Origin of the sequence: Pseudomonas sp. zfem004 (assembly GCF_032621715.1) — a bacterium.
GTDB lineage: Bacteria > Pseudomonadota > Gammaproteobacteria > Pseudomonadales > Pseudomonadaceae > Aquipseudomonas > Aquipseudomonas sichuanensis.
In genome coordinates, this window is sequence record NZ_JAVYJF010000007.1 from 226494 (window position 1) to 283592 (window position 57099).

48 protein-coding genes and 5 pseudogenes (1 of these 53 cut by a window edge) are annotated in these 57099 nt (G+C 62.3%); 26 read left to right on the forward strand and 27 right to left on the reverse strand.

Annotated elements, in window-relative coordinates:
• Positions 1-228: 228 nt before the first annotated feature.
• Positions 229-2319 carry an acyltransferase family protein gene (locus RTH46_RS10400; protein WP_178125817.1) on the forward strand — a complete coding sequence of 697 codons (2091 nt, stop codon included), beginning with the start codon at positions 229-231 and terminating at the stop codon, positions 2317-2319.
• A 60-nt stretch (positions 2320-2379) separates the two neighbouring features.
• Here RTH46_RS10400 and RTH46_RS10405 read toward each other — a convergent pair whose 3' ends face one another.
• Both RTH46_RS10405 and RTH46_RS10410 read right to left on the reverse strand, forming a co-directional pair.
• Positions 2380-3021, reverse strand: coding sequence for a DUF1109 domain-containing protein (locus RTH46_RS10405; RefSeq protein ID WP_153787107.1), 642 nt, complete (start codon positions 3019-3021; stop codon positions 2380-2382).
• Entirely contained in the window at positions 3008-3598 is a 591-nt protein-coding gene (locus RTH46_RS10410; RefSeq protein WP_316905625.1) for a sigma-70 family RNA polymerase sigma factor, read from the reverse strand. Before RTH46_RS10410 ends, RTH46_RS10405 begins: the two co-directional genes overlap by 14 nt.
• 201 nt (positions 3599-3799) lie before the next feature.
• Here RTH46_RS10410 and RTH46_RS10415 point away from each other — a divergent pair, with 201 nt between their 5' ends.
• Genes RTH46_RS10415 through RTH46_RS10430 form a run of 4 tightly spaced genes read left to right on the forward strand, consistent with a single transcriptional unit; the run spans position 3800 to position 6167 of the window.
• Entirely contained in the window at positions 3800-4087 is a 288-nt protein-coding gene (locus RTH46_RS10415) for a DUF2282 domain-containing protein (protein ID WP_316905626.1), read from the forward strand.
• 16 nt (positions 4088-4103) lie between these two features.
• Positions 4104-4937: a DUF692 domain-containing protein gene (locus tag RTH46_RS10420; RefSeq protein ID WP_316905627.1), complete on the forward strand. Its 834-nt coding sequence runs from the start codon at positions 4104-4106 to the stop codon at positions 4935-4937.
• Entirely contained in the window at positions 4934-5689 is a 756-nt protein-coding gene (locus RTH46_RS10425; protein ID WP_316905628.1) for a DNA-binding domain-containing protein, read from the forward strand. The genes RTH46_RS10420 and RTH46_RS10425 overlap by 4 nt, the downstream gene beginning before the upstream one ends.
• 10 nt (positions 5690-5699) lie before the next feature.
• Positions 5700-6167: a DoxX family protein gene (locus tag RTH46_RS10430; RefSeq protein ID WP_316905629.1), complete on the forward strand. Its 468-nt coding sequence runs from the start codon at positions 5700-5702 to the stop codon at positions 6165-6167.
• Between the two features lie 29 nt (positions 6168-6196).
• Here the strand turns inward: RTH46_RS10430 and RTH46_RS10435 are convergent, their stop codons facing one another.
• The 7 genes from RTH46_RS10435 to RTH46_RS10465 all read right to left on the reverse strand — a co-directional run bounded on the left by RTH46_RS10435 (position 6197) and on the right by RTH46_RS10465 (position 13336).
• Positions 6197-6646 (reverse strand): NUDIX hydrolase, encoded by a 450-nt coding sequence (locus RTH46_RS10435; RefSeq protein WP_316905630.1) that lies wholly within the window; start codon positions 6644-6646, stop codon positions 6197-6199.
• A 72-nt stretch (positions 6647-6718) separates the two neighbouring features.
• On the reverse strand, positions 6719-7189 hold the full coding sequence (locus RTH46_RS10440; RefSeq protein ID WP_316905631.1) for an arsenate reductase ArsC: 471 nt from the start codon (positions 7187-7189) through the stop codon (positions 6719-6721).
• Positions 7190-7216: 27 nt separating this feature from the next.
• Positions 7217-8500 carry an arsenic transporter gene (locus tag RTH46_RS10445; protein ID WP_316905632.1) on the reverse strand — a complete coding sequence of 428 codons (1284 nt, stop codon included), beginning with the start codon at positions 8498-8500 and terminating at the stop codon, positions 7217-7219.
• Positions 8501-8522: 22 nt separating this feature from the next.
• Complete coding sequence (locus RTH46_RS10450) at positions 8523-8870, reverse strand: metalloregulator ArsR/SmtB family transcription factor (protein ID WP_316905633.1); 348 nt, start codon at positions 8868-8870, stop codon at positions 8523-8525.
• 146 nt (positions 8871-9016) lie between these two features.
• Positions 9017-9850 (reverse strand): hypothetical protein, encoded by an 834-nt coding sequence (locus RTH46_RS10455; protein ID WP_223811896.1) that lies wholly within the window; start codon positions 9848-9850, stop codon positions 9017-9019.
• A gap of 63 nt (positions 9851-9913) precedes the next feature.
• Positions 9914-11809, reverse strand: a complete 1896-nt coding sequence (locus RTH46_RS10460) for a hypothetical protein (protein WP_316905634.1) — start codon at positions 11807-11809, stop codon at positions 9914-9916.
• A gap of 12 nt (positions 11810-11821) precedes the next feature.
• Positions 11822-13336, reverse strand: coding sequence for an OmpA family protein (locus RTH46_RS10465; protein ID WP_153787071.1), 1515 nt, complete (start codon positions 13334-13336; stop codon positions 11822-11824).
• 412 nt (positions 13337-13748) lie between these two features.
• Between RTH46_RS10465 and RTH46_RS10470 the strand changes: the two genes are divergently transcribed.
• Positions 13749-16376 carry a trypsin-like peptidase domain-containing protein gene (locus RTH46_RS10470; protein WP_316905635.1) on the forward strand — a complete coding sequence of 876 codons (2628 nt, stop codon included), beginning with the start codon at positions 13749-13751 and terminating at the stop codon, positions 16374-16376.
• Between the two features lie 150 nt (positions 16377-16526).
• The gene (locus tag RTH46_RS10475) at positions 16527-17234 is read left to right on the forward strand and encodes a hypothetical protein (protein WP_153787069.1); all 708 of its coding nucleotides are present in this window, start codon (positions 16527-16529) and stop codon (positions 17232-17234) included.
• 95 nt (positions 17235-17329) lie between these two features.
• Here RTH46_RS10475 and RTH46_RS10480 read toward each other — a convergent pair whose 3' ends face one another.
• The 5 genes and pseudogenes from RTH46_RS10480 to RTH46_RS10500 all read right to left on the reverse strand — a co-directional run bounded on the left by RTH46_RS10480 (position 17330) and on the right by RTH46_RS10500 (position 21953).
• Positions 17330-18262 (reverse strand): hypothetical protein, encoded by a 933-nt coding sequence (locus tag RTH46_RS10480; protein ID WP_316905636.1) that lies wholly within the window; start codon positions 18260-18262, stop codon positions 17330-17332.
• The gene (locus RTH46_RS10485; protein ID WP_153787067.1) at positions 18262-18966 is read right to left on the reverse strand and encodes a hypothetical protein; all 705 of its coding nucleotides are present in this window, start codon (positions 18964-18966) and stop codon (positions 18262-18264) included. Before RTH46_RS10485 ends, RTH46_RS10480 begins: the two co-directional genes overlap by 1 nt.
• Before the next feature lie 521 nt (positions 18967-19487).
• Positions 19488-20047, reverse strand: a pseudogene (locus tag RTH46_RS10490) (transposase).
• Positions 20048-20254: 207 nt separating this feature from the next.
• Entirely contained in the window at positions 20255-21538 is a 1284-nt protein-coding gene (locus tag RTH46_RS10495; protein ID WP_371923705.1) for a Y-family DNA polymerase, read from the reverse strand.
• Complete coding sequence (locus RTH46_RS10500; RefSeq protein WP_279845289.1) at positions 21522-21953, reverse strand: LexA family protein; 432 nt, start codon at positions 21951-21953, stop codon at positions 21522-21524. The genes RTH46_RS10495 and RTH46_RS10500 overlap by 17 nt, the downstream gene beginning before the upstream one ends.
• A gap of 192 nt (positions 21954-22145) precedes the next feature.
• Between RTH46_RS10500 and RTH46_RS10505 the strand changes: the two genes are divergently transcribed.
• The 4 genes and pseudogenes from RTH46_RS10505 to RTH46_RS10520 all read left to right on the forward strand — a co-directional run bounded on the left by RTH46_RS10505 (position 22146) and on the right by RTH46_RS10520 (position 25997).
• A complete protein-coding gene (locus RTH46_RS10505) occupies positions 22146-22922 on the forward strand; it encodes an SOS response-associated peptidase family protein (protein ID WP_316905637.1) in 777 nt (258 codons plus the stop codon).
• Positions 22923-23410: 488 nt separating this feature from the next.
• Positions 23411-23652, forward strand: a pseudogene (locus RTH46_RS10510) (CopG family transcriptional regulator).
• Positions 23653-24069: 417 nt separating this feature from the next.
• Positions 24070-24639: an SLATT domain-containing protein gene (locus RTH46_RS10515; RefSeq protein WP_316905638.1), complete on the forward strand. Its 570-nt coding sequence runs from the start codon at positions 24070-24072 to the stop codon at positions 24637-24639.
• Positions 24636-25997 carry a reverse transcriptase domain-containing protein gene (locus RTH46_RS10520; RefSeq protein WP_316905639.1) on the forward strand — a complete coding sequence of 454 codons (1362 nt, stop codon included), beginning with the start codon at positions 24636-24638 and terminating at the stop codon, positions 25995-25997. The genes RTH46_RS10515 and RTH46_RS10520 overlap by 4 nt, the downstream gene beginning before the upstream one ends.
• A 96-nt stretch (positions 25998-26093) precedes the next feature.
• On the opposite strand, the pseudogene RTH46_RS10525 reads toward RTH46_RS10520, so the two are convergent.
• A pseudogene (locus tag RTH46_RS10525) lies at positions 26094-26315 on the reverse strand (lysis protein); the annotation flags it as partial.
• A 429-nt stretch (positions 26316-26744) separates the two neighbouring features.
• Between RTH46_RS10525 and RTH46_RS10530 the strand changes: the two are divergent.
• Complete coding sequence (locus tag RTH46_RS10530; protein ID WP_110995302.1) at positions 26745-26993, forward strand: hypothetical protein; 249 nt, start codon at positions 26745-26747, stop codon at positions 26991-26993.
• A gap of 155 nt (positions 26994-27148) precedes the next feature.
• Positions 27149-27418 carry a DUF3077 domain-containing protein gene (locus tag RTH46_RS10535; RefSeq protein WP_316905640.1) on the forward strand — a complete coding sequence of 90 codons (270 nt, stop codon included), beginning with the start codon at positions 27149-27151 and terminating at the stop codon, positions 27416-27418.
• 92 nt (positions 27419-27510) lie between these two features.
• On the opposite strand, the gene RTH46_RS10540 is transcribed toward RTH46_RS10535, so the two are convergent.
• Together RTH46_RS10540 and RTH46_RS10545 are read right to left on the reverse strand one after the other, a co-directional pair.
• On the reverse strand, positions 27511-28488 hold the full coding sequence (locus tag RTH46_RS10540) for a hypothetical protein (protein WP_316905641.1): 978 nt from the start codon (positions 28486-28488) through the stop codon (positions 27511-27513).
• A 219-nt stretch (positions 28489-28707) separates the two neighbouring features.
• Positions 28708-29640: a fimbrial protein gene (locus RTH46_RS10545; protein ID WP_316905642.1), complete on the reverse strand. Its 933-nt coding sequence runs from the start codon at positions 29638-29640 to the stop codon at positions 28708-28710.
• Positions 29641-29894: 254 nt separating this feature from the next.
• On the opposite strand from RTH46_RS10545, the pseudogene RTH46_RS10550 reads away from it, so the two are divergent.
• The 4 genes and pseudogenes from RTH46_RS10550 to RTH46_RS10565 form a co-directional block, all read left to right on the forward strand.
• Positions 29895-30130, forward strand: a pseudogene (locus RTH46_RS10550) (DNA adenine methylase); the annotation flags it as partial.
• Positions 30131-30432: 302 nt separating this feature from the next.
• A complete protein-coding gene (gene dusA / locus RTH46_RS10555) occupies positions 30433-31440 on the forward strand; it encodes a tRNA dihydrouridine(20/20a) synthase DusA (RefSeq protein WP_316905643.1) in 1008 nt (335 codons plus the stop codon).
• A 277-nt stretch (positions 31441-31717) separates the two neighbouring features.
• A complete protein-coding gene (gene tal / locus RTH46_RS10560) occupies positions 31718-32644 on the forward strand; it encodes a transaldolase (RefSeq protein ID WP_258645869.1) in 927 nt (308 codons plus the stop codon).
• A 193-nt stretch (positions 32645-32837) separates the two neighbouring features.
• The gene (locus tag RTH46_RS10565; protein WP_153785112.1) at positions 32838-34697 is read left to right on the forward strand and encodes an alkaline phosphatase D family protein; all 1860 of its coding nucleotides are present in this window, start codon (positions 32838-32840) and stop codon (positions 34695-34697) included.
• A 69-nt stretch (positions 34698-34766) separates the two neighbouring features.
• Here the strand turns inward: RTH46_RS10565 and rssC are convergent, their stop codons facing one another.
• Together rssC and rssB are read right to left on the reverse strand one after the other, a co-directional pair.
• Positions 34767-35249: an anti-sigma factor antagonist RssC gene (gene rssC / locus RTH46_RS10570; RefSeq protein WP_316905644.1), complete on the reverse strand. Its 483-nt coding sequence runs from the start codon at positions 35247-35249 to the stop codon at positions 34767-34769.
• A complete protein-coding gene (rssB, locus tag RTH46_RS10575; protein WP_153785113.1) occupies positions 35246-36430 on the reverse strand; it encodes a two-component system response regulator RssB in 1185 nt (394 codons plus the stop codon). The genes rssC and rssB overlap by 4 nt, the downstream gene beginning before the upstream one ends.
• Before the next feature lie 374 nt (positions 36431-36804).
• Between rssB and RTH46_RS10580 the strand changes: the two genes are divergently transcribed.
• On the forward strand, positions 36805-37104 hold the full coding sequence (locus RTH46_RS10580; protein ID WP_125463388.1) for a PilZ domain-containing protein: 300 nt from the start codon (positions 36805-36807) through the stop codon (positions 37102-37104).
• Between the two features lie 261 nt (positions 37105-37365).
• On the opposite strand, the gene RTH46_RS10585 is transcribed toward RTH46_RS10580, so the two are convergent.
• From RTH46_RS10585 to RTH46_RS10595, 3 genes and pseudogenes are all read right to left on the reverse strand, one after another.
• Positions 37366-40524, reverse strand: a complete 3159-nt coding sequence (locus tag RTH46_RS10585) for a CusA/CzcA family heavy metal efflux RND transporter (protein WP_316905645.1) — start codon at positions 40522-40524, stop codon at positions 37366-37368.
• Between the two features lie 15 nt (positions 40525-40539).
• Positions 40540-41766, reverse strand: a complete 1227-nt coding sequence (locus tag RTH46_RS10590; protein ID WP_153785932.1) for an efflux RND transporter periplasmic adaptor subunit — start codon at positions 41764-41766, stop codon at positions 40540-40542.
• A gap of 121 nt (positions 41767-41887) precedes the next feature.
• Positions 41888-43090 (reverse strand): annotated as a pseudogene (locus RTH46_RS10595) (TolC family protein).
• A 313-nt stretch (positions 43091-43403) separates the two neighbouring features.
• Between RTH46_RS10595 and aroQ the strand changes: the two are divergent.
• Both aroQ and RTH46_RS10605 read left to right on the forward strand, forming a co-directional pair.
• The gene (gene aroQ / locus RTH46_RS10600; protein ID WP_110995939.1) at positions 43404-43850 is read left to right on the forward strand and encodes a type II 3-dehydroquinate dehydratase; all 447 of its coding nucleotides are present in this window, start codon (positions 43404-43406) and stop codon (positions 43848-43850) included.
• The gene (locus RTH46_RS10605) at positions 43847-44695 is read left to right on the forward strand and encodes a shikimate dehydrogenase (protein ID WP_316905646.1); all 849 of its coding nucleotides are present in this window, start codon (positions 43847-43849) and stop codon (positions 44693-44695) included. The genes aroQ and RTH46_RS10605 overlap by 4 nt, the downstream gene beginning before the upstream one ends.
• An 89-nt stretch (positions 44696-44784) precedes the next feature.
• Here RTH46_RS10605 and RTH46_RS10610 read toward each other — a convergent pair whose 3' ends face one another.
• Positions 44785-45447: a TetR/AcrR family transcriptional regulator gene (locus tag RTH46_RS10610; RefSeq protein ID WP_153785935.1), complete on the reverse strand. Its 663-nt coding sequence runs from the start codon at positions 45445-45447 to the stop codon at positions 44785-44787.
• Between the two features lie 174 nt (positions 45448-45621).
• Entirely contained in the window at positions 45622-47529 is a 1908-nt protein-coding gene (gene quiC, locus RTH46_RS10615; RefSeq protein ID WP_153785936.1) for a 3-dehydroshikimate dehydratase QuiC, read from the reverse strand.
• A 467-nt stretch (positions 47530-47996) separates the two neighbouring features.
• On the opposite strand from quiC, the gene RTH46_RS10620 reads away from it, so the two are divergent.
• The 4 genes from RTH46_RS10620 (at position 47997) to RTH46_RS10635 (ending at position 53032) form a co-directional block, all read left to right on the forward strand.
• Positions 47997-49370, forward strand: coding sequence for an MFS transporter (locus RTH46_RS10620; RefSeq protein WP_153785937.1), 1374 nt, complete (start codon positions 47997-47999; stop codon positions 49368-49370).
• 197 nt (positions 49371-49567) lie between these two features.
• Entirely contained in the window at positions 49568-50950 is a 1383-nt protein-coding gene (locus tag RTH46_RS10625) for an aspartate aminotransferase family protein (protein ID WP_316905647.1), read from the forward strand.
• 146 nt (positions 50951-51096) lie between these two features.
• On the forward strand, positions 51097-52476 hold the full coding sequence (locus RTH46_RS10630; RefSeq protein WP_316905648.1) for an APC family permease: 1380 nt from the start codon (positions 51097-51099) through the stop codon (positions 52474-52476).
• A 148-nt stretch (positions 52477-52624) separates the two neighbouring features.
• Entirely contained in the window at positions 52625-53032 is a 408-nt protein-coding gene (locus tag RTH46_RS10635) for an ACT domain-containing protein (RefSeq protein ID WP_153785940.1), read from the forward strand.
• 463 nt (positions 53033-53495) lie between these two features.
• Here the strand turns inward: RTH46_RS10635 and RTH46_RS10640 are convergent, their stop codons facing one another.
• On the reverse strand, positions 53496-54095 hold the full coding sequence (locus RTH46_RS10640; RefSeq protein WP_316905649.1) for a TIGR00730 family Rossman fold protein: 600 nt from the start codon (positions 54093-54095) through the stop codon (positions 53496-53498).
• Between the two features lie 196 nt (positions 54096-54291).
• Positions 54292-55722 (reverse strand): PLP-dependent aminotransferase family protein, encoded by a 1431-nt coding sequence (locus RTH46_RS10645; protein WP_316905650.1) that lies wholly within the window; start codon positions 55720-55722, stop codon positions 54292-54294.
• 205 nt (positions 55723-55927) lie between these two features.
• On the opposite strand from RTH46_RS10645, the gene RTH46_RS10650 reads away from it, so the two are divergent.
• Together RTH46_RS10650 and RTH46_RS10655 are read left to right on the forward strand one after the other, a co-directional pair.
• A complete protein-coding gene (locus tag RTH46_RS10650) occupies positions 55928-56383 on the forward strand; it encodes a carboxymuconolactone decarboxylase family protein (RefSeq protein ID WP_316905651.1) in 456 nt (151 codons plus the stop codon).
• Between the two features lie 79 nt (positions 56384-56462).
• Positions 56463-56786, forward strand: a complete 324-nt coding sequence (locus RTH46_RS10655) for a DMT family transporter (protein ID WP_153785943.1) — start codon at positions 56463-56465, stop codon at positions 56784-56786.
• Between the two features lie 239 nt (positions 56787-57025).
• Here RTH46_RS10655 and acpP read toward each other — a convergent pair whose 3' ends face one another.
• Positions 57026-57099, reverse strand: the final stretch of a protein-coding gene (gene acpP / locus RTH46_RS10660) for an acyl carrier protein (RefSeq protein ID WP_316905652.1). The gene runs 166 nt beyond the window's last position; the window shows 74 of its 240 coding nt (coding positions 167-240); the start codon falls outside the window, past its right edge; it ends in the stop codon at positions 57026-57028.

Here is a 57099-nt window from a genome sequence, read left to right on the forward strand (position 1 = left end):
CTCCTCATTACGGCACCTGTAGCCTCCCGCGCCCATTCGCCAAGCTATTGAAATGGAATGCACTAGCAAAAGGCCTGTACGATACGCGCCGGCGGCCGGGGCCCCTGCCCAGGGCGACGCCTGCGCTGTTCACCATGGAAGCTGTTGTGCCCTGCGGGCCCACTCGCAGGCACGTTGCGTGCTGCCTGGATCCAGAAGGCGATTGGAAGGGAATTAAGGACTACCACTGTGTCAAACGACAAAAGCTATCCGCTCACGCCACACGATGTTTCAAACGTTCTTCCGCCCAGCGGTGCAACGACTACCCAGCCGGCCCAAGGCACCGCAAGAACAGTTGATTATCGAGCGGACATCGACGGACTGCGTGCAATTGCCGTTCTGCTGGTGCTGGTCTTCCATGGCGGGCTCACACTGTTCCCGTCGGGGTTCATCGGCGTCGATATCTTCTTCGTCATCTCCGGCTACCTGACCTCTTCGATCATCCTCAGGTCGATGGAAAAAGGCACGTTCACTTTCTCCGGGTTCTACGCGCGACGGATCTGGCGGCTTCAGCCTGCGGTGCTGGCCCTGTTGGTCGGTACCCTGGCAGTGGCCACCGTCCTGTACCTGCCGGATGACTATGTCAATTTCCTGAAGAGCGAGAAGTACACAAGCCTGCTGCTGTCAAACCAGTACTTCGGCAAGGCAACGGGCGGCTATGCAACGGCGGACGCCGCGACCCTGCTGCTCATGCACACCTGGTCGCTGGCCATCGAGTGGCAGTGGTACATCGTGCTGCCGCTGGGGCTGTGGCTGCTGAACCGCTCGCTGAGCAAACGCCAGCTGGGCTATGCCTGTGTACTGTTGACGCTGCTGTCGTTCGGCGCCGCCCTGTATATTTCCAAGGCCTTCTATGGACATGGCTACTACTTCTTCACGGCACGCATCTTCGAACTGATGATCGGTTCCTGCGTCGCCGTGCTGGGCAACGGCAGGAACCAGCCTGGCAAGGTCCTGGCCTCGGCCATCGCACTGGTTGCGATGCTGGTCATCGTCCTGACCGCCCTGCAAGTCATCCCGGTGGCAAGCTACCCGGACCATCACGCGCTGCTGGTCTGCCTGGCCACCGCCGCGCTGCTGTTCGTCGGCCCCTCCAGCATCACCTCCAGGCTGCTGTCGTCCAGGCCGGTGGTCTTGATCGGCTTGATCTCGTACTCACTGTACCTGTGGCACTGGCCGATCATCGCCACCGTCAACTACCTGGGCATGGAAAAGACCCCAACGGTCATCGCCAGCTACTTCGCCCTCACCTTCGCCCTGGCCACGCTGTCCTACCTGCTGGTGGAAAAACCACTGCGCCACTCGCGCCTGGGCTTCACCAAGACCCTCGTGCTGATGCTGATCGTGCCGGCCATCGGCCTGTCGGCACTGCATGCCGCCGGGAAGAAGGCCGACGGTTGGCCCGCCCGCTTCGACTACGGTACCGACGGCGTCCTGACCCGCCTCAAGGCCGCCGAAGTGCCTCACCGTGAAAAATGCCTGGAAGGTGCCCGCGATGGCTCGGACGAGCGTTGCGCCATGGGCGACGTACAGTCGCCAACCAAGGCGCTGCTGATCGGCGACTCGTTCTCCAACCAGGAGTGGGGCTTCATCGATACCCTGGCCAAGGACGCGAACATATCGGTCATGGCGCAATCCTTCTCCGCCTGCCTGACCTTGCCTGGCGTCTACCTGTACGACTGGTACAAGTTCAAGGAGCTGTACGTCACCTGCCATGCGGCCAGCGCCGACTATTACCAGCTGATCAAGCAGAACCAGTACAAGTACGTGATGATCGGCCAGATCTGGGAGAACTACGTGAATACCGACAGGGTAGTCACCGCCCTGGCAGACGAGCGTACCGAAGCGCTCTCCAACCAACGGCTCAAGGCCGCGCTGCTTGAAGGGCTACAGGCCATCCGCGAGGCCGGTGCCATTCCGGTGATCGTCAAGGCCAACAGACTGATGCCGCCCAGCGTCAACAACTGCGTGTACCGCAACATCAAACTGCGCGGGATGTTCGGCGTCGCGGCCGAAAGCGCGCATTGCAACCAGCAACCTTGGGATGGCGTTGAAGATCCCAAGCTCACCGCGCTGTTCAAGGCCGCGCAGCAGGCTTATCCAGAGCTGATCATCATTGATCCGAAGGATGCGCAGTGCCGGGACGGCGCCTGCCTGATGGCCATCGACGGGGTGCCGGTGTACCGCGATATCGGCCATATCACCGATTACGCCTCGTACTGGTTCGGCCAGCAGTACCTGCAGCACAAGGGCAACCCCTTCCTGCAACCTGCCCAGTAATCAGAGGCTTGCAGGGCCAGCGCAAGGCTGGCCCTGCAACCTTGCGCTGGACAACACGGGTCACCAGCGCAACAGTCGCGGGCCGATAGCCGCCCCCAAGAGTGTCGGCAGCAACATCCCCAACACATACCAGAGCCCCCAGAACGGCACGCCCATCTCCGGGCAATGCAGGCAGTAAGCCAGGGTTGCCGTTGAACCGGCCAGCAATCCGCCAGCCGCACCGGCCTGGCGCAGGCGGGTTGGCGCCAGGCCGCGCAGCGCCCAGTACACGCCAAGCAAGCAGGGAAGCGACAACAGGGCGATGTTCAAGGCACAGGTCCGCCAGGTGCGACCGAAGACAAGGTCGGCGCGGGCTTCGATGGGCGCACCGACCAGGCTGATCAATGCCCCCAGCCAGACCAGTGCCAACGGCAGGCCAAGCAGGCCCCACAGTGCGCCACCCTCAACACCAGGGCGAGCCAGCCGGTGCGTCAACCACAAACCGAGCAACGCCAGGCTGGAGGGCAGCGCAACCTTGGCCCAGAACAGTGGCGTGCGGGCGACCTCCAGAAGGTCGCTGCGCACACCGTAGAGGGTTATCGTCATCAGTAACGCCCCCATCAAGCCACCGACCAGTGCCAAGCCCAGGCGTTTCGCCGAAACGTGGCGATCCACCGGGCCTTCGTGAATGGCCAGCAGGGTAATCAAGTCATCGGTTTTCATCATGGTCACTCCTGCTTCCAATCAACCTGGCCAGGGCTTTCAAGCCTCGATGTATGCCCACCTTCACCGCCGAAGCGGAGAGCCCGGTAAGGCACGCGGTTTCCTCCACTGACAACCCCTCCAGCTTGACGTGGACGATTGGCAGCCGCTGACGTGCCGGCAATTGCTCGAGCAAGCGAGCCAGGTCTCGACTGGCCTCGGCCGGTTCCGCGTCCGAGTCGGCGAACAGCTCGGCGTCATCGTCCAGCGGGATGTTTCGCGCTTCATGGCGGGCGAAGTTGCGCAGGTGATCGGCCAGCTTGTAGCGTGCAATCGCCTGCACCCAGGCCGTCAATGGCTGCTGCGCCTGATAGGTGTGGCGCGCGTTGTGCACCGCCAGCAGCACCTCCTGCACCAGGTCCTCGACCTCGGCCGGGCGCCAAGCCAGGCGCCGCTGCAGAAAACCACGCACATGCAGCGCCAGCGCCGCGAGGAATTCGCGATACGCCACGGCGTCGCCGGCGAGCCCGCGCAGCAACAAAGCCTGCAACTGCAACTCGCGCGAATGGAGTACCGCCTGAGGATTAGTTCGTTGCATTGGCCGCCTGGGTTACACCCTCGCCGCGTTTCTTTTCACCGACCCCCTGCCGTGCGAACGTCGGCCTGCCTCCATACGGTAGGTGGCCGGCAGGTACTGCGCGAAATATTTTGTTGCGGGTGTAACCCGATGGAGCCTGGCCGCGAACTACTCCATGAGCCGCCGGTAATTCGCCACGGCCCCACCCTTTGGAGACCCACCATGAAAACCCTCGCCCTCACCACTGCCGCCCTTGCCCTCGCCTCGCTGGCAGGCGTCGCCATGGCCGCAGAAACCGCCCAACCCGCTGGCACCGGTGCCGCCATGGAAAAATGCTACGGCGTTGCCATGGCCGGCAAGAACGACTGCAAGGCTGGCGCCGGCACCACCTGCGCCGGCAGTGCCAAAAAAGACTACGACGGCATGCACTGGAAAAACGTCCCGGCCGGCTCCTGCACCTCGATCAAGACGCCCAACGGCATGGGCTCGCTGACCCCGATCAAGTCCTGAGTGCAGGAGGCCGACCATGAACGGCAACACGCGGCTGGGCGCCGGGCTCGGGCTCAAGGCCGAGCACTACGCCCAGGCCTTGGCACACCGCGCCGATGGGCTGTGGTTCGAAGTGCACCCGGAAAACTACATGGTCGGCGGCCCACGGCTCGCCTGGCTGGCGCGCATCGCCGAGCTGCATCCGCTGTCGCTGCACGGCGTTGCACTGTCACTGGCAGCCGACGCTGAACCGGATGCCACGCACCTGCGGCATTTGCGCGCCTTGATCGATCAGGTACGCCCGGCGTTGGTGTCCGAACACCTGGCCTGGTCGACCTGGCGCGGCCAGTACCACCCCGACCTGCTGCCCTTCCCCCGCAGCAACGAGGCATTGGGGCGAATCGCCGACAACATCCAGCGCAGCCAGGAGGCCCTGGGGCGGCGCCTGTCCATCGAGAACCCCAGCCACTACCTGCAGTTGCAGGGGCATGACTGGGACGAGATCGATTTCCTCGCCGAGCTGGTCCGGCGTACCGGCTGCGGCTTGCTGCTGGACGTCAACAATGTGCACGTCAGCGCACACAACCTTGGTTTCGACGCAACCGACTACCTCCACCGGTTCCCTGCCCAGGCCGTGACCGAGGTGCACCTGGCGGGGTACAGCCATGACGACCAGGGGGCGCTGCTGATCGACTCCCATGACGCCAGCATCGCCGAGCCAGTCTGGGCGCTGTACCAAGGGCTGATCGAGCGCATCGGGCCACGCCCGACGCTGATCGAACGTGACGGCAACCTTCCTCTTTTCGACGAGTTGCTCGCCGAGCGCGACCGAGCCCAGACAATGTTGGAGCGAAAAGGAGCCTTGTCATGAATCCCTCTTTGCGCCAGTTCCAGGACGCATTCGTCGACGCGCTGCAGGGGCGGCCGGCGCCACAACTGACGGCGTTGACCGAACAACCGGCGTTCGCGGTGTACCGCAACACGGTGCTGGCTGGCTGCGTCGATGCCCTGCGCGCCAATTTCCCCAGTGTCGAGCAGTTGGTCGGCCCAGCCTGGATGGGCGATGCGGCGGCAGCCTACGCGCAGCAGTCACCGCCCAGCGATACCCGGCTGATTTACTACGGCGCAACCTTTGCAGACTTTCTCGAAGCGATACAGGCGCAGCACGGCCTACCCTACCTGGCCGATGTCGCTCGCCTGGACCGTTTGTGGAACGAGGCCTTCAGCGAGCCCTGCGATCTTTGCCTGGACCTCACCGAACTGGCCGGCATGACCGCCGGTGACCTGGCACACAGCCATCTGCGCCCGCGCGCCAGCGTGCGCTGGCACTGGTTCGCGCAACACCCGGCGTACAGCCTATGGCGCTACAGCCGCGAACAGTTGGCCTGGCCGCAGGACCAGCCCTGGGTCGCCGAAGGTGTGCTGCTGAGCGGCGACGCCGACGGTGTGCGCCACCAGCCCCTGGAACACGGTGGCTGCGCCTTTCTCCAGGCCTGTGCCGACGGATTGACGCTGGACCAGGCGTCGCAGCTCGTGCTGCAGGCCCACCCCGACCTGGACTTCACCGACCTGCTCGGCCGGCTGTTGCAAGCCAAGGTCTTTCGCCCACTCACATTCGCGTAACGGAGCTGCCATGGACATCACCCACCCCACCGTGCCGGCCAATGGCCTGCGGCGCCACTGGAACCGGGCTGCCGATCGCCTGCAACGCCTGCTGGGCGACAACCTGTTGTGCCTGGTCGCCCGGTTCGGGATCGCCTCGGTGTTTTTCCTGTCCGGGCGCACCAAGGTCGAAGGCCTGCTGACCATCACCCCCAGCACCTACGAGCTGTTTCGCACTGAATACGCCCTGCCGCTGCTCTCACCCTGGCTGGCAGCGCACCTGGCCGCCTATGCCGAGCACCTGTTCCCGCTGCTGCTGGTACTCGGCCTGCTGACCCGGTTGTCGGCCCTGGCCTTGCTCGGCATGACCACGGTCATCGAAGTGTTCGTTTATCCCGATGCATGGCCCACCCACCTGACCTGGGCCGGACTGCTGTTGTTGCTGATCGCTCGCGGGGCCGGCGCCTTTTCGCTGGACCGATTGCTCAAGCTGCGTTGAGCCTACCAACGATTGACACAAGGCCGCTCCTACAGGGGATCGCACTCGACCCACTTGCCCTTATGGCCGCGCGCATGCAGCGCGGCGCCGAGGAACACCAGCGCCCGCTGGAACAGCGGATGACATTCGTTCAGGGGCAGTTGGTCGAGCGCGGCCCAGAAAAATTCGAACACATGACCATGGTCATCGAGCGTCTGATGGGCCCATTGTTCAGCTAGCGGTCCCTTCACTTCACACAGCTGGAACGACCAGACCTGCCCCTGATGACCGGCATCCCAGCACCCCAGGTCATCCTTGATCAGCGCACCGCGAATCCCGGACTCCTCCCATAACTCACGCACGGCTGCCATACCCGGGGCCTCGCCCTTCTCGATGCTGCCCTTGACCAGCTGCACACCCGCCAGCGGATGGCGGAACAGCAGCAACCGGGGATACGGCGTGGAGGACAGCACCACTGCACAGGCTTTGTTGGGGAGCATGACGGTTTCCTTGTCGGCGCTTGCGGCCGGCGATCATACGCCTCTGCCGAGCCCCTTCCGAGCTGCGAAGGGTCAAAGACCGCCAATACGTTCCAGTTCACGCTTGAGCGCCTCAGGCGCAAGCGTGACGAACGGCAATGCGAAGAACGCCCTGCAACGCTGCTCGATACGGGCCAGAGTGGCCTGGAAGGCAGCCTCGACCGCCGCTTCGTCACCTACCACCTCGGAAGGATCCTCCAGCCCCCAATGGGCCTTCAGCGCCGGGCCGAAGTACACCGGGCAAGCCTCACCCGCCGCCTTGTCGCAGACGGTAATGACGATGTCCGGCGGGTTGTCGGCAAAGGCATCGTTACCCTTGCTGCTCAGGCCGGCGATGGCGATGCCGGCCTGCTGCAGGGTTACCAGGCTGCGTGGCAGCACCTGCCCCTTGGGAAAACTGCCGGCGCTCACCGCCTGGAAACCTTGCGGCGCCAGGTGGTTGAACACCGCTTCACTGAGGATGCTGCGGCAACTGTTGGCCGTGCACATGAACAAGACTCGCATGAAAGCTCCTTCGCAGGGTGGTGGGTGTCACAGGCTCAGGCGCAGCGCCAGGGCCGACAGGGTGATCAGCAGTACCGGCAAGGTCAGCACAAGGCCGACCTTGAAGTAGTAACCCCAGCTGATGCGCATGCCCTTGCGCGCCAGCACATGCAGCCACAGCAGCGTGGCCAGGCTGCCGATGGGGGTGATCTTCGGCCCGAGGTCGCAGCCGATGACGTTGGCGTAGATCATCGCCTCGCGCACCAGGCCCTCGGCGCCGCTGGCCTGGATCGACAGCGCCCCGACCAGCACGCTGGGCAGGTTGTTCATCACCGACGACAGCAGCGCCGCAAGCAGGCCGGTGCCCAGGGTGGCGCTCCATAGGCCGTGGGCGGCGAGCTGGTCGAGCAGCCGGGCCAGCAGGTCGGTAAGGCCGGCGTTCTTCAGCCCGTACACCACCAGGTACATGCCCAGGGAGAAGATCACCACCTGCCACGGCGCCTCACGCAGTACCCGGCGGGTGGAGATTCGGTGGCCACGGGCGGCGACCGCGAACAGCAGCGCCGCGCATACGCCCGCCACCACGCTGACCGGGATGCCCAGCGGCTCCAGCGCGAACAGGCCGACCAGCAGCAACAGCAGCGTCGCCCCACCGAAGGCGAAAGTGGCCGGGTCACGTATCGCCGAGCTCGGCGCCGGCAAGGTGTCGGCCGGGTAGCGCTGTGGCAGGTCACGGCGGAAGAACAGCCACAGCACCAGCAAGGTGGCGCCAATGCTGGCCAGGTTCACCGGCACCATTACGGCGGCGTAGTCGGCGAAACCCAGGCCGAAATAGTCGGCCGAAACGATGTTCACCAGGTTCGACACCACCAGCGGCAGGCTGGCCGTATCGGCAATGAAGCCGGCGGCCATCACGAACGCCAGGGTGGTAGCGGGGGAAAAACGCAGCGCGATCAGCATCGACATGACGATGGGGGTGAGGATCAGCGCCGCCCCATCGTTGGCGAACAGCGCCGAAACGGCTGCGCCAAGCAGGATGCAAAAGGCGAACAGGCGATTGACACTGCCCCTCGCCCAACGCGCCACATGCAGGGCCGCCCACTCGAAGAAGCCCGCCTCGTCCAGCAGCAGGCTGATGATGATGATCGCGATGAAGGTGGCGGTGGCATTCCAGACGATGGCCCACACCACAGGGATGTCCTGCAGCGAGACCGCCCCCACGGCCAGGGCGATGATCGCGCCCAGCGTGGCGCTCCAGCCGACGCCAAGGCCCCTGGGCTGCCAGATGACCAGGGTGAGGGTGAAAATGAAGACGGCTACGGCGACCAGCATGGGGACCTCGCTTGGCAGGTATTCAGCAGCAGGCGGCAGCGCGCACCGGGCGCTCGTCCATGTTCTGCAGGCGTGTGGCGTTGGCCTGCAGCCACGCGGCATTGGCCTGCAGCGTCAGCTGCAGTACCTCGTGCACCCAGGCAGGCAATTGCGGATTCAGACGGTAGTAGACCCATTGGCCCTGGCGGCGATCCAGCAGCAGGCCGCTGCTGCGCAGCTGGGCGAGGTGGCGGCTGATCTTGGGCTGGCTGTCGTCCAGGGCGCACACCAGTTCGCAGACGCACAGCTCGCCCAGTTGGGCGATCAGCAAGGTGGCACGAGCGCGGGTCTCGTCCGCCAGGCTTTTGAAGAGCTCGGGTGGGGTAATCATGGCAGCGCTTTCATATATGGAAATCCGAATATACGGATTTCCATATATTAAGAACAGCCCGGCGACCAAAATCTTTCGACCTCGGCCGCCACCAGCTGCTGCGTGCTGCAGCCATTGCGGCCGCGGCGCGCAGCACAGCCGTGCCGTCACTCCAGGGTGGCGGTCAGCTCCGGGTTGCCAAAGCCTTGCAGGGTGGCGTTGGACTTGTCGAAGTAGGCGCGCCAGAAGGTTTCCAGGTTCTGGATCATCTTGCCGCTGCGGTAGCCGTTCTTGGCCGTGGTCGGCACGAACGCCGCGCCGTGCACGTAGATGCGCGCACCGCCGAAATCGGCCAGCAGGTTCTGCTTCTGCACCTTGGCCAGCTCGACGTTAGGGTCGATCTGGCGGATGCCGTTGGCCTGGTAGAAGCTGCCGAAGTCGCTGTATTCGAGCATGTCCGACATCACCAGGATGACGTGCTCGTTGACGTTTTCGGCCTTCTGCAGGTCTTCGCCGACCGCCTTGAGGCTGAACAGGATTTCGCTGCGCGGAATGTCCGAGCTGGACTTGCCCATGACCCCGGCGAACGCCTTGCCGAAGCGCTGGTACAACAGCGCCGACTGGCCTTTGAGGCAGTTGTCCAGCTTGCGCGCCGACATCATCGGCACATTGCCCAGCACCGCCTCGTCGAGGGGCTTTTCCAGTTCGGCGGCGTATTGCAGGCGCGTGTAGTGCCCGTCCAGGTAGGCGCTGAACGAGTACAGGCGCAGCTTGTCGCCCGGCTGCAGGAAGCGCTTGATGTGCCCCCATGCCGTGCGTTGCAGGTCAGTGGTCAAGGGCGTGGTCTGGTCGACCACGACGGTGAGCAGGCGCCCCGAGGGGGCGCTGCGGAACTCGTCGACCCGGGCCTGGGTGTAGCAGCTTGGCAGGTCATTGCGCTCGGCCGCCATCAGGGCGCTCGGCGCAAGGATCAGGGCAAGCAGCAGGCGCTTGAGTTTCATCGTATCTCCGAAGTGGGTGTGCCCGGGCCGAGGCGCTAGCGCCCCGACGGGCGGTGAGTCCGGTCAGGCCGGCTGGCTGTTGGGCTTGTCCAGCATCTGCAGGCGGCGGGCACGCTTGAGCGTGTCGAGCTCGGCCCCCAGGCGCTGTGCCACGTAGGCCAGGTCGTCCTCGTGGAACTCAGTCAGGTCGCCGTACTGGTGCGGGTCGAACCCGCCGACGGCAGGTGCGGGCGCTGGCGCGGCGGCCATCGGCTGAACGGCTGCGGGTGCCGGGGCAACCGGTTCAACCGACGCAGGCGCAGGCGCGACCGCCACTTCCACCACCGGGGCCGGCGCAACGACTGGCGCAGGGGCTGGCGCGACGGTCACGGTGACCGGTGCGGCGGCGGTCACTGCCACCGTCGGTTGGCTGACATCCACGCTGAACATGGTCACCAGGCCATTGAAGGCATCGCGGTACTGCTGCAGCTGCGGGTCGTTCATCTGGGCGATGCGTGGGCGTGCAACCCGGATGATCTCCTGGATGCGCGCGTTGTCATCGGCGGCGATGGCGGCCTTGAGGTCTTCGATGGCCTTGACGATGTAGGTTTCCACCACCTTGAGGCTTTCATTGGCCATGCTGTCGGCGTTCTCTTTCTTGCGGCGGAATGCCCGGCGCGCTTCCTGCTCGGCGATGAATACGCTGAAGGTGCGCTTGGCGTTGTCCTTGCGCAGCTTCTCGCGGTCGTCGCCGCTGACCCGGAACACACTCAGTTGCAGAGACTGCAGCTTGCCCAGCGAATCCTGGGCGTCGGTTGCAACTTCGCGCGCCTTGGTTTCGTGGTAACGCACGAAGTCGGCGGCGCTGGAGAACTTGCGCACCAGGTCCCAGGCGACCCGCGAGTGGGTGCCGGCGAAGCCGAAGCGGTAGGCCAGGAAGGTACTGGTGAGCTGGATGAAGATGAACAGCCCGCTGAGCACGGCGAAGGTCACCAGCGAAGCACGGTGCAGCGCGTCGATCTGGTCCTGGGCCGACTTGCCCGCCGCCTCGTTGGCGATACCCTGCATGTCGCTCGGTACCGGGAAGCTGTCGTCAGCGCCAGCCGGGAAGTCGTCGGCCGCTTGCGACACCGCCGGCGGATGGGCGATCAGCTCGGCTTCCTGGGCGTTGAGGGTTTCGGTCCGCACCCAGAAGGCCGCGATCGCCAGGCCCAGGATGAACACGCCATAGGCGACGACCAGGCCGAAGCGCTTGGCCGGCTTGTCGCCGTTCTTGGGCAGCTTCACCCGGTTGAGCATCTGCTGGTAATGCGGCTTGCCATCATCGATGTGGGTATTGTCGAGGGTCACCAGGTGGGTACGCACCATGTCGCCGTCGGCACCCGAGGCGCGCACGCTCTCGTAGCCGAGAATCTTCGCCACCACGTTGTTGAGGTAAAGCTGGCGGCCGGCGAACTCGGACAGGAACACGCCGATGATCGAGATCACCAGGCCGATGGCGAAGGCACCGGCGATGGCGGTGTTCGGCGTGGCCAGGGTCAGGGCGAACGGCGCCAGGGCGAAGCCGAACGCGCTGGCCTCGATCAGCATCAGCACGATGATCAGCAGCCACAGGCTGAAGCCCTTCTCGTGGCGGTTGTCTTCGTCGATCTTGCCCAGGTAGTCCTGGCAGCGACGGAAGTTTGCTTCCGAGGGCTGGTGGTTGAGGTAGTAGGTTTCGTAGAGGCGGCACAGCTGCGCCTCGGACTCATAGAAACCGACGGCGTTCGGGCACTCCTGGTCGGCCGCCTCACGCGAGCCCGGGTGCTTCACCCAATGGGCGACACGGCCAAGCCATGGCAGGCCGATACGCAGCTTCATCAGCCAGTAGCGCACTTCGTACCAGTGGATGATGATCGGGATCGCCAGGAACAGGGTCGTCACGATCGGCAGCACGAAGTGCCAGTAAAGCGAAAAGAATGTGCGGATGGCATCTAGCATTGGTTGGTCCTGTTAGCGCGCAAGCTTGGGTTTGAACTGGGCGACGTAGGCGTTGTTCTGTTTGGGGTAGTAGATCTCGCCGGCAACGGCGGAACCGGCACGCTTGTCGAAGACGATGTCCATGCAGGTGACGGGGGTTTTCTTCTGGTCCACCGCGAAGACCCGATAGAGGATCTGGGTTTCACCTTCGTAGGTGTTGGCCACCGAGCTGTACACCGGGCTCTGTTTCTTCGAGCTGCTGGCGAAGTTGGAGATGAACTGCATCTTCGGCGCCACCGCCACCTGGGCGTTGTCACGCAGGATGCCCACCGGGCCGACCGTGGCCACATGGCCATTGACCTTACTGCCCCAGACCTGGCCGTTCAGGCCGGGGAAGAAGTCGTTGGTGCTGTAGTCCTTCAGGGTTGCCCCGGTGGCCAGGTTCTTCACCTCGCCCTCGACCCGCGGCAGGTCGCCCACGCACGAGGTCATCGGCGCACTGGCGTAGGCCGGGCTGATGACCGAGAAGGTCGAGCTCTTGGGCGTGATGTTCGAGGCCAGTGCCGACTGGGTGGTGGTGACCGGCTCACCGCCGAAGTCGATGCCGCCTTTACCGTCGAGCTGCACGATGACCGCCGCTGCGGGCTCGTCGGGCAAGATCGGCGCCTTGTCGTTGTGCACCGGCTCAGGCGCACGGGTGGTTTTTGCCACCGTCACCTTCTTGCTGGGTGCCTGGGCCTTCACCTTGGGCTGGGCCGCCGTGCCATGGGCCAGGTACTTGGCGTTGCTGCGCTCGTCGTTGACCCGCTTGACCAGCACCTGCTCGTTGTCCACCTCGACGAATTCGACGCGGCGGTTCTGCGCGCGCCCGGCATCACTGGCGTTGTCGGCCAGTGGGCGCGAGGCGCCGGCGCCCTGGTAATAGATGTCCTGGCGGGCAATACCGGCGCTGGCGAGAATATCGCCCACGGCGCGGGCGCGCTGTTCGGACAGGCGCTGGTTCAGCTCGGCGCTGCCGCTGGAGTCGGTGTGCCCGACCACCAGCACTTTCTTGCTCGGCTTGCCGGGCTCGGCCTTGCCACGGTTGCTGGCGAACTCCCGGGCCAGGGCGCTGAGCTTGCGCGTGCCATCGGCGGTCAGGGTGGCGGAGCCGGAGGGGAACATCTCCTGCATCTGCACCTGGGCCTCGAGGCCGACCGAGGCTTTCTTGCCGGTGCTGGCATCGACCACCTCGATTTCACGCACCTGCGCCTGCAGCCCTTCCTGGGTGGCGACCGCCTTGAGCCGATCGACCCGCTGCTTGTAGGCATAGCCTGCAGCGCAGCCCACCGCCCCGCCGGCCACCGAGCCTGCGGCGATCTGCTTGCCGTTGCCCCCCGCCGCCGCCACGATCGCCCCGCCGATCACGGCACCGGCCAGCGCGCCGGCACCGCAGGCGAAACCACTGGAGTTGTCACCGAGCGTCTTGTCGATGGTGGCGCAACCACTCAATCCGAGCGCGACCGCCGCGGCCAGCGCAGTGGGCCGCATGAAGCTGGAGCCGAACATTTCCCTTCCTCTTTGCTGCCCGCTGCAGCGGGCGTTTTTCAGCGTCAGTGCCAGATGCCTGGCCGCCGTGCCCGGCAGCATCTTTGTAAACCCGCTTGAAAAAGGCGCGTGCGCACACCGACAACGGGCCTGCTGGCAGGCTCGCCGGGGCGATAAAGGGGGGAGTGGTGACAGGGACTCCATTCCCGCGGGTACGCTGCCTTTCCTGGCGTTTCATGGCTTTGGGCCACTAGTTACTATGAAACTGTCTGTATTACAAGATTTGTCCAGAAAACCGGCGTCAAACTGCCGCGGGGGCGCCCCCTTGACGCTGGCGATGACAATCAGAGAGCACCCAGGCCAGCACCTATAATTGCCAGCTACTGGCCCGACGCCACCGGCCCAGCCAGGCGACTGACTGCTGGAGTACACCGTGAGCCTTCCATGCCGACGCTGCTGGCCGCTGCTGGCCCTGGCCCTCGCCTGCCCCGCCCCTGCTGCGGTGGACGCCGTCGACAACAAAACACTGAACACCCTGCGCGCCCAGGCCGAAGCCGGCGACCCGGCCGCTGCCCAGCGCTACGGCTGCCTGTTCGTCGACCAGCCAGGTGTCGAGCCGGATGCCGCCAAGGCCCGTCAGTGGGTGGAACAGGGGCGCAACCTGCCCGCCCTGCTGCGCCGCGCCGACGCAGGCGACAGCGACGCCATGGTGCAGATCGGCGACATCTACTTCGACACCTGCCTGCACGACAGCTTTGCCCCGTTGGCCATGCCCTGGTACCGCAAGGCGGTGGCCGGCGGCGATATCCGCCGCGCCTGGCGCCTGATGGACGATGCCCGCACGCTCGACGAAAAGCGCCATTGGGCCGAGATTGCCGCCGCTATCGTCACCCCCGAGGGCAAGCCCAGGGACGACCGTTATGGCGGCGAGACGTTCTTCGGCAACCTCGCCGAGCACAGCGGGCACGATATCCCCTGGGGGCTGCGCCATGCGCCCGGCACCCGTTACCTGAGCCTGCGCCCCGTGCAGGTTCGCCTCAAGCCCGACACCGCGTCGCCGGTGATCCAGGACATCGGGCGCTGGCACCTGGTGTATGCACGCCCAGCCCAGACGCCCGGCTGGCTGGCGGTGATTGCAGCCAGCGAAGGCCCCTACCCGGACACCCTGGGCTACCTGAACCGTATCGACACCGCCTCGGTGGCGCGTTTTCTCGACCGGCAACCACAGGTGCGCCCCGACCGCCAGGCGGTGTATGGCCTGGTGGGTTATCTGCGTGAAGCGGACCTGGCCAGCCTCGACCAGCCTGCGCCCCTGCCCTTGCCGACGGCGGGCCTGATGCCCGTACCCTCGCTGTGGCGAAAGATCGGCGTCGAGGAAGACCGTCAGTTCATCACCGATTTCAGCCAGCCGCCCTATGACGCCCTGGTGCAGGTGAAAGCCCAGGACGGCAGCTGCAGCGGTGCCGTGGTGGGCACGCCGACCCTGGTGGTCACCGCCGGCCACTGCGTCGACAAGACCGACCGCAAAGGCAAGGTGCAGGTGATCTTCGAGCGCTCGGCCACGCACAAGGAGGTGATCCCGGCCACCTGGGTCAGCTACCAGCACAAGGGCGGCGCGGACTGGGCCATCCTGCGCCTGCGCAAGGCGCCCGCCACGCCAGTGACGCCGCTGGCCTTCGCCGACGGTTTCGACCCCTCCCGCTCGGCGCAACTGAAAGTCGCCGCCATCGGCTACCCCGGCGACCTGTTCAAGCTGTCCATGGCCAAGTTGGGCTTCGTCGCGCCCTCGCTCAAGCAGTGCACCCTGGACATCAGCCGGCACAGCTACAACGCCCAGCAGCGGACCATCCTGTTCAACCACTACTGCAACATCTGGTTCGGCGACTCTGGCGGGCCGCTGCTGGTGTGGAACCCCGGCAACGCCCGCTTCGAACTGCTGGGTGTGCACGCCGGCGTGGACGATGGCTTCGAAGGCACCCACCGCAAGACCCTGTTCACCGACAGCCGCTTCCGGGCCCTGATGTACAAGGCCTACCAGGACGTGGAGGTGCCGTTGCTGGGCAGCCGCCAGCAGGCGTTGGACAAGGCGGCCTACTTTCGGCCGGCGCAGCAGGCCGACAAGGACAACCCCGGGGTCTCGACGGTCGCACGGGCCTACCGCGAGCGGGTCGAGAGCCTGTATTTCGACCGTTCGACCCTGAGCCTGGCGCTGATCGAAACCCTGCGCCAGCAGGCCGGCCAAGGGCCACGGCGGGATGCCCTCGACAAGCTGGGTTTCTGGACCACGCCGCCAGAGGACGGCTTCAAGGTGATTGGGCCCGTCGATGAAGCCCGCCTGGCTTGCGTGGCCAGCTGCAACAAGGCGGTGCTGCGCGCCAGTGGTACAAACCTGCGGTATGGCGAGGCGGTCGATTTGCAGCAGATGGCCAGGCGCGACGACACCCTGGTGATGCCGGGCTCGCGACGGGTCATTGTTGGTGGCGATCTGTTCCACGTGGGCAACGATGGCCGGGTGGACGCCGTTGCCCGGCAGTTCATGAACCTCAAGCCCAGTGGCCCGGGGTTCAACGCGTTTTACCAGAGCCGCTACGCTGAGCCCGCCGAGACAGTGGCCAGGGAGGAATCGCCAGCCACGGATGTCGAACCCACCGGCGTGCTGCATGCCGGACCGGGCCTTGGCAGCGACACCCCCATGCGCATTCCCGGTGGCCAGCTGATCACGACGGCAGCGCTCACCCGTGAACTTGCTAAGCCCAAGCCGCCCGTGCTGATTGCCGCCATAGGCGCCAGTACCGGCATTCCTGGTGCCATCGACCTGCACTACGGCGCCGAGGGCGGCAACTTCAGCGACAAGACCCAGCAACGCCTGGCCAACGACCTGCAAGCCTTGACCCACGGTGACAAGGCGCGGGCGCTGGTGTTCTATGGCCACCACCCACAATGCTGGATGAGCTACAACAGCGCGCTGCGCGCCATTGCCCTGGGCTACCGCCAGGTGTATTGGTACCGCGGCGGGATGAAGGCGTGGGTCAGGTCGGGGGCGCCGCTGGACTGGCTGTGACAGGCCCATCACCCCGATCGAATGCAACAACGGCCTTTGCTCGCCGTGCAGATACGCGCCCAGATCCTGACGGGCCTGCGCTTGGCGAACGGTGCTTTCTTGCTAGACTCGCGCCTCTCAACGCCAATCGCCACGGATGCCACTTTTGTCATGAGACGCCTGCTCGCCCCTCTGCTGCTTACCTGCTTCAGCCTCCAGGCGTACGCCCAACCCATACCGCTGCTTCCCGGCGAAGCGGAGTATCGACAAGCGCTGCCGATCCTGGACGAGATTGACCGCAGAATGATGGAACTGGTGAATCGACGCGAGCCAGACGGCCGAATGAATGAAGCGTCCAGGCAGGCGTTCGTCGATTACACACAGCAGCATCTGCCCAGCGCCAACAGGCTGCTGGAGGCCGCCATCGCTGCCGGCAACCCTGCTGCGGAGTATCGCCTGGCGCAGTTGCTCGGTGTCCTGGACGGCCAGGGGCAGCGTGCCGAGATATGCGGGTTGTTCAAATCGAGCCTCAAACGCGGCTTCACGCCTGCGGCGCTGCAAATGCGCGTGAACTGCCTGAGCGATATCGATACGCCCGAGTACATTGCGCAGGTCAAGGCCTTGCCGGAAATGCCCGGGCCTTATGCGCGCTACTATCCGCAGCCGACCATCCTCGAGTACTGCTCGCCGGCTCGGCAAAGGCCCACCGTGGTAATGCAACTTGATGAGCCGGCCTTCAGGGCGAATCTGTATTTCGCCATGCGTGATGTGTTGGTTGATGCAGGCGCCAAATACAAAAACGTCAAGTTTGCGTATCAGTTGAAAGCCCTGAAGTACGGTTGCCCGCGAGTTCAGGGGTGGCTGGACAGGCAGATATGACCACGTCGAGGTGCCCGTGGGCGTTTCTCCGAAGCGCAGGCCTCGCAGTTACGGGTGATCACACAAATGTATCTATAAGTTAGGCGGGGAATGCATTAAGGCTCTATGTTGCTGATCTGCTCTTCAATGAAGTCGCGCTGCTTTTTTAAACCAGTCATTAAATCATCGTAGGCTGCCGGGTCCTTCCATGCGTCGGGATTGTCAGTGTAATAAGTTATCGCGTTATCATATATACTTAAAACTCTTTTTGCCCCAAGTGGATGGTCTGATTTTTTTTCGGCTTCAAGTGAGTTCCCTCCAAAAGCCGCCATGAAATAGTTCCAAGGGGCGGCTGCTACTAAATTGTAGTTGGCATGAAGTGCGGTGACTATAGCGTACTGATCGGCTGCATTTTCTTTGCTGCGACTCATAGCGAGATTTTCGGGCTCCTGAATATGTTTGTTTTTTACGTGATCCAATACATGGTGGCCAAGCTCATGAAGATACATAAACATGATGCTGGCCTCTATGGCTTTTGCTTTGTAGTAATTAAAGTTATCTAACCCCTGAAAGTCTTCGATTGTGACCCCGGAACAGGCACCGTCAGTGTGTGCGGAGTATACCAGGGGCGACATGGCGGGTTGAGGGGGCAGGTGGCTGGATATTCTGAGCGCGTTTGTTTCCATTATCTCATTGAGGTAGATCAGAAATTCGGAGTAGCAGCCTGGCTTGTCAAGTTCCGCCTCCATTGTTAAAAGATCTTGTATCCAGTCGATAACCTGAATGGTTCCAGCGCTTATTATTATGATTCTTTCGTTGTCGTCGAATGCTGCGAATGCGCCAATACCTGAGCTCGAAGTTACCTTGTAGGTTATGCTGTTGGCGATTTCTCTCTCGTTGGGAGGGAGGGTGGGCTCGATGAGTTTCCTTGCATTTTTGAGAACGGTTTTGGTGCTTTGCTGATACCAAGTTAGGTCATATGCTAAGCCGCTGGTAAGAATGCAGAAGCTCAATACTATAATTGAGATGCTCTTGATGAAGGTTTGCATTATTGGTCTCTGGTTCTTGTTAGGAGGTCATCTGATTCCTCAAATCTCTGCTTTAGCTTTTTATCATTATTTAGTTTTTCGCTAAAACTCAATGGATCAATCATCCTGAGATCATTAAGGTGGCTCCACTCGGAATATCGTCCAGCAGCATTCAGTGCTCCATCGAGTAGATCTCTTCTAACTGGCTCTAAGTTTGAGAATAGTTTTTGAATGCTCTTGGACTTTGCTAGGTCAGCAGGTGGAACAAGTTCGACAACCTCTCTTTTCAATGTGGTAAGCGTGATTAGATAATCTAGTTTTGTGGATGGGGGTGCTGCTACTGCTGGTGTGACTCCATACACAGAAACTTTAGCTGAACCCTCGTCGTCGTTGTCAGTGTGAGCATTTTGGATGAAGCGCGGTGCCGCGCTAAGTGCATATACTAATATTGAAGCGCCGAATAGCGCAAAGAATACTCCTGGGCCAACTTGTGATAATTGAAACTTCCACTCTCCTCTTTCAGCTATTAATTTCCCAGCTTCCGAGGTGGTGATGCTAAATAATTTGTACCCCCAGTATAAGGCGGCGCCGCCGAATGTTACTATCAGCAAACGCTCCAAAACTCTACCACTGAACATGTATTGAGGTAGTTCTAATGCGTCAGATCCCAGCGCGTTGAGCACGACGAAAAAAAGTGAGGCGCCTATTGCTTTATGAGTTGGCATTTTGGCTTTCCCGAATTACCTGAGCTTACTATAGCCATAGTCAAACTAAAGCATTTGTTATTTTTATATGTTTTTTCAATAAGCGTTATAACTTGTGGTGATTTATGGGGCATTTGTATTGGTGGTGGAGCTTACATCGTTCAGACGCTCATGCGCGCTTTGTGGCGTGGCCAGCGTGTTCGCGAGGGTTTCATGACCTATGGGGTGGGGGGCGAGTCAGGAGCAGACGCTGGGCGATGACGACTGCGGGCGAAAAACGAGAGAGTTAAAATCAAGACTAGTATTGCGATCACCTACTGGCGAATGGCTCTTACAATGAAATCTATCGTGGTAGTCGCGGGGCAGCTTTAAGGAAGTTAGAGCTCCACCGTCTAATGCGGATGCGGCTCTGTCGGCGGTATTACGAACGTTCTTGTTAGCAAGAAAGTGAGCCAATGCTAAGAGCAAGCCTGATGAGCCACCTAGCATGATTCCGTCGACTCCGGAAAATATAATTACGGTCACTGCACCAAATGCAATGCCTAGGCTCTGTCTGAAAAAAGCCGTCGCATACACCGCATGACGCAAGCCAGCGAGACCATTGCGGCATAACTTTTTGCGAGCTTGTCGAAGCGCGTGACGATTCGGCGGTTCTCTTTTAGCCAGCCGAACATGCGTTCGATGATGTTGCGCTGTCGATATTTGGGGCGATCAAACAGTCTCGGCAAGCCGGGTTTGGGCTTGCGTTTCATTGAGCGCATCGGAATGACTAGCTGTATCCGACTGCTCGAACAGCGGTCGAATCGATCATCCAGGTGTGGGGATTGATCAAGCCTTTGTCATTGAGTCTGAGGTGCAATCGTCTGAGCATCTGATCGAATTTTCTGCGGTTTCGCCAGAGTCGGAAGCGGTGATAGACCGTCGCCCAAGACCCGAAGCGCTCGGGCATATCTTGCCAGGCTGCTCCAGAGCAGAGCACCCAGAGCACACCATCGAGCATCAAGCGATCACTGCTGCGGGGCCTGCCCCTGACGTGGGCCGCCGTAAAGAGGTCGGCGACCACTGCCCACGCTTCATCCGAGAGTTCATAACGCTTTGCCATCACAGAATTCCTTTCCGTAGATGGCCGGCGACTGTACAGAACCCAGGCTGTTCCGAGGCCACATTTCGGTTTCTTGGGATTCAGACCGAGCCTATTAAGGAGCCGACGGTAGTTTTTGCGAAAGCCCTACCCGGCCCGGCCTGGCTCGACTCTATGACCACTTGGCGTCGGTGAATCAGCCTTCGGCGGCCCGCACCGTGCAGCAACTCACCGCGAACCCACCGTCCACAACTGCTCGATCCGCGTGGTATAGGACGGGCTCATCATCGCCCGGCGCATCCCCCATTCGGGCATTGCGGGCACGCTGCCGGTCCTGAGCGTCCCCCGCCCATAGCGCCCGTTAACCTCGTCCAGCACGGACATCAGCCGGCCACTGGCCAACGGCTGGCCCTGGGCGAACAGATCGTCGCTGAACTCCCCCGGCTGGCGCAGATCCAGCAGCAACACCTCGGCCTTGCTGTAGCGGTAACCGGCCTGGTAGATCCGCGCCACCGCCTCGGTCGCCATGCGCGTCAGCAGCAAGGTGTCGTCGGTGGGGTAAGGCAGTTCCACCAGCACGCCCTGCACGTGGTGGCGCTCATCGGGGTTGAACAGCCCGGTGCGGATACTCACCCGCATGCGCTTGCACAACGAGCCCTGGGCCCGCAGCTTCTCGGCGGCGCGCCCGGTGTAGGTGGCCACTGCCTGCTTGATCGGCGCAAGCTCGGTGAGGCGCTTGCCGAACATCCGGCTGCAGCAGATCTCCTGCTTCGGTGGGTCGGTTTCTTCCAGCGCCAGGCACGGCGTGCCGGTGAGCTCCCGGGCCGTCTTCTCGACCACCACGCTGAATTTTTCGCGCAGCAGCCGCGGGTCTGCCTGGGCCAGGTCCATCGCCTTGCGGATGCCCAGCTCGGCCAGGTGCGCGGTCATGCGCTTGCCGATGCCCCACACCTCCTCCACCCCGGTATTGCGCAGCACCCAGTCGCGCTTGAACGGCTCGCAGATGTCCACCACCCCGCCGGTTTGCGCCTGCAAGCGCTTGGCCATGTGGTTGGCCAGCTTGGCCAGGGTCTTGGTGCGGGCGATGCCCACCCCCACCGGGATGCCGGTGCAGCGCAGCACCCGGGCGCGGATATCGCGGCCGAACTGGGTGAGGTTGCCGGGGATGCCGGTGAAGTCGGCAAAGCATTCATCGATGGAATACACCTGCGCCGCCGGCACCATCGACTCGATCAAGCTCATCACCCGCTCGCTCATGTCGCCGTACAGCGCGTAGTTGGACGAGAACGCCAGCACCCCGTGGCGGCGCAGCTTGTCGCGAATCTGGAAGTACGGCTCGCCCATCCGCGCGTAGGCCTTGGCCTCGGCACTGCGGGCGATCACGCAGCCGTCGTTGTTGCTCAGCACCACGATCGGCGTGCGCGCAAGGTCGGGGCGGAACACCCGCTCGCAGCTGGCGTAGAAGCTGTTGCAGTCGATCAGCGCGAACACCGGCTCAGGCATTGGGGTCATGGCTGCGCACGCTGAAGGTGACCACGCCCCAGATCGTCAGCTCGTCGCCTTCGAGGATGTAGCGCGGCGGGTAGCGCGGGTTCTCCGAGCGCAGCGCCACCTCGCCACCGACCCGGTGCAGGCGCTTGCACAGCGGCTCGCCGTTGACCGCCGCGATGACGATATGGCCGTGGCGCGCCTCCAGCGCACGGTCGACGATCACCAGGTCGCCGTCGAAGATCCCGGCGCCCTGCATGCTGTCGCCGTCTATCCTGACCAGGTACATGTGCGGCGCACGCAGGTTGAACAAGTCGTCCAGTGACAGCGGTTGCTCCATATGGTCCGCCGCCGGCGAAGGAAAGCCCGCCGGTACGCGAAACAGGTAGCGTGGGAGCGAAGCACTCCCACACGCAATCGGGCCGAGGATGGCGGTCATGACGCAGCCTTGAAATAAACTGTATGCATATACAGTTAATGGTGATTCCAGGCGCCGGTCAATTTCGGCGTAGGAAATTTCGACAAATGGAAACCCCAGCGCATTTCCCAGACTCAAGAGATACGTGGGAGCGGGCTTGCCCCGCGATCACCGGCAAAGCCGGTGCCATGCGCCACAAGAATGGAGGCCCCCATGTGCGGACGCTTCGCCCAATACCAAGGCCTGGCCGACTACCTACGTGAACTGCAGGCCGAGCAGGACGTGGTCAGCGGTTACGACAACCACCCCATCGCCCGCTACAACGTCGCCCCCGGCAGCCGCGTGCTGGTGCTGCACAACGCCGAAGACGGCTTGCGTATCGACCCCTGCCATTGGGGCTGGGCGCCGTTCTGGGCCAAGGACAAACGCCCCGCGCCGATCAACGCTCGGGTCGAGACCGTGACCACTGGCAAGTTCTTCAAGGCCCTGTGGCCCCAGGGCCGGGCGCTGGTGATGGCGGATGGGTGGTATGAGTGGGTGGCCGATCCGCAGGACCCGAAGCGCAAGCAGCCTTACTTCATTCGCCTGAAAAGCGGCGCGCCGATGTTCATGGCGGCGCTGGCCGAGGTGCGGCCGGGGCTGGAGGCGAACGAGGGGGATGGGTTTGTGATCATCACGGCGGCCAGTGATGCAGGGATGGTGGATATTCATGATCGGCGGCCGCTGGTGCTGGGGGCGGAGCATGCGCGGATGTGGATCGATCCGGAGTTGTCGGCTGTTGAGGCTGAGCGGGTGGCCAGGGAGCAGTGTTTGCCGGTGGAGGCGTTTGAGTGGTTTGCGGTGGGGCGCCAGGTGGGGAATGTGCGGAATGAGGGGGCGGAGTTGATATTGCCGGTGGTGGGGGCGGTGCTTACGGCGCGCACCGAGATACCGCGTCATGCCAACAAGGCGGACAGCGGTGATGCCACAGGCATGACTGGCCCGAAATAGATGTGGGAGCTGCGGTTCGCCGCTGCGACTTGCCAGCGATGCGCCGCGCGGGCGGCGCTCGATTTCATAGGCGCTGCAAACCTGTCGCCATGCACCTGGTGGCCCACATGCGACCTCAAGGCAGGCGCCTGGAAATGACACCGCTGGTTTTGTTGAGTCAGCATTCGGTAATGGTCGCCATGTGCATGTCAGGGTATCGGGGTGAGGGCCACCAGGTGCTCGCCGGGAATTTTGTAGCGCTCTCAAGATCGAGCGCCGCCCGCGCGGCGCATCGCTGGCAAGCCAGCTCCCACATCTATTTCGGGCCAGTCACTCCTGTGATTGCATCGCTGTCCGCCTTGTTGGCATGACGCGGTATCAGGGTGGGCATTGCAACCGCTGCGCCAGACTCAAGGCATGCACCGCCACAGGCGCCGCCTCTTGCGTAGGATTACCGCAGTAGAAACAGATTTGGCGATGACCGGTCACCGTCCGACGCCGAGGTTGCCATGACCAGAACAACGTTGAACCTTCCGGAAGATTTTTTCGACACTCTCGCTGAACTTGCCAAAGCCAACGGCGTGAATGCGAGCTGCCGGCAATACACGTTCTGGGTGACTACATCGAGCACGAAAAATCCCTGACCGCGCAGATTAGGCATGTGGTGGAGGAAGCCGAGGAAGGTGGATTCGCGACCGATGAAGAAGTTGCGGGCTTGCTCGCGCGGCGCTGGAATTGGAATGTGGGTTGAGCACCGTTTCCAGCCACCCACCCTCGCCTAGGAGCGCAGCCAGTGCAAACGGCACTGAAACTTGAGCGCTGCAGCGTCCCGCCGTTTCAGCGTCGCGCCGATGATGGATTGGACAGACCTTCATCGCAGCCCGCACAGAGCCTAAGATCTAGACAACAACCTTGACTCTTGTACCATTTTCGTACCAATCAGCTCTCTATTTAGGCACACACGATCGAAAATTACTGGCAATTTGCCTTCAGAAAAGGTAGAAAAGCGGGGCTTTGGGGTGTGTTGGCATGCCAACCATCCAGTAATGGGTGCAACTAATTCTGGAGGGCTTCGGCCCTTAGCCTCAGGGCTTGCTCGGCAACGAGCGTTACACTCTTCACTAAAATCGGCACCCCATAGCACTTCTTCTAAAGGGAATTTGTACAAGTGTTCGCAGACAATATTTGGTGGACTCGTAAAGCCAGAATCCAAGCGGAGAAGCGCTTACTCTCTAATGCATTCCAGGCGCAGCTTCTTCTAATCTGGTATTCCTTTTTATCAGCCGCAGTATCTATTTACTATTTGAAAGCGACTGCCAGCAGCTTCGCCAATGTATCATGGGTAGCATTTTCCGTCCTAATCCTCAGCATTTCCGGCTTCATCAACGGATTATCTTATAAAGAAAGAGCCAACCTAATAAAAGAATGCTACGAAAACCTTCAAGACATCTACACTCAGGCTAAAAAGCAGGGTGCAGATATTGAAAAAATCGGCACACGATACCAAGAAATTCTGAAAATCTGCGAAAATCATGAAGACATTGATTTCAATATTGCACTTTGCGATACATATTTAAGCCATCCCGAACAGCTTCGCAAAGATCTAACCAAATCACCAACCAGCTACATATGGGCGAAAGTGGCTTTTTACTACATCAAGCGCAGCATCGCACTTATGATACTTTACATTCTCCCAATCGGAATGTTCATTGCGATGGAGGCGGTTGTCACCCAATGAGCGCAAAATTAAATTTCATCAAAGCATTTACAGTTAAAAGACTAGAGAAAATTTATGCCGAGCACATTGTGCTCTCCCGCGCCACTGGCATTGACAACCTGACCCAAAAGCAATTTTGGCGCATCCTAAAAGACCAGCTTGCAATCATTTCAAGAAAAGCAAACACGGGGAGTTATACTTTCACCAAGTACAAGCTAAAGCTTGTAAGCAAGGGAAGAGGTAAATCCCCAAGAGAAATATCCATCCCCACCATTCGCGATCGAATTTGCCTACGGGCACTTTGCGAAGTATTAACTAAAACTTATCAAGAGTCAGTTTCCTTCGATCTGCCACAAGACACGGTCCGCATCGTAAAATCTTGCGTTGACTCTGGAAAGTACGAAAGCTTTATCAAGCTAGATGTAAGCAACTTCTACCCGACCATCGAACACCCAGTCCTCCTTAAAAAACTCCGCTCAAAAATTCGATCACCAATAGTACTCAACCTTATTGAAAGTGCAATCACCACTCCGACCGTTAGCAAGTCTAGCAAATTTGACGTTGCAAGTAATATCGGCGTACCACAAGGCCTGGCTATTTCCAACATCCTAGCGGCGATTTACCTGTTAGAGATCGATAAAAAATTCTCATCAATTCGGAGTGCAAAATATTTTCGCTATGTCGATGACATTTTAATTCTATGCAAAGACAAGCAAAAAGCAGCAATCTCCAACGAAATCATACAAGAATTCAAGAGCATCGGACTTAAAGTTCACGACCCAATACTGGCACCCGCTAAATCCTCCGCGGGAAGGCTAGGCGAAAGATTTGATTATTTAGGTTATGAATTCCGAAATGAGCCATTAGGAAAGGCTTCAATACCAATCACAACTGCTCGCTCAGGATCCATTGAGAAACTCAAAGAGTCCTTAGCCTCCATCTTCACCGGATACAAACACTCCAAGATTAAGAGCCTAGACTTTTTAACTTGGCGCCTAAACATGCGTATCACTGGCTGTGTATTCCAAGATAAAAGTCGCGGCTGGTTATTCTTTTTCTCGGAAATCAATGACGAAACACTCTTACACCAACTCGACCTCTACGTAGCAAAATTAGCAAAGAGATTTAACGTAAAAATAGCACCTAAAAGTTTTGTCCGGGCATTTTATGAAATCAACCGGAGACGCCACACTACAAATTACGTCCCGAACTTTGATCGATACTCGATCGACCAAATGAAATCCGTGTTAACCGACTATTTCAATAAATCTGTGGGCGGCCTTACCGACGAGGAAATTGAATATGAATTCAAAAAGCGGATTGATAGACAATCGCGCGAGCTCTTGGTGGACTTAGCAACAAACAGCTCTGCCTCATGAGATTATTCGAAAGTTTTCTGATGCACTGGAAAATGATGCGTTAGCGGAAACCCTATATGCCCACAGTCAGGCAACACTATGCTCCTCAAGGACACCTTAAAGGCTTTGCTTCTCAGCCTGACAGGCCTTCAGTGCTCGATCGCCTTCGTCGGTGATGGCGACAATTCGTCGAGCATGCGCTGGGTCAAGCTGGGTGCGTAGGGCTCCATCCACCACGCCTCCGGTGCTGGCGGACGCTCGCACTCCACCGCCAAAACCCTGGGCGGCAACGGATCCGGCATCGACCAGGACTGACAGCCTCAGGTCAGCAGTAGTAAGTAATTCGTGCCGGCCGGCCTGAACGTGTAAAACATCCAAAACGCAGCACAAGCGACCTCTCCCCTGACCTCGTCATATCCAAGCAAGACTCAGTGCTCTCAGAGCCAGAAAGTGCCGAACGTGATCAACGACAATCAGACTTAACCCCTTCCTTGTAGTCCATTTCCCAAACATACTCTTGCCGCCTTTTTTCCGTTGCGGTCGCCCTGGTAGGCACCTAGTCTCGGCGAGTCGTTGCACATCAACGATACAGCTTTGACAGGCTGTGACGGTAAATCGTGTATGGCTCGTCCTCTATGGCGGCTGTACGTGCGGGCACGCTTGCGTGCGCCGGAACTTTACGATTTCCGCCGGTCTGTCAACCCACGTACAGCTGCCACCCTTCTGTTTGACAGCAGGAAGGTGGCCGCACGCCAGAGGAAAATCGTGATGTTGAAGATCGTCCCCGATCCACCCCACAACCACCACTCCCTCGAAGACACCCTGATCCAGGCCACGGAGTACGCCCTGTGCGCGCAGGCTGTGGCGCATCAGGCCATTTCGGTCCAGCAGCCCAAGTCGCCCGCGTCGATTCTGATCATGGCGTTGATGCATGAGATCGAAGCGCTACGGGTGCTGCTCGAGTCAGCGTTGATTCAGGTGCAGATGCCGCAGATGGAGCGCCGGGCGTTCCACTAGGCCGTAGGTCTTGTGTCGCCTGGGCTGGCGCTATCGCGGGGCAAGCCCGCTCCCACGCAACCCCGAGCCCGCAGGGTAATGCCTGCACCCTTGGGAGCGGGCTTGACCCGCGATAGGGCCCGTCCAGGCATCGATCATTTCAGGGAGAGTGAGCAATGAACAAAGACGACACCACGCCCCGCACCACTGCGGGCAAGACCAAGTTCTATCAAGGCGAAGGCATGACCGCCCCGCTGTTCTGCATCGAGCCCGGCATCCCCTGCCAACATGCGCGGGATCAGGCTTCGGAGCTGATGGGCTGCGTGCGGGACCTGACCATCGCCGGGATCATGGAGGAAAAGCCGCAACTGCTCTGGGCATCGTATTACCTGAGCGCGCTGGCCAAGGCGCTGATGGATGATGCGGAGCTTGGGATGAAGCACTGAGCCCTTTGTTGCCTGGGCAGGCCTGTTCGCCGGCCAGGCCTGCGCCTGCAGGGGGCGCAGGTCCCTTGGACAGGCCAGCCAGTACCCGAGGCTCAACCGCCGAAAAGGCGAGGATCAATGATAATCGGGGCCACGAAATCAGGCGTTCGCGTGCCCGCAGGCACCATGTAAGGATCATCCATCGGCAGCTTGTCCAAGGCCCTCAGCACGACCTCATCAAGCTGCGAATCGCCGCTGCTTTCGAGAAGGGAGACGGTGGGGCGACCCTGCTCTGCCGGGAACCGATACGACACTTTAAGCGTCATCGCCTCGGTGTAGCTGAAGTTCTTGAGCGACGCCCCGCGTCTGACCTGTAGGCTCTGAAGGCTCATGAACCCGCTGATCCAGAGCTGGTTGTACTTCTCCACCTGCGCGGCATCCAGCGACACACCGTTGGCCAGCAACGCACGCATGGCCACCCACGCGGGGTCACGGAAATTGCGGGTCATCCACATGTACAGGTTCAAGGCGCCCTGCACATCCTGCGGCCCGCCCTTGCCCTGCTCCATCAACCCACCCAGCCCCACCACACCACCTGGGCCGGCCTGCTTGAAGAGGGCGCGCGCCCGGACGAAGTCGACCGGCTCGCCGATACCGTCACGCGCCATACGGCCCAGCTCGGCGTAGGCAGAGGGGTCGTTGGGGGCTGCTTGCAGGTAAAGCATGCGGGCGCGGTACAGGTCCTGCGGCACCCCGTTACCGGCTTCGTAGAGGGTGCCCAGCAGATGCTGACAAAGCGCATGGCCTTGCTCGCTGGCCATCGTGACCTGCCGTACATCGTCCGGCCGGGCAGTTCGGTGGTTCAAAACGCGGTAACAGGCTTTGGATTGGTCGTCGCGGTGGCTGAAGTCGATGGTTCCGAGTGCCCCGTACAGGTTGCTGATGCCATCGAGGTAAGTCTCTATGGATGTACGGGGTTGCGGTTTGAGGTAGGCCCTGAGGTATTCCTCGGCGCCCTGGCCCAGCATTTCCAAGGCCTGGCAAACGCTGGCGGTGGCCATCAGGGCAATGAATGTGAGGTAGCGGGTCATGAGCTGGCGGTGTCCATACGTGTCATGGGGGCGATCCATCGATGTTGCGCGGTGCGCATGCTATCAGGCGTGCCCAAGGCGAGTCATTGCTGATGAAGCCCATGGCCATCATGTTGCGCACACGGTAGATTGCTGTTGGGGGCCTGCGTTCTCAAATTCACTCAATGAAACGAGCAAACGGGGTAGGTGCGTTGACGTCCAGCCAGCGAGGGGCGGAAATTAAAGGTAGGTCATAATGAAAGTTACCTCAGTATTTGCCGTCCCCGCTTCTAGCGATTCAGAAGGTAGGCGATAGTAGCTAGCGCTCAGTGGGATCTGGAAGTCCCCCCCACTGCTGTTGTAATCGGCAAATTTCTGAGGGGTTTCGAGGGGTATGGGGTTGCCGTTGGTGTCGAATAACTGCAGTGCTATCCCTTTGGCGGTTGAAGATGCATTGAGTGAAACGATGCCTCGGGAAGCGTCGACTGGTTGAGTGTTTGCCTTTAAAGTGTAGTTTACGTTTTTAACGCTGCTGGGGCAGCCTATCAGCCGTAGATTAAAATACACTTTCTTCGCGACACCAGCAGGGTGCTCAAAATCACTCAGCTTGTAGTCAGTTCCCATTTCGACACGAACATCTGGTGTCTCACAAGATATCGGCGTAATGGCACTGCCATTTGTTTGAATTCCGAGAATATATATTTCTTCAACTTGTCGATAACCAAGAACCCCTGCTGGAATTTTTGCGCCGTCCTGTATATCACCTGTTTTAACCAATTGTATTGAGAGCACATCGTTATTCAATCCGTACTTACCGGCCTTGTCAAATACGTCAGGGTACCCCCGAAGAAAATTCCCTGTGTTGGAATTGCGATACCTCCAAGAAATCCCTGTATTGGCTATAGGAAATATCACTGCCTTTGGAGTGGTGTCGCCTACGTTGTTTTTTACTCCTAAGTAGCAATCGCTAAAGCATTGATATGAGCTGTTTATGGGGGAAAGAGCTAAGGAAGGGCTTTCAAATATGACAGTTCCGTTTGGGGTGTCTCGAGCCACTGCTATTGTCGCCGGGATGTCAACTGTTCTAAAATTAAGCTTATGACCGGGAAGGAGCTGAGCGATTACCGCCTTCGCATCGACTGAACAGACTAAGAGAAAGGTGAGTGCGGACACTTGCCTTAATTTCATGCGTATGACTGGCTCCTAAATTAGTTACATAAACGTCATCTGACCTTGTTGGCATAATGAAATTGATTTGGCGATGCTTTCAGCCTTGTCAAATGGCAAATGGCAAATGGAGTGACTATGACTTGTAAGCATAAGATATGGAGCTGTGCTGAATGAACCAGACGATTCTTAAACAGGAAACGCGAGCCAGATGATTCATAAAAGTAAAGAAACGCTCCACAAATCAGTGGACCGCTTAGGCGCTCAATTTGTGGCAGATCTTCGAATGCCAGAAGATAACACGCCCTGAAACCCTCACCAAAATCCAGGGTGTGACTCGGTTCTTCTATCTTCAGCAACGTGCTTTCGGTGGCAAGTACACCAGGCAGACCTTCGGCACCGCGACCACCGGCCCGGCTATCAACTTGCTGCGCATCGAGGAGAACCTCTCTACCGCCTGGCCGGCACCTACGTCGAGAACCTGTCCTGGCTCGATATGGATAAACAAGTGTTAGGCTCGCCGCGCTTTGTGCACAGGCAGAGGTCGCGACTGGACTTGCAGGAAGGGTCTGCGGGTTCAGCGGGCTGGGCTGGATGTTGCAAAAATGCCAACATTTTCCTCACTAACTGCTGGCAATAGGGTCATTGGATTTTCCCCGGCAATATCCCCCCATCCAGCACTTATCGCCGATCGGATCGGACGAATCTCCCCGCGCTTGGTAAACTGGCGCCCATCTACCTTTCCATCGCCTGCCAGCGGCCCGCCGCCTGGCTCCGTCGAGTGCGTGCCCCAGCCTTATGCCATCACCAACCGCTACCTCCCCTGCCCTGCGTCCTGAGCCGTCCCGCCGCTTCAGCGTTGCGCCGATGATGGACTGGACAGACCGCCACTGCCGGTTCTTCCTGCGCCTGCTGTCGAAAAACGCCCTGCTGTACACCGAAATGGTCACCACCGGCGCGCTGTTGCACAACGACGCCCAGCGCTTCCTGCGCCACGATGAATCCGAGCACCCACTGGCCCTGCAACTGGGCGGCAGCGTGCCGGCCGACCTGGCGGCCTGTGCGCGGCTGGCCGAGCAGGCGGGTTATGACGAGGTCAACCTCAACGTCGGCTGCCCCAGCGACCGGGTGCAGAACAACATGATCGGCGCCTGCCTGATGGGCCACCCGGCGCTGGTGGGTGATTGCGTCAAGGCCATGCAGGATGCGGTCGGTATTCCGGTGACGGTCAAGCACCGCATCGGCATCAACGGCCGCGACAGCTATGCCGAGCTGTGCGACTTCGTGGGCCAGGTGCGCGATGCTGGCTGCCGCAGTTTCACCGTGCATGCGCGCATCGCCATTCTTGAAGGGCTGTCGCCCAAGGAGAACCGCGAGATCCCGCCGCTGCGCTATGACGTGGCGGCGCAGTTGAAAGCGGACTTCCCGGACCTGGAGCTGGTGCTCAACGGTGGCATCAAGACGCTCGAAGAGTGCCGCACCCACCTGCAGACCTTCGATGGGGTGATGCTGGGGCGCGAGGCGTACCACAACCCGTACCTGCTGGCCGAGGTTGACCAGCAGTTGTTTGGCAGCGAGGCGCCGGTGGTGAGCCGCAGCGAGGCGATGGAGCGGCTGCGTCCTTACATCGTCGCGCATATGGAAGGCGGCGGTGCGATGCACCATATCACCCGGCATATTCTCGGGCTGGGCCAGGGGTTCCCGGGGGCGCGGCGCTTCCGGCAGTTGCTGTCGGCGGATATTCACAAGACCGACACGCCGCTGGCGGTGCTGGACCAGGCGGCGGAGTTGTTGCAGGGGCGGTAAGGGAACCTGGGGTGGGGTTTTGCATCGAAGGCTTAGCCTTTAATGCAACCTCGGGCCATCAGGCCCGGGGCTGCTGCGCAACCCATCGCGGGGCAAGCCCGCTCCCACGAAGTGGACTGCTCTCAAAAGTTGGAAACCAATCCAACTCTTGGGAGCAGTCCACAGACAGCGTGGGCGCGAACGTGCCGGCGATGGGCCCCGATCCGCATCCGGCGGGCCTTGAGTGGCCGCCGGGGCTCGGGTAATGTCGAGTCATTGCACAGGACAGAGCACGCCCATGACCTCCAAGCTGGAACAACTCAAGCAGTTCACCACCGTGGTCGCCGACACCGGGGACCTGGACGCCATCACCCGGCTCAAGCCGGTCGATGCCACCACCAACCCGTCGCTGCTGCTCAAGGCCGCTGCCATCCCGGGTTACGCCGACCTGCTGAAAAAGGTCAAGGCCGAGGCCAAGGGCAATGTCGACCTAGCTTGCGACACCTTCGCGGTGGCCGTGGGCGCGGGCATTTTGCAAGCCATCCCTGGGCGGATCTCCACTGAAGTGGATGCGCGCCTGTCGTTCGACGAGCCGGCACTGCTGAAAAAGGCCCGCCTGCTGATCGAACTGTACGAAGCCTCCGGGGTTTCCCGCGACCGCGTGCTGATCAAGCTGGCCTCCACCTGGGAGGGTATCCGCGCCGCCGAGAAGCTCGAGAAGGAAGGCATCCAGACCAACCTTACCCTGCTGTTCTCCTTCGCCCAGGCCCAGGCCTGCGCCGATGCCGGGGTGTTCCTGATCTCGCCGTTCGTGGGGCGCATCTACGACTGGTACAAGAAGAGCACCGGCAAGGACTACGTGGGCGCCGAAGACCCGGGCGTGCAGTCGGTCACGCGCATCTACGACTACTACAAGACCAACGGCTACAACACCGTGGTAATGGGCGCGAGTTTCCGCAATATCGGCCAGATCGAGCAACTGGCCGGCTGCGACCGTCTGACCATCAGCCCGGAGCTGCTGCAGCAGCTGTCGGACGATCAGGGCGAGCTGCCGCGCATTCTCAAGCCGGGCAATGCCGGTGAGGCCAAGCAGCAGTTGAACGAAAGCCAGTTCCGCTGGGCGATGAACGAGGACGCCATGGCCACCGAGAAACTGGCCGAGGGCATCCGCCAGTTCGCCCGCGACCAGGAAAAGCTCGAGAAGCTGATGGCAGAAAAGGCCTGATACATATCGGGTTTGCCAAGCGGGCGGGAAGTGCGCAGCATTTTCCGCCCGTTTTGTTTTGCCACCCTGCAAAGCATTTGAATTCAAGGGCCTCTTCGCGGGGCAAGCCCGCTCCCACAGTAATAGTCCTGTGCTGTCACTGTGGGAGCGGGCTTGCCCCGCGAAGAGGCCAGTCAAGCCCCCAGAGCCGTCGATGACCTCCCGCGCCCCATTGCCCCTAGTTCTTGCAGGCCCGCTACTGCGCCGCCTCGAACCCCAGCGCCTGGCCATCTGGCTGGTCGGCTCGCAACCGCTGCTGCCCGAATTCATCCTCGGCTACCCGGGCATCACCCCGAGCCTTCACTGCACTACCCTCGCGGTCGGCGCTCGGGCATTCGTACACCTGCTGGACATCCATTTCGACAAACCGCTGCCCTGCGACATCGCGCTTGAATACGACCTGCTGATCAACGGCCAGGGCATCGCCGACTGGGCGCCGCACCTGCTCTACCCCGGCAGCACCCGGCCAGATTTCGTGCTGCGCGAGCGCCTCGACCAGGTGCTCCACGGTTCATGCCGCAAGCCGCACCATCCGGCGGCCGACGGCCTGCTGTGCGCCGACCGCCTGCTGGCCGCCTGCACCCAGCCGCAACAACGCCCCGCCGTGCTGTTGATGACCGGCGACCAGGTGTACGCCGATGACGTCGCCGGCCCCATGCTGCGGGCAATCCATGAACTGATCGAGCGCCTCGGGCTGTTCGACGAGCCGCTGGAGGGCGCCGTGGTCGACAGCGGCGCGGCGCTCTACCGACACCCGGCCTGCTACTACCACCGCGCCGACCTGCTGCCGGCCCAGGAGAGCAACGAAACCCTGCGCGAGCGCTTCTTCGGCGGCAAGCGCAAGCCGATCTTCTCGTCCAGCAATGCCGACAACCACCTGGTGACCTTCGCCGAGGTGATGGCCATGTACCTGCTGGTGTGGTCGCCGACGCCGTGGGCGCTGGTGCGGCTGGACATGCCGGCGGATCTCACCGAGCAGCGCCAGGCGCGCTACCGGCACGAACTGCCGCTGATCGAAGCGTTCCGCGATGGCCTGGGCCAGGTGGCGCGGGTCATGGCCCACCTGCCCTGTCTGATGATCTTCGACGACCACGACATCACCGATGACTGGAACCTCTCGGCGCAGTGGGAACAGACCGCCTATGGCCACCCGTTCTCGCGGCGCATCATCGGCAACGCGCTGCTCGGCTACCTGCTGTGCCAGGGTTGGGGCAACGACCCGGACGCCTGCGCGCCGCTGATCGAGCAGTGCCAACGCTTTGCCCAGCAGCGTGCCAGCCAGGATGAACTGATCGGCGAGCTGCTGCGCTTCCAGGGTTGGCAATATGAGCTGCCCAGCAACCCGCCGCTGCTGGTGCTGGACACTCGCACCCGCCGCTGGCGTAGCGAAAGCAACCTGGGCAAACCGTCCGGCCTGCTCGACTGGGAAGCGCTGTGCGAACTGCAGCAGGCGCTGATCGACCATCCTTCGGCGGTGATCGTCTCGCCGGCGCCGATCTTCGGGGTCAAGCTGATCGAAACCGTGCAGCGGGTTTTCAGTGCGCTGGGCTATCCACTGCTGGTGGATGCCGAGAACTGGATGGCCCACCGCGGCGCGGCACAGGTGATCCTCAACATCTTCCGCCACTCGCGCACGCCGGGGCATTACGTGGTGCTTTCGGGCGACGTGCATTACTCGTTCGTCTATGAAGTGCTGATCCGCCACCGTCAACGCAGCCCGCACCTGTGGCAGGTGACCAGCAGCGGTATCAAGAACGAGTTTCCCCGGCGCCTGCTGGATGTGCTCGACCGGCTCAACCGCTGGCTGTATTCACCGCGCTCGCCGCTCAACTGGTTCACCAAGCGTCGGGAGATGGAGGTGGTGCCGCGGGTGCCCAGCCACAGCAAGGCCGGTGAGCGGCTGTGGAACAGCGCGGGGCTGGGGCAGGTGTTTTTCGATGAGCAGGGGCGGCCGGAGCGGGTGTATCAGCTGAATGCCGATGGCACGGCGGCGACCGAATTCATCCAGGGCTGAAACAATCGCGGGGCAAGCCCGCTCCCACGCCGAATTGTGGGAGCGGGCTTGCCCCGCGATGAATATCAGTCAGGAACGCTCGAGCGCGCTCACCAGGTCGTGGAACGCCTCGCGGTTGGAGTCGTTCAGCCCCATGAGGATCTTGTGCGCCTCCAGCACCTTGGAACGCACCACGTCTTCGCTCTGATCCTGCGACGGCAGGTCGGTCAGGCACTCGGGGCATGGCACCGGGCGGTCGACGATGTTGAACACCTGGTCGAAGCCCATGGACTGCAACAGGCGCGAGATGTCCGGGTTGGTGGTGACCACGGTCGGCAGCAGGCCAACTTTCTGCCGCGACAGGATCGACAGCTTGGCCAACAGGCCCAGCGTGGTGCTGTCGATGCTTTCGGTTTCGGTCAGGTCGATGACGATGGCCGAGAAGTTCAGCGCAGTGAAAATCTTCTCGATCGTCGCATCCAGCGCCGAACACAGGGTCAGGCGCACTTCACCGACAAATTTCAGAACGAAGGTGCCGCTCTGTTCGGCGAACTGGATTCTACCGGTACTCATTCAAGGTTCCTGCTCAACACCAATAGGGCGATATCATCCGGCATCTCCCCAAGCGTAGCCAATTCGAATCGTTGGCGCAGCCCCTCCAGGCTACCCCCCGCTTCCTTGACGATTTCCGGCAAGGTCGCTTCCTTATCTTTGAGTGTGCCCCCTGGCAAAAGGTCCAGAATGCCATCGGACATGAGCGTGAGGCTGAACTGCGGTGGCAGCTCCAGCACCAGGTCCTGGTAGCTGGCCTCATCGAACAGCCCCACCGGCAGGCCGCGGCCTTCCAGGTAGCGGACTTCACCCGGGGTGTACAGCACCGGCAACGGCAAATGGCCGCCGACACTGTAGGTGAGCAGGCCGGTTTCCTCGTCGATGACGCCACCGACCATGGTCACATGCTTGCCCAGCTTGCAGTTGATCAGCCCGCGGTTGATGTGGCTGAGCACTTCAGAAGGCTTGAACTCGCGCAACTTGCTGCCGCGCTTGAATTCGAACAGCAAACGCGTGGTCATGAACTTGAGCAGCACGGTCACGAACGCCGACGACGCGCCATGGCCGGAAACGTCTGCCAGGTAGAACGCAATGCGCCGGTCATCCACGCGGAAGTAGTCGGCGAAGTCACCCGACAGGTACAGCGACGGGATGATCTGGTGCTCGAAGGTGTATTCGCCGGCAACCCAAGGGTTCTCGGGCAGCATGTTCATCTGCACCTGGCGCCCGGCGGTCTGGTCTTCCTGCAGCAGGTGCAGGCTGGCCTCGAGCTCGCGGTTGGCGGCTTCGAGCTTGTCGCGGTAGCGCTGGTTCTCCAGCACCAGGCGCGAGCGGTCGAGCGCGCGGCGCACCGAGTGCTCGAGCACGGCGAGGTCTTCAAGCGGCTTGATCAGGTAATCGGCGGCGCCCAGGCGCAAGGCCTCGACCGCGTCGCTCATGACACCGGCACCGGACACCACGATCACCGGCAACTGCGGCGCGCGCTCGCTGATCTGGCGGATCAGTTCGAGGCCGCCCATCTGCGGCATGCGCAGATCGCAGATCACGAGGTCGGGCTGGTGTTCTTCGAAGACCTGAAGGCCCTGCTGGCCGTTCCCGGCCTGGAGGACGCTGAAGCCACTGTCTTCCAGATAGGCGGCGAGGCTGGCACGGACCACATCGTCGTCATCGATAATCAGCAGCGTTGCACTGGTTTTCTGCATGTGGGCGAACGGCGCCGATTTGGTTGGCGTAGCGGGCGTCGGCAAGCCGGCGCAACGCTACTGGAATACTGTGTGATCACTCACTCTCTGAGTTGTAGGACAAGAAAACTCGCCCGGCAAATAGCAGTGGTGCCCTGTAAGGCGCAGACGGTACTCCCATCCGCCGGGCGTTTCAAGCACACAAGGGTCGAGTGCTGCGCAGTAATCACTCGTGGTTATTACGGGCTGTGTTTCGCACACTGTTATGCATATCCGCAGGCCCCCGCAGACGTTGCAGGCCTGCTCAGCAACTGGCGATTGCCGATGCAATTTGCCCGGACGTATGATCGGCGCTACAGCCTGCACAGCGGCGCAACCGATGGAAAGGACCGAGCATGCACCTGACGCCCGACAGCCACAGTGAAAAACGCGATTTCATCCGCATGCGCATCGACACCGAGGTCAGCCTGCTGCATGAGGGCCAGGTGATCGCTGCGGTGTGCCTGGACCTGTCCAGCAGCGGGATGCAGGTGCAGGCGCCACAGCGCTTCCAGGTGGGCGACCGCATCGAGGTGCGCATCGACTCCGACCACCCTGCCCTCAAGGGCTTGCATGCCAGCACCGAAGTGGTGTGGATTGCCGACCAACCAGGCGGCGAACAGAAGTTCGGCCTGCGCATCCTGGCCATGCACTGAACGCAAGACGCAAAAAGGCGACCCGAGGGTTAATGCCGGTCAGTTAAGCCCATTGGGGTCGCTGCGCGACCCTTCGCGGGTAAACCCGCTCCCACAGTACAGCGCTCGATTCAGACTTTGCGCGATCCTGTGGGAGCGGGTTTACCCGCGAAGGGCTGCAAAGCAGCCCCAATAAGTGCGATGAAGCGTTAACTGATTGGTATTAGGGCATGGGGGCATCATGCGCGTTGCCAGAGGCAATGGCGAGTGCCCCGGCCACCGTTACTGCGCGGCTGGCGGCACCTCCTCTTCATCCCGCCGATGCGCCCACTGGTACAACGCCGGCAGCACCAACAAGGTCAGCGCGGTGGACGACAGGATGCCGCCAATCACCACGGTCGCCAGCGGCCGTTGCACCTCGGCGCCAGTGCCGGTGGCCAAGGCCATGGGGATGAACCCCAGCGACGCCACCAGTGCGGTCATCAGCACCGGGCGCAGGCGGGTCAGCGCGCCCTCCTCGACCGCCGCACGCAGCCCTCGGCCCTCTTCGCGCAGGTTACGGATGAAGGCGATCATCACCAGGCCATTGAGCACTGCCACCCCCGACAGTGCGATGAACCCCACCCCCGCCGAGATCGACAGCGGGATATCCCGCAGCCACAGCGCCAACACGCCGCCCGTAAGGGCGAACGGGATACCGGTGAACACCAGCAGGCCGTCCTTGAGGTTGTTGAACATCATCAACAGCAACGCCATCACCAGCAGCAACGACACCGGCACCACCACCCGCAGGCGCTCGGCGGCCGACTGCAACTGTTCGAACTGGCCGCCCCAGCGGGTCCAGTAGCCCGGCGGGATCTGCACCTTGTCGATCAGCGCCTGCGACGCCTCTTCGACGAACGAGCCAAGGTCACGGCCGCGCACGTTGGCGCTGACCACCACCACCCGCTTGCCGTCCTCGCGGCTGATCTGGTTGGGGCCCAGTTGCAGGTTCAAGGTGGCCACCTGGGACAACGGGATGAAGCCGATCTGCGTGGCGCCGCTGGCGGCACTGGCGGGCACCGGGATCAACAGGCTGGACAGCCCGTCGACATCGGTGCGCAGGGCTTCGGGCAGGCGCACCACCATGTCGAAGCGGCGGTCGCCCTCGTACAGGGTGCCGGCGCTGCGCCCGCCCACGGCGATGGCGATGGCGTCCTGCACGTCGCCCACGTTCAGGCCGTAACGTGCGGCCTTGTCGCGGTCGATGTCGATGGTCAGCACCGGCAGGCCGGTGGTCTGCTCGACCTTCACTTCCGAGGCCCCCGGCACCTGCTGCAGGCCGGCGGCGATCTGCGCGGCAGTGCGGTTGAGCACTTCCATGTCGTCACCGAACACCTTCACCGCGACATCGCTGCGCACCCCGGAGATCAGCTCGTTGAAGCGCAGCTGGATCGGCTGCGACAGCTCGTAGTTGCTACCCGGCACGCTGGCTGCGGCGCGTTGCACTTCGGCGATCAGCTCATCCCGCGGTTTGCCCGGGTCTTGCCATTGCTCGCGCGGCTTGAGCATCACGTAGGCATCGGAGATGTTCGGCGGCATCGGGTCGGAGGCGATTTCCGCGGTACCGGTACGGGCGAACACCCGCTCCACTTCCGGTACCCGCTCGATGATGGTTTTTTCCAGGCGCTGCTGCATGTCCACCGACTGCGACAGGCTGGTGCCCGGCACACGCAAGGCCTGTAACGCGAAGTCGCCCTCGCTGAGGCTGGGGATGAACTCGCTGCCCATACGGTTGGCCAGCACGCCCGACAGCAGCACCAGGGTGGCGGCGCCGGCAAAGGCCAGGTTGCGCCGACCCAGCACCCAGTCCAGCACCGGGGCATAGCGGCGGCGCGCGGCGCGCATCACCACGCCCTCCTCTTCCTTGACCTTGCCGGTAACGAACAGCGCGATGGCCGCCGGCACGAAGGTCACCGAGAGGATCATCGCCCCCAGCAGCGCCAGCACCACGGTGAAGGCCATGGGGTGGAACATCTTGCCCTCGACCCCGGTCAGGGCAAAGATCGGCAGGTACACCACCATGATGATCAACTGCCCGTAGATCAGCGGCCGACGCGCCTCGCGGGCGGCGGCGAACACTTCATGGAAGCGCTCGGCACGGGTCAGGATGCGGCCATGGCGCTGCTGGGCGTGGGCCAGGCGGCGAATGGCGTTCTCGACGATCACCACCGCGCCGTCGACGATGATGCCGAAGTCCAGGGCGCCGAGGCTCATCAGGTTGGCGCTGACCTTGTTGCTGAACATGCCGGTGAAGGTGAACAGCATCGACAGCGGGATCACCATGGCGGTGATCAGCGCCGCGCGGATGTTGCCCAGGAACAGGAACAGCACGGCGATCACCAGGATCGCGCCTTCGATCAGGTTCTTCTTCACCGTGGCGATGGCTTTTTCGACCAGGTTGGTGCGGTCGTACACGGTAACCGCCACCACGCCCTTGGGCAGGCTGCGGTTGATCTCCTCCAGCTTGGCGGCCACGGCCTGGGACACGGTGCGGCTGTTCTCGCCGATCAGCATGAACACCGTGCCCAAGACCACCTCACGGCCGTTCTCGGTGGCCGCGCCCGAGCGCAGCTCCTGGCCCAGGCCCACCTCGGCCACATGGCTGACGCGGATCGGCGTGCCATCGACACTGGAAATGACGATGTTGGCGATGTCCTCGGCCGAAGCCACCTGGCCCGGCGCACGGATCAGCAGCTGTTCGCCGTTGCGCTCGATGTAGCCGGCGCCGACGTTGGCGTTGTTGCGCTCCAGTGCCGCGATCAGGTCGTTGAGGGTGAGTTTGTAGGCCGCCAGGCGCTTGGGCTCCGGCGCGATCAGGTACTGCTTGGCATGGCCGCCGATGCTGTTCACCTCGGCCACGCCCGGCACGTTGCGCAGCTGCGGCTTGATGATCCAGTCCTGGATCACCCGCAGGTCGGTGGCGGTATAGGGCGTGCCGTCGTCCTTCAGCGCGCCGCCCTTGGCCTCCACGGTCCACAAGAATATCTCGCCCAGGCCGGTGGAAATCGGCCCCATGGCTGCCTCGATGCCTTCGGGCAGTTGCTCACGCGCCACCTGCAGGCGCTCGTTGACTAGCTGGCGGGCGAAGAAGATATCGGTGCTGTCATCGAAGATCACCGTCACCTGCGACAACCCCGAGCGCGACAGCGAGCGGGTCTGCTTGAGGCCCGGCAGGCCGGCCATGGCGGTTTCGATGGCGAAGGTGATGCGCTGCTCGGTCTCCAGCGGTGAGTAACCGGGCGCGGCGGTGTTGATCTGCACCTGGACGTTGGTGATGTCGGGCACCGCGTCGATGGGCAGTTTCTGGTAGCTGTGGATGCCCACGGCGGCCATCAGCACCACGGCGAGCATCACCACCAGGCGTTGCTCGATGGCGAACTGGATCAGGCGTTCGAACATGTCAGGCGTTCCCGGTCAGTGGCTGTGTTCGGCCGAGCCTTTGCCCAGCTCGGACTTGAGGACGAAGCTGCCGGCGGCAGCCACCTGGGTACCGGCGGCGAGCCCTTCGTGGATCTCCACCTGGCCGCCATCGCGACGGCCTGGTTTTACCGGGCGGGCCTCGAAGCCTTCCTCGGTACGAGCGAACACCACGGTCTGCTCTTCCCAGGTTTGCAGGGCCGCTTCAGGCACCACGACGGCCGCGTCGAAACGCTCGACGGTGACGGCGATGTTGACGAACAACCCCGGGCGCCAGGCGCCATTGGGGTTGGCCAGGGTGGCGCGTACGGTGGCGGCGCGGTTCTGCTCGCCCAGCAGGCTGCCGACGTAGTTGACCTTGCCTTGCACCTGGGCGCCGAGGTCCGGTGCGCTGACGGTCACGCCACGGCCGCTGACCACTTTGTCCAGGTCGCGCGGGGCCACGGCGAAGGTGGCCCAGACCCGGCTCAGGTCGGACAGGGTGAAGGCGTTGCTGGTCTCGTCCACCACCTCGCCCACGGTCAGGTGCTTTTCCACCACCACCGCATCGAACGGCGCGCGCAGCTCATAGCGGTTGCCCTTGCCGGCCGGCGCCACGGCGGCGACTTTCTGCCCGGCGTTGGCGGCGGCGATCTCGGCCTCCTGCAGGGCCTGGCGGGCCTGCAGGTAGTCCTGCTCGGCGCTGATGCGCTCCTGCCACAGCTGCTTTTCGCGCTCGAAGGTCAGGCGTGCCAGTTCCAGACGGCGCTGGGCCGCCTGCTGCTCGCTGCGCAGCTCGGAGATCTGCTGACTGGCGATCACCGCCAGCACCTGGCCGCGCTTGACCGCCTGACCGAGGTCGGCATGCACCGACTCGACCACGCCGGGTACCCGGGGGACCACGTGGGCGGTGCGGTCTTCGTCGAAGCGGATCTCGCCGGGGAAGCTGATGGCGGTGCCCAGGGTTTGCGGGCCTGCGGTGACCAACTGCACGCCGGCGGCTTGGATCTGTTCGGCGCTGAGGTGCAACTGGCCCTCTTCTTCGGCGTGGCTTTCACCTTCGGACGCACCATGGCCGTGGCCATCGTCCTTTGCTTCGGCATGGCCGTGGTCTTCTTCGCCATGGTCATCGTGCTGGGCCTGGCTGCTGGAGGCCTGGCCGAGGGTGCCGGTCCAGGCCAGGCCGCCGAGGCCGAGGGCGGCCAGGGCTGCGGCGAGGATCGCGAGTTTGCGGGGGTTGGTCATGGAGGCTCCTGCTGGGGGAAATCGTCAGTTGCAATTCGGGCCCCATCGCGGGGCAAGCCCGCTCCCACAACGGCAAAGTCAAGGTTCGTGGGAGCGGGCTTGCCCCGCGATGGGCTGCGGCTCAAAGCTCGCCGTAGATGCGTTCCACCTGCGCCCGGGCATCGGTGGCCGAGGCCAGCGCCTCGAGGTACAACCCGCGCGCCTCGATCAAGGTGCGCTGGGCGTCGAGCACATCGAGAAACGCGAACTTGCCCATTTCGAAGCCTCGGGTCGCGGTGTCCACCGCCTGCTGCGCCGCCGGCAGGATGGTGCGGTCGTAGGCCTGCACCTCGCCCATGGCCGTGGCCCACTGGTCGAGGGCACTGCGGGTATCGCTGCGCAGGCGCAACTCCACGGCATTGCGCAGGTCGCGGGCCTAGTCGGCGCGGCGCGAAGCGGCCAGCACGTTGCCCTGGTTACGGTCGAACAGCGGCAGCGGCATCGACAGCCCCACCACATTGACCCGCTCACGGTCCTCGCGGCTGTACTGGCTGCCGACGCTGACGGTCAGGTCGGGGATGCGCTTGGCCTTCTCCGAGCCCAGGCTGGCCTCGCCGCGCTCGATCTGCGCCGCGGCCAGGCGCCAGTCGGCGGTTTGCTCGACCTTGCCCAGCAACTGCTCGGCCTGGGGTGCCGGGCCGGGTGACAGGGTGGTGCCGTCGAGGCTGTCGAAGCCTGCCTGGGCGCTGCCGGTCAGCCGCGCCAGAGACTGCCAGGCCACGCTGCGCTCGGTACGGGCACGGCGCACCGCCGCCTCGGCCTGGGCCAACTGCACCTGGGCGCGGGTGGCCTCGACCGGTGACGACTGGCCGGCCTTGACCCGCCCTTGCACCACCCGCAGCCCGCGCTCGGTCAGGGTTTGGGACTGCTGCGCCAGCTCTAGCGCGGTCTGTGCGCGCAGGGCGGCGTGGAAGGCCTGGATCACGTCGGCGCGCAGGCCATTGCGCTGGCGCTCAAGTTCCAGTTGGGCGACCGTCTGGCCGGCCTCGGCCACGTCGATGCGCGCCCCGCGCTTGCCGCCCAGTTCCAGCGGTTGGCTCAGGGTGACGGTGGTGGTGCTGGTATCGCGGCGGGTGTCCTCGACCTCCCAGGACAGCTCTGGGTTGGGGATCAGCCCGGCCTGGCGGCGCTCGCCCTCGGCAATGCCGATCTCGCGGCCGGCGGCGGCGAGTTCGGGGTTTTCGGCGAAGGCGGCGGCGAGCGCCTGGTCCAGGCTCAGGCCCTGGGCGCTGGCTGGGCCGGCCAGCAACAGGCAGAGCAAGGCGATCTTGCGGGGGATGGGCACGGCTTGAGTCCTCGTCGACGCGCGGCGGAATACGTTGGCGAGGGACTGTAGGGAGCGGTGGTTATCGGGGGGGTGGCGTGAAGATTACAATTTTGTAATTTCGGGGGGCCTGGCCTGGATCGTAGGTGGGCCACCAGGTGTAGGGCGACAGCCTTGCAGCGCTCGATCTCATAGGCGCAGCAAAAACCCCGGCGAACCCATTCCAGCCCCACCCAGTCCGATAATCGCCCATTTTCCAAACCAGCCATTTGACGAAACTAACCGGGTAGTACAAAACTCAAGGTATCCAAAAACAACAAAGCGATACCCCGCCATGACACCCCGAATCCTCGTGCTCAACGGCCCCAACCTGAACCTGCTGGGCACCCGCGAACCGGCCCAGTATGGCCACGAAACCCTGGCCGACCTGGCCAACCTGTGCGCCACCAGTGCCGCTGAACTGGGCCTGGAGCTGGAATTTCGCCAGACCAACCACGAAGGCGAACTGCTCGACTGGATCCACGCCGCCCGTGGCCGCTGCCACGGCATCCTGATCAACCCCGCCGCCTGGACCCACACCTCGGTCGCCATCCGCGACGCGCTGATCGCCAGCGAACTGCCGGTGATCGAAGTGCACCTGTCCAACGTGCACAAGCGCGAACCGTTCCGTCACCTGTCGTTCGTCTCCAGCATCGCCGTCGGCGTGATCTGTGGCCTCGGCAGCCAAGGCTACAAGATGGCCCTGGCGTACTTCGGCGCGCACTTCAAGGAGCAGGCATGAGCACTCCAGGCATCCTCGCCGGCCTGATCGGCCGTGGCATCCAGGCCTCGCGCACCCCGGCGCTGCACGAACACGAAGGCGATGCCCAGGCGCTGCGCTACCTGTACCGGCTGATCGACGCCGACCGACTGGGCGTGGACGACAGCGCCCTGCCCCAGCTGCTGGATGCGGCCGAACGCACCGGCTTCACCGGGCTGAACATCACCTTCCCGTTCAAGCAGGCGATCCTGCCCTTGCTCGACGAACTGTCGGACGAGGCAAGGGGTATCGGCGCGGTGAACACCGTGGTGCTGCGTGACGGCAAGAGGGTCGGCCACAACACCGACTGCCTGGGCTTCGCCGAGGGCCTGCGGCGCGGTCTTCCGGATGTAGCCAAACGCTTGGTGGTACAACTGGGCGCCGGTGGTGCGGGCTCGGCGGTGGCCCATGCGCTGCTGGCCGAAGGGGTCGAGCGGCTGGTGCTGTTCGAGGTGGACGCTGCCCGGGGCCAGGCGCTGGTGGACAACCTTACCCAACGCTTCGGCGCCGGCCGCGCCGTCCTCGGCAGCGACTTGGCCTGCGCAGTGGCCGAGGCCGATGGCCTGGTCAACACCACGCCGGTGGGCATGACCAAGCTGCCGGGCATGCCCCTGCCGGCCACGCTGCTGCATGCCCGGCTGTGGGTGGCGGAGATCATCTATTTCCCGCTGGAGACCGAACTGCTGCGCCATGCCCGGGCCCTGGGCTGCCGCACGCTGGATGGCGGCACCATGGCGGTGTTCCAGGCGGTGAAGGCGTTCGAACTGTTCAGCGGGCGCACGGCCGATGCCGAGCGCATGCAGGCGCATTTCGCCAGTTTTGACTGAGCGAACCATCGCGGGGCAAGCCCGCTCCCACGATGCTGCCTTGAGTGCTTGCGTGGGAGCGGGCTTGCCCCGCGATGGGCGTTACGCGATCAAGCCTTGATGTAGCGCATCACCGCCTCGCAGATCACCTGCTTGTGGCGCTGCTTGACCTGCTCGTCCGACAGGTCGATCTGGAAGATATCGCCAAAGGTGTGACGGTTGGACACCCGGTAGAAGCAGAACGAACTCATCAGCATGTGCAGGTCGATCACCTCGATCCCCGGGCGGAACACGCCTTCGCGCACGCCACGGGCGAGGATCTTGCCCAGCGCATCGAGCACCATGCTGCTCATCTCACGGATCACCGGCGACTGCTTGACGTACTCGCCGTAGTGAATGTTCTCGGTGCAGACAATGCGCACGAAATCGACGTTGTTGGCGTGGTGATCGAAGGTGAACTCCACCAGGCGCTGGATCGCCTGCTCAGGCTCCAACGACTCCAGGTCGAGGCTGTGCTCGGTCTTGCGGATATCGCCGTAGAGCTTGACCAGGCACTCGACGTACAGCTGCTCCTTGCTGCCGAAGTAGTAGTAGATCATGCGCTTGGAAGTGGCGGTGCGCTCGGCGATGGCGTCCACCCGCGCGCCGGCCAGGCCTTGCTGGACGAACTCGGTGATGGCGGCCTGGAGAATGTTCTCGCGGGTCTTCTCCGGGTTGTTCTTGCGCGTTTTGCGCACCCCTTCGGCTTCTGGCTGGACTACCGAATCACTCATACCGACTCACAGGCTCATTGTAGGAATCCGCCGGATTATCCGTGAGCCGAGCGGCGCAGGGAAGCGCGCTGTTGGTCGGGTGGTCAGGTTTGACCCATCAGGCCTCATCGCGGGGCAAGCCCGCTCCCACGCAGTTGAGACAGTGGCGTGGGAGCGGGCTTGCCCCGCGATGCTTCACAACACCGGCTTGCGCCCTGCCCCGCTACGCGCCTTGGCCATCGCGGCCAAGCGCACCGCCACATTGGCCGCGCCGTAGCCGGCATAGCCACCCTTGCGCTGCAGGATCTCGAAGAAGAACCGCCCTTCGAACGGCTCGGTGTACACGTGGAACAGCTCGCCGCCCTGGGCATCGCGGTCGTACAGCACGTTGTAGTACGCCAGTTCACTCAGGAACTCATCGTCGAAATCGAAGCGCGCCGCCAGGTCGTCGTAGTAGTTCAGCGGGATCTCCAGCAACGGCACCCCGGCCTCCTTGGCCCGGGCCACTTCGCGGAAGATGTCGTCGCAGTCGAAGGCGATATGGTGCACACCCGAACCGCGATAACTGTTCAGCGCATGGGCGATGGCGGTATTGCGGTTCTCGGAGATGTTCAGCGGCACACGCAAAGTGCCGCAGTGGCTGCGCAGGGCGCGGCTCTTGACCAGGCCATAGGGGTCAGGCAGTACCACCTCGTCATCGGCGGTGAAATCGAACACGCTCTTGTAGAACAGCACCCAGCTGTCCAGCGCCTCGGCGGGCAGCGCCAGGGCCATATGGTCGATGCGCTGCAGGCCGCCGCTGGCGCTGACGCCCTGCTCCAGGCAAAAGTCGGTGTCGTAGATGCTCAGGCCTGCGCCTTCGGGCTCTACCAGGTACAGCAGGCTGCCATCCGGCGCCCGCACGGACGGGATCTCCCGCTCGTTGGGGCCGACCAGGCCACGGAACGGCTGGCCGCGGTAGGCGGTGGCGCGATGCAGCGCCGCCTGGCCGTCCTTCACCCGCAACGCGGTGGCGCACAGCGACGGGCCGTGGGCCTCGAAGAAGTTGTGGGCGAACGAATAGGGTTCGGCATTGAGCACGATATTGATATCGCCCTGGCGCAGCAGGCGCACGGCCTTGCTGCGATGCGCGCCGGCCTCGGCGAAGCCCAGGCGCTTGAGCCACACGCCCAGGCGCGCGCCGACCGCCTCGTCGACCGCGAACTCAAGAAACTCCACGCCGTCGTAGGCGCTGGCGGCAGGCGGCGCAAACAGCACGCCCGGTTCGACGGCCCGAGCCTCACGCGCCAGCTGCAGGCGGGTCTTTTCTTCCAGGTACAGCAGCGAGCGCAGGCCATCGGCGGCATTCTGCCGAGGGGGCGCGGCGCGAAAACCATCGTTGAACACCTCCAGCGACAACGGCCCACGGTATCCCGTGGCCAGGATCGGCGCGAGGAAACCGGCCAGGTCCATCTCGCCCTGCCCCGGGAAACAGCGGAAATGCCGGCTCCACTCCAGCACGTCCATGGCCAGGATCGGCGCATCGGCCATCTGCACGAAAAAGATCTTGTCGCCCGGGATGTCACGGATGGCGCTCGGGTCGCCCTTGAGCGACAGGGTGTGGAAGCTGTCGAGGATCACCCCCAGCGCCGGGTGGTCGGCCTGGCGCACCAGGTTCCACACCTGCTGGTAGGTGTTGACGTGGCGGCCCCAGGCCAAGGCCTCGTAGCCGATGCGCAGGCCACGGTCACCGGCGTGCTCGGCCAGCAGGCGCAGGTCGTCCACCAGCAGTTGCTCATCGCCCAGGGCATCGGGCTGCACGTTGCTGCATACCAGCACCAGGTCGGTGCCCAGCTCCTGCATCAGGTCGAACTTGCGTTCGGCGCGGTCGAGGTTCTTGTGCAAGCGGTCGCGACGGCAGCCCTCGAAGTCGCGAAATGGCTGGAACAGGGTGATGGCCAGCCCCAGGTCGGCGCACATCTGGCGGATTTCACGGGGGCTGCCGGCGTAATACAGCAGGTCGTTTTCGAAGATCTCGACGCCGTCGAAGCCCGCGGCGGCGATGGCTTCGAGTTTCTCTGGCAGGGTGCCGCTGAGGGACACGGTGGCGATCGAACGCTGCATGGCGGGTGTTCCTTGTTATTTGGGGGTGTGCAATGAACTCATCGCGGGGCAAGCCCGCTCCCACGACTGGCAACTGTGGGAGCGGGCTTGCCCCGCGATCAGCTGGCACGATCGATTATTCGCAGGTAAAGTCGCCCCGGCAATGCACTTTGTACGAAACAGTTAGTTTTTGTTCGATTACCGAACAAAACCCGTTTCGACGAATTGATTCACCCCGCCCCGTGAACAACCATGAACACCAGTCGCAGGCCCGCCGGCCTTTCTTGCTGCCACGCCGGTCGTTCGGCGGAACCTGCGCTGTACAGCCCAACGTCACCACATAATAAGTTCAATAAAACGGGTACCGACCTATGCTCAGCTTCCTCGCCCTGCGACCCGCATCGCCTCGTTCGTCTTCTCCCCATAGCCCCGTTGCCGTGCCCCGCGCGCGCTGACCACCGGCCCCTGACAAGAACAACGGAGACAACATGGCCCACTCAAGTTCCCAAGCCAAGAAAGCCACCGCCAGCGGATGGATCGGCTCTGCCCTCGAGTACTACGACTTCTTCATCTATGCCCAGGCCGCGGCGCTGATCTTCCCGCAGATTTTCTTCCCCAACACCGACCCGAAGATGGCCATCATCGCCTCGCTGGCCACCTACGGCGTGGGCTACCTGGCGCGCCCGGTGGGTGCCTTCGTGCTCGGCCACTGGGGTGATACCCGTGGGCGCAAGAACGTGCTGCTGCTGTGCATGTTCCTGATGGGCCTGTCGACCATGGCCGTGGGCCTGCTGCCCACCTACCACGACATCGGCCTGCTCGCCCCGGCGCTGCTGGTGGTGCTGCGCCTGGTGCAGGGCTTCGCCGTGGCCGGCGAGATCTCCGGGGCCAGTTCGATGATCATGGAGCACGCCCCCTTCGGCCGCCGCGGCTACTACGCAAGTTTTACCCTGCAGGGCGTGCAGGCCGGCCAGGTAATGGCGGCGGCGGTGTTCCTGCCACTGGCCTACTTCATGCCCAGCGACGCGTTCAACGAGTGGGGCTGGCGCATTCCGTTCCTGATGAGCGCCGTGGTGCTGATCGCCGGTTTCATCATCCGCAAAGAGGTGCACGAGACCCCGGCCTTCGTCCAGGAAGAAAAACAGGACAAGGTGGCCAAGTCGCCAATCAGCGAAGCCTTCCGCCACAGCTGGAAGCACATGGTGCTGGTGATGTTCATGGCCCTGATGAACGTGATCCCGGTGGTCGCCACCATCTTCGGCGCGGCCTACGCGGTGCAGCCGGCCTACGGCATCGGCTTCGACAAGAGCGTGTACCTGTGGATCCCGGTGGTGGGCAACATCGTCGCGGTGCTGGTGATCCCCTTCGTCGGCAACCTTTCCGACAAGATCGGCCGCCGCCCGACCATGATCGCCGGTTGCCTGGGCTCGGGCCTGCTGGCCTTCGTCTACCTGTACGCGATCAGCATCCAGAACGTGCCGCTGGCGTTCGTCGCCTCGATAGTCATGTGGGGCATGGTCTACCAGGGCTACAACGCAGTGTTCCCAAGCTTCTACCCAGAGCTGTTCCAGACCCGCTACCGGGTTTCGGCCATGGCCATCGCGCAGAACATCGGCACCATGCTCACCGCCATGCTGCCGGCGCTGTTCGCCATGGTGGCGCCACCGGGCTCGGACAACATCCCGATGGTGGTCGGTGGCTTGGCGTTCTTCATTACCTGCGTGTGCGCCTTTGCCGCGTACCTGGCGCCAGAGACGCACCGCCTGGCCATGGAGGATCTGGGCAATCCGCAGGCCCAGCCCATGGAGCGCGAAGCCTATGAAGCCAGCCGCAAGGGCAGTTTGAAGGCGTTCACTCACTAACAACCAAGGGCCGCTCAGCGGCCCTTTTGCTATCCCCTTGGAACACGCGCCACTCACCAAAACGGGTGATTTCGGCGATTGCGCGGGTGTGGGAGCATTTCTCCAACCCCAGGGCCCAGGACCGGCGCCCGTTCAAGCAGAGGACCTGCCCCCCGATTGCATCCCCCTTGCGCGACTTCCAAGAAAGAGAAAAAGCCATGAATGCTCCCTTCGCACCGCAACGCCAGACCCAGGACTACCAGCAGGCCGACGCCGCCCACCACATCCATGCGTTCCTGGACCAGAAAGCCCTGAACGCCGAAGGGCCGCGGGTGATGGTGCGGGGTGAGCGCCTGAACCTGTGGGACAACGACGGCAACCGCTACCTCGACGGCATGTCCGGCCTGTGGTGCACCCAGCTTGGCTATGGCCGCCGCGACCTGACCGCCGCCGCCGCCGCGCAGATGGACCAGCTGGCCTACTACAACATGTTCTTCCACACCACCCACCCGGCGGTGATCGAGCTGTCCGAGCTGCTGTTCAGCCTGCTGCCGGGCCACTACAGCCACGCCATCTACACCAACTCCGGCTCCGAGGCCAACGAGGTGCTGATCCGCACCGTGCGCCGTTACTGGCAGGTGGTCGGCCAGCCGCAGAAGAAGATCATGATCGGCCGCTGGAACGGCTACCACGGCTCGACCCTGGCGGCCACCGCCCTGGGCGGCATGAAGTTCATGCACGAGATGGGCGGGCTGATTCCCGACATCGCCCACATCGACGAGCCCTACTGGTACGCCGCCGGCGGCGAGCTGACCCCGGCCGAATTCGGCAAGCGCTGCGCCCTGCAACTGGAAGAGAAGATTCTCGAACTGGGCGCCGAGAACGTCGCAGGCTTCATCGCCGAGCCGTTCCAGGGCGCTGGCGGCATGATCTTCCCGCCCGAGAGCTACTGGCCGGAAATCCAGCGCATCTGCCGCCAGTACGACGTGCTGCTGTGCGCCGACGAAGTGATCGGCGGCTTCGGCCGCACCGGCGAATGGTTCGCCCACGAATACTTCGGCTTCCAGCCCGACACCCTGTCCATCGCCAAGGGCCTGACCAGCGGCTACGTGCCCATGGGCGGCCTGGTGCTGAGCAAGCGCATCGCCGAAGCGCTGGTGGAGCGCGGCGGCGTGTTCGCCCACGGCCTGACCTACTCCGGCCACCCGGTGGCCGCTGCGGTGGCAGTGGCCAACCTCAAGGCCCTGCGCGACGAAGGCGTCGTCGGCACGGTGAAGGACGACACCGGCCCCTACCTGCAGCAGTTGCTGCGCGAAACCTTCGCCGATCACCCGTTGATCGGCGACATCCAGGGTACCGGCCTGCTGGGCGCCCTGCAGTTCGCCGAAGACAAGGCCACCCGCAAGCGCTTCGCCAACGAGAACGACCTGGCCTGGCAGTGCCGCACCTTCGGTTTCGAAGAAGGCGTGATCATTCGCTCCACCCTTGGCCGCATGATCATGGCCCCGGCCCTGATCGCCACCCGCAGCGAACTCGACGAGCTGGTGGAAAAGACCCGCATCGCCGTCGACCGCACCGCACGCCTGGTCGGCAAGCTCTGACCTGAACCTACCGCCCACCCCAACCAGGGTGGGCGGCTTGCGTGCACGTGCACGGCCCCGGCCGCCCCGCCTCAAGTGAAGCTCTCCAGACGGTACGCGCCCCGCGCGTACCGCGGCGTCCTGTCGTCAATTTCCAGGAGTTCGCAATGCATACAACAACAAATACAGCCGATGCTCATGCCCACCCTTCCCCATCCCAGGCCAGCGCAAGCGGGCGTTTCCGGCAGTCCATGGGCCTGACCGCCCTGGTGCTGTTCGGCCTGGCGTACATGGTGCCGCTGGCGGTATTCACCACCTACGGCTTGGTCACCCAGATGACCAAGGGCCACCTGCCCACCGCCTACCTGCTGACCCTCGCCGCCATGCTGCTGACCGCCTACAGCTACGGCCGCATGGTCCAGGCCCACCCGTTCTCCGGTTCGGTGTACACCTACACCCGCAAGGCCTTCGGCAGCTACTTCGGCTTCATGGCCGGCTGGACCTTGCTGCTCGACTACATCTTCCTGCCGTTGCTCAGCTACCTGCTGATCGGCATCTACATGGCCGAGTACTTCCCCGCCGTGCACGCCTGGGTGTGGGTGCTCGGTTCCATCGCCCTGGTGACCTTCCTCAACCTGATCGGCATCGAATCCATCACCCGGGTCAACTGCGTGCTGGTGGTGGCCCAACTGGTGTTCATCGTGGTCTTCGTCGGCCTGTCGATCCAGAATATGGGCGCCCAGGCCGAGCCGGTTTCGCTGCTCAAGCCGTTCCACCACGAAGGCTTCGACATGCCGCTGATCATGACCGGCGCGGCGGTGCTGTGCCTGTCGTTCCTGGGCTTCGACGCGGTGTCGACCATGGCCGAGGAAACCGCCAATCCCAAGTTCCGCATCCCCCTGGCGATCATGGCGGTGACCCTGTTCGGCGGCCTGCTGTTCCTGATCGTGTCGTGGTGTGCGCAGATGGTGTTCCCCGAGTGGGCCATCTTCAAAGACCCGGACTCCGCCTCGCTGGACGTGATGCGCCGCGTCGGTGGCGAGCTGATGGTCACCGCCTTCACCGCCACTTACGTCGCCGGCTGCTTCGCCTCGGCGATGGTGTCCCAGGCCAGCGTGTCGCGGGTGCTGTTCGCCATGGGCCGCGACGGCGCGCTTCCTAAAGTGTTCGGCCGCCTGGTCACCAGGAAGCGCGTGCCCGCCACCGCGATCATGCTGGTCAGCCTGCTGTCGCTGATCGCCCTGTTCATCACCCTCGACACCGTCGCCAACATGATCAGCTTCGGCGCGCTGTTCGCCTTCTCGGCGGTGAACCTGGCGGTGGTCAAGCACTACCTGGTGGACCAGAAACTGCGCGGGGGCCGCAACTGGCTGCTGTATGGCGCGATTCCGGCGCTGGGCTTTCTGACCACCATCTGGTTGTGGACCAGCCTGTCGAGCATGTCGTTCATGATCGGCTTGAGCTGGATGGCGTTGGGGTTCCTGTGTCTGCTGGGGATCACCAAGGCGTTTCGGGTCAAGTTGCCGGCGTTGCAGATGGCGGAGTGAGGGGTTGGATTGGTGAAACTCGAGAGGAGCACATTTGTGCTCCTTTTTGTTTTCTCGCATAAGTAGAACTAATCAACAATGAGGAGAATTGATTAAACTAATGGCCCGCTGAAATGCACACTGCCGTCTTTCAAACGGGAGAAACCTTATGTCAGGGGAAAAATCGATCTCAGCTCTGCTCCGCGGCATGAGCCCAATCCTCAATGAAGGCGACTTTGTGTTCTGCACAGTGGCGGACACTTGCGCGCTTCAGGGTACCGATGTGCTTGGTACTTTCCGCGAAAAAGAAGGCCTCACTGCAATCATTGAGCGCGAACGCGCTGATGCACTGGGCCTTGAGTACAGTTTTGTGGCAGCTTGGATCACGCTCACGATCCACTCGGCGCTTGATGCGGTGGGTTTGACGGCCGCATTCGCGACCGCACTTGGAAAAGCTGGCATCAGTTGCAACGTGATCGCAGCCTTCTACCATGATCACATTTTCGTAGCCAAGGATGATGCCGCCAAAGCCATGGATGTCCTCCATGCCTTATCTCGCGCAGGCGAATCCAGTTAGCCCTCAGCCATGGTGATTGCGGTTTACCTATTGGCGCGACGCGCATCCTGTGGGAGCGGGTTTACCCGCGAAGCAGGTGCCGCGGTGGTGAGGGAGGACAAGGATAGTCAGCCCGATCCAGAGGCGCTAAACGAACCAACGCGGCCATTCGTGACGAAGGTGATCTTTGTGGGAGCGGGCTTGCCCCGCGAACACGGGCGTAGCCCGTGCCAGGCTACTCCTTTTCATGGGCCGGCCTCTTCGCGGGACAAGCCCGCTCCTACAGAATCACTGCCAGCTTCATCGGCAGCTTCGGGTCGATTGCCGCCACTTTACACGGCACACCGCATTTAGTGCTCGAGGCTGTACAGGTAGAGAGCCCATTTCATCGCTGTGTTACCTGCCGAACCCAGCTTGAACCAAGTTAAAAAGAGGGCTGGCGAAATTGGGAGCAACATTGCCAGCCCCCTGAAAACTTCAAGACCTAGGCTGGCTTGAGTGCAGGCCCAATCCATTTGTTCACCGTCGGGGCTTGCCACTGCTCCAGAGCGCTGATCAACACAGATGGATCCGTGTGATAAATCAGCATCTCATTGTGCTCGGCCTTCATGAATCCTTGCGCCACAGCATGATCGAACAAATGGCGCACCGGTTCGAAAAAACCATCGATGTTCATGCAAGCCACGCCTTTTTGGTGTTCGCCCAGCTGGGTCAGCGTCGCCACTTCAAACAACTCCTCGAAGGTTCCAAGGCCGCCGGGCAAGGCAATGAATGCATCGGCGCACTCGCTCATGCGGGCCTTGCGCGTGCGCATGTCGTCGGTCACTTCATATCGGCTCAGTCGTTGATGCATATGGCCGAGTTCAAACAACAAGCGGGTGATGATGCCGACGACTTCGCCGCCCTCGGCGAGCACGCTATCGGCTATTACGCCCATCAGGCCTTTGTCGCTGCCACCGTAGACCAGACGCAGGCGGCGCTTGGCGATCTCACGGCCCAACGCGCGAGCGCTATCAGCATAAGCGGGGTTGAAACCGTGGTTGGAGCCCGTGAATACCGCAATGCTTCGCAGTGGAGCTCTCATCATCGTATTGCTTCCTGCTGGAGGCGATTCAGGCTGTAACTCGATGGTGACGGGAAAACCAGCGCGTGCAGTATGTTCATGTGATCCATGTGTGTAGATGAGGACAGGATCCGTATGGTGCAGTCGCTGGGCCCCGCGACAAAGAGCCAAGAATCTTCCCTCGGGCTGGGCCATGACCACCTGTAGCGATAGCTGACTAGAGCAGCGCCAGAACGCGTTTCCCAAGCTGTTCGGCGCTGGCTTGCGAATCGACGTTGGCGAAGCCGAGCATCAGTCCGCTATGGCTCCGGGTGGCGATGCAACAATCACTCAAAGCCTCGGCGTACAGCCCCGCTTGCAGTAAGCGTTCGACCAGCGCGCGGTCGGACTGCGGCTGTGTCAGGCGCATTATCAAATGCATGCCTCCCGGCTGCGCATCGAGGCTGATGTGATCACCCAGGGCCTGCTTGAGCCCCTTCGCCACTGCCTCGCGCCGCTCACCGTAGAGCTTGCGCATGCGCTGGATATGACGAGCGAAGTGACCTTCGCTCATGAAGGTCGCAACGATGGCCTGAGTCAGCTCCGGACAACCACCCAGAAAGGTCTGGCTGGCCTGTTCGAAAGGTTCGACCAAGGCCGCGGGGACCACCAGGTACGAGAGGCGAATACCGGGGAACAGGACTTTGCTGAAGGTGCCGGTATAGAGCACCCGCCCATCCTGGTCCAGGCTCTTGAGCGCGGGCAATGGCCGGCTGATGTAACGATATTCGCCATCGTAGTCGTCCTCGATCACCCAGGCCTGTTGCCGGGTTGCCCACTCCAGCAGTTCCAGGCGTCGCGGCAGTGACAACGCAACGCTGAGCGGGCTTTGATGGGCCGGCGTGACGACCGCCGCTCGTGCGTGAGGCCAAGCATCAATACCCTGGGCTACCCGCATCCCGTCATGGTCAACCGGGACAGGAGCAATCTGCATGTGCATGTGCTCCAGCAACTGGCGCGTGGGCGGATAACCGGGATCTTCAATCAGCACCTGATCCCCCGGCTCAAGCAAGGCATGGCTGACCAGCGCCAGGGTGGTGCGATAGCCCGAAGTGACAAACACTTGCCTGGGCAGGCAGGTAATCCCTCGCGCCATCTGCAGGTAGCTGGCGATCGCCGAACGTAACGAGTCCAGGCCATAAACCGAGGGATTGGCCATGTCGTGGATACGGGTCGTTCGCACACAACGCGCCCCCAACTGCGCCCAGATTTTTCGCGGAAAGGCATCCAGTGCGGGCAGCGCCATCTGAAACGGGAGAATCGATGCCTTGGGCCGAATGGAGATGTCACTACCCGAGCCATCACTGGGTTGCACGGGTGCGGGCGTCGTTCTGACCTTGAGCCCGAGCGCCACGACCGTGCCGGCCTGGCCACGCGACTGGAAATAGCCCTCCGCGCTCAGCAGTGAGTAAGCGGTATCGACTGTGCCGCGCGCCAACCCGAGTTCCTTGGCCAATGCCCGGACCGCCGGGACACGCTGCCCGGGCCTGAGTGCGCCGTCAGTAATCGCATGCCGAAAACGCCAGTAAATCTGCCGGTAAATTGGCTCGCTGGAGCTTGGGTCGAGCGGGGACAAGCGCTGGCCAGGCTGGGCTTTGGCTGCTCTCACGTCTGTATTCCTGATGAGGCCCGGCCCACTACCTTACACCTGTTACGCCCCACACCGATGAGCCATGAATGCAAAGTCTGATCAGACCATGTCATCGCTTTCCATCGGCGTCATGGCCTAACACAGGACCCGTTTCTTGGACCTTTGGCAGTGGTCCAAGTCGTCGCACCATGGAGCCGTCCAATCAACCACGAACGGTCTTCCAATGATTCAACGCATCAATTACTCCAACGCTGCTTTCGAAGGCTACAAGGCATTCGCAGACGTTTACGCCACCTTGCAACAAGGCAGCCTGCCTGTAGAACTGGTCAACCTTGTCTACCTGCGGGTTTCGCAACTAAATGGCTGTGCGTTCTGCATCGACATGCATTCACGTGACCTGCTCAAGCTCGGTGTCACCGTTGAAAAACTGCTCATGGTCCCCGTATGGCGTGACGCCGGCTCAATGTTCACGTCACGCGAACGCATTGCACTCGCGTGGGGCGAAACCGTTACCCGAGTTGCCGAGACTGGCATTCCCGATGCCGACTACGTTGAAGCGGCAGCCGAATTCGACAACAAGGAGCTGGCGGACCTGACCTACGCCATCGGCTTGATGAACGCGTTCAACCGGTTCGGTGTGGCGTTCCGTTCGACGCCTGATTGCGTCAACCGAGTGTAAACGGGCATCACATCAATACCTTCAATACGTCTCGCCCGGCCAACATCACCTGGCGAGACCTGATACGGAGTCGTCACCCATGGCATGGGCACTACTGGCAATTGCCGGAGTTCTCGAAATTGCATTTGCCTTCTGTTTGAAGGGGTCTGAAGGATTCACGCGTCTATTGCCTAGCCTGTTTGCCTTAGCCGCCGGCATATCGAGCGTGTTTCTGCTTTCACTGGCGCTACGTACGTTGCCTGTAGGGACTGGCTATGCGGTCTGGACCGGTATCGGCGCAGCAGGCACCGCAGCCCTCGGCATGGCAATATTGGGCGAGGCAATAACGCCATTGCGGCTGCTCTGCATGCTGATGATTATCGCTGGTGTTGCTGGGCTGAAGTTGGTTACGGGAACAAACTGAAGCGCTCTTCAGCCGTCACGGCCGCCCGCTTCCCTACTCTGCTGCCCGCCTTCCGCGCTTTCCACCCAGTACCGAGGCTGCGCCCGGCCAGTCAAAGGTTGCCCACCCAGTTTCAGCAGCAATTGAATCACGGGGGTGGGTGCTCGGCTCCATGTGTGACCGAGCACCCGAGTGCCCGAGTGCCGCGTTCTGAGACGGGCTCACACAGTCTTATTCCAACCGGCTGTTGTGTCGTTGTTTCAAGATATACTTTCTGCGATATGGTCAATTACTTTTTGAACGGTCGTTAACTTCTCAGCGTCTTCGTCAGTAA

Excerpts from the sequence above, each read along its gene's own strand:
- RTH46_RS10625 (WP_316905647.1), top strand. The coding sequence starts at position 49,568 with ATGAATGCTCCCTTCGCACCGCAACGCCAGACCCAGGACTACCAGCAG.
- RTH46_RS10620 (WP_153785937.1), top strand. The coding sequence starts at position 47,997 with ATGGCCCACTCAAGTTCCCAAGCCAAGAAAGCCACCGCCAGCGGATGG.
- RTH46_RS10410 (WP_316905625.1), bottom strand. The coding sequence starts at position 3,598 with ATGCAACGAACTAATCCTCAGGCGGTACTCCATTCGCGCGAGTTGCAG.
- RTH46_RS10480 (WP_316905636.1), bottom strand. The coding sequence starts at position 18,262 with ATGCAAACCTTCATCAAGAGCATCTCAATTATAGTATTGAGCTTCTGC.
- RTH46_RS10415 (WP_316905626.1), top strand. The coding sequence starts at position 3,800 with ATGAAAACCCTCGCCCTCACCACTGCCGCCCTTGCCCTCGCCTCGCTG.
- RTH46_RS10655 (WP_153785943.1), top strand. The coding sequence starts at position 56,463 with ATGGCATGGGCACTACTGGCAATTGCCGGAGTTCTCGAAATTGCATTT.
- aroQ (WP_110995939.1), top strand. The coding sequence starts at position 43,404 with ATGACACCCCGAATCCTCGTGCTCAACGGCCCCAACCTGAACCTGCTG.
- RTH46_RS10445 (WP_316905632.1), bottom strand. The coding sequence starts at position 8,500 with ATGCTGGTCGCCGTAGCCGTCTTCATTTTCACCCTCACCCTGGTCATC.
- RTH46_RS10475 (WP_153787069.1), top strand. The coding sequence starts at position 16,527 with ATGAGACGCCTGCTCGCCCCTCTGCTGCTTACCTGCTTCAGCCTCCAG.
- rssB (WP_153785113.1), bottom strand. The coding sequence starts at position 36,430 with ATGCAGAAAACCAGTGCAACGCTGCTGATTATCGATGACGACGATGTG.
- RTH46_RS10630 (WP_316905648.1), top strand. The coding sequence starts at position 51,097 with ATGCATACAACAACAAATACAGCCGATGCTCATGCCCACCCTTCCCCA.
- RTH46_RS10495 (WP_371923705.1), bottom strand. The coding sequence starts at position 21,538 with ATGACCCCAATGCCTGAGCCGGTGTTCGCGCTGATCGACTGCAACAGC.
- RTH46_RS10440 (WP_316905631.1), bottom strand. The coding sequence starts at position 7,189 with ATGCGAGTCTTGTTCATGTGCACGGCCAACAGTTGCCGCAGCATCCTC.
- RTH46_RS10405 (WP_153787107.1), bottom strand. The coding sequence starts at position 3,021 with ATGAAAACCGATGACTTGATTACCCTGCTGGCCATTCACGAAGGCCCG.
- dusA (WP_316905643.1), top strand. The coding sequence starts at position 30,433 with ATGCCATCACCAACCGCTACCTCCCCTGCCCTGCGTCCTGAGCCGTCC.
- RTH46_RS10435 (WP_316905630.1), bottom strand. The coding sequence starts at position 6,646 with ATGCTCCCCAACAAAGCCTGTGCAGTGGTGCTGTCCTCCACGCCGTAT.
- RTH46_RS10420 (WP_316905627.1), top strand. The coding sequence starts at position 4,104 with ATGAACGGCAACACGCGGCTGGGCGCCGGGCTCGGGCTCAAGGCCGAG.
- RTH46_RS10590 (WP_153785932.1), bottom strand. The coding sequence starts at position 41,766 with ATGACCAACCCCCGCAAACTCGCGATCCTCGCCGCAGCCCTGGCCGCC.
- RTH46_RS10450 (WP_316905633.1), bottom strand. The coding sequence starts at position 8,870 with ATGATTACCCCACCCGAGCTCTTCAAAAGCCTGGCGGACGAGACCCGC.
- RTH46_RS10430 (WP_316905629.1), top strand. The coding sequence starts at position 5,700 with ATGGACATCACCCACCCCACCGTGCCGGCCAATGGCCTGCGGCGCCAC.
- RTH46_RS10505 (WP_316905637.1), top strand. The coding sequence starts at position 22,146 with ATGTGCGGACGCTTCGCCCAATACCAAGGCCTGGCCGACTACCTACGT.
- RTH46_RS10535 (WP_316905640.1), top strand. The coding sequence starts at position 27,149 with ATGAACAAAGACGACACCACGCCCCGCACCACTGCGGGCAAGACCAAG.
- RTH46_RS10500 (WP_279845289.1), bottom strand. The coding sequence starts at position 21,953 with ATGACCGCCATCCTCGGCCCGATTGCGTGTGGGAGTGCTTCGCTCCCA.
- RTH46_RS10485 (WP_153787067.1), bottom strand. The coding sequence starts at position 18,966 with ATGCCAACTCATAAAGCAATAGGCGCCTCACTTTTTTTCGTCGTGCTC.
- RTH46_RS10520 (WP_316905639.1), top strand. The coding sequence starts at position 24,636 with ATGAGCGCAAAATTAAATTTCATCAAAGCATTTACAGTTAAAAGACTA.
- rssC (WP_316905644.1), bottom strand. The coding sequence starts at position 35,249 with ATGAGTACCGGTAGAATCCAGTTCGCCGAACAGAGCGGCACCTTCGTT.
- RTH46_RS10605 (WP_316905646.1), top strand. The coding sequence starts at position 43,847 with ATGAGCACTCCAGGCATCCTCGCCGGCCTGATCGGCCGTGGCATCCAG.
- RTH46_RS10640 (WP_316905649.1), bottom strand. The coding sequence starts at position 54,095 with ATGAGAGCTCCACTGCGAAGCATTGCGGTATTCACGGGCTCCAACCAC.
- RTH46_RS10425 (WP_316905628.1), top strand. The coding sequence starts at position 4,934 with ATGAATCCCTCTTTGCGCCAGTTCCAGGACGCATTCGTCGACGCGCTG.
- RTH46_RS10530 (WP_110995302.1), top strand. The coding sequence starts at position 26,745 with ATGTTGAAGATCGTCCCCGATCCACCCCACAACCACCACTCCCTCGAA.
- RTH46_RS10540 (WP_316905641.1), bottom strand. The coding sequence starts at position 28,488 with ATGACCCGCTACCTCACATTCATTGCCCTGATGGCCACCGCCAGCGTT.
- RTH46_RS10465 (WP_153787071.1), bottom strand. The coding sequence starts at position 13,336 with ATGTTCGGCTCCAGCTTCATGCGGCCCACTGCGCTGGCCGCGGCGGTC.
- RTH46_RS10650 (WP_316905651.1), top strand. The coding sequence starts at position 55,928 with ATGATTCAACGCATCAATTACTCCAACGCTGCTTTCGAAGGCTACAAG.
- RTH46_RS10460 (WP_316905634.1), bottom strand. The coding sequence starts at position 11,809 with ATGCTAGATGCCATCCGCACATTCTTTTCGCTTTACTGGCACTTCGTG.
- RTH46_RS10635 (WP_153785940.1), top strand. The coding sequence starts at position 52,625 with ATGTCAGGGGAAAAATCGATCTCAGCTCTGCTCCGCGGCATGAGCCCA.
- RTH46_RS10565 (WP_153785112.1), top strand. The coding sequence starts at position 32,838 with ATGACCTCCCGCGCCCCATTGCCCCTAGTTCTTGCAGGCCCGCTACTG.
- quiC (WP_153785936.1), bottom strand. The coding sequence starts at position 47,529 with ATGCAGCGTTCGATCGCCACCGTGTCCCTCAGCGGCACCCTGCCAGAG.
- RTH46_RS10455 (WP_223811896.1), bottom strand. The coding sequence starts at position 9,850 with ATGAAACTCAAGCGCCTGCTGCTTGCCCTGATCCTTGCGCCGAGCGCC.
- RTH46_RS10610 (WP_153785935.1), bottom strand. The coding sequence starts at position 45,447 with ATGAGTGATTCGGTAGTCCAGCCAGAAGCCGAAGGGGTGCGCAAAACG.
- RTH46_RS10580 (WP_125463388.1), top strand. The coding sequence starts at position 36,805 with ATGCACCTGACGCCCGACAGCCACAGTGAAAAACGCGATTTCATCCGC.
- tal (WP_258645869.1), top strand. The coding sequence starts at position 31,718 with ATGACCTCCAAGCTGGAACAACTCAAGCAGTTCACCACCGTGGTCGCC.
- RTH46_RS10585 (WP_316905645.1), bottom strand. The coding sequence starts at position 40,524 with ATGTTCGAACGCCTGATCCAGTTCGCCATCGAGCAACGCCTGGTGGTG.